This window comes from Pectobacterium parmentieri (genome assembly GCF_001742145.1).
GTDB lineage: Bacteria > Pseudomonadota > Gammaproteobacteria > Enterobacterales > Enterobacteriaceae > Pectobacterium > Pectobacterium parmentieri.
In genome coordinates this window covers 1,326,442-1,384,112 of record NZ_CP015749.1, presented here as the reverse complement: position 1 = coordinate 1,384,112, position 57,671 = coordinate 1,326,442, and the positions used below count along the sequence as shown (strand labels likewise).

The window sequence follows — 57,671 nt, the reverse complement described above, 5'->3', positions numbered from 1 at the left end:
TTTGGCAAAAATGACGTATGACGGTGATGGCGAAGAGATGAATCGCGGAAATAATGTAGATGATTGGTTAACTATCGTTCAATTACATATCATTATCGTCATTAACACTCAAGAGATATCCTCCTCAATCTGACAACAGCGCTCGCTATTACACTTATTCCATTCCCGTACAATAACCAGACCAAAAACATTACAAAAAATTTCAAAGAGTAACTAAATGTGTGATCCGTGCAAATGAAACAGTGTTTCTTTTTCACCATAATACCACACAACCTAATTATCAAGACTGATGATTAATTAGATTGACGAGTAAAAGGTAAAAATTATCGATATTCACTCATTGCAATAGATGAGATATCCATAATTCAAATCATATATAAGGAGTAATCAATGAACTGATAAAACCTGATTCCCCAGGGAACCCTCTGTCTGACATTATTAATGGCGTCATCATCATTCCTGGTGATTCTATTTTTACGTCCAAAAAATGACATCAACTGTCTGGTTTTAAAGATAGAGACTACACTCGCCAATAATATTATTTACCATACTCTAAATAATTCGAGTTTCAGGCAGGCGGCAAGTGATTCGGGTGACAAATCTGCCGGAAGCAGATTTGAACGCAGCCAACGCACATGCAACTTGAAGCATGACGAGTATATTAAAAAAGAGAAAGATAGAATGAAAATATACACACGTAACCTACTCATCGTTTGTGCCGGATTCGCGCCTTTTCTTACCCAGGCAGAAACCGACGGCAAAACCACCTTCCAATATGAACATAACTGGAAGACGGAAGCCCGCCGCCACGCAGACTCTATCAAGCTGATTCATAAGAAAACTAGCGGTTGGTCATACGAAGTCAAATTCAGTACATCAGCAGGCGGGACCAGCAACTACGACGTTGCCTATGACGATATGCAGGGCGGCTCTGGCGGCATGGTGATCGGCAAGGATTTCAAACTCAGCAAGGCCGCTACCTTAACGCCTAGCTTTGAATTTTCCATCGGCAATTCAACCATGATGTATCAGTCGGGGCTGAAATATGGCTATCGGATTAATAGTGATTGGTCCACCTATGGCCGCTACCGCTATGAATATAAAAAGCCTTCTCGTAGCTCGCGTTATTCGACCATTTCCGCATCTGACAAATATGGTCACGCAGGGGAATCTTATTTGTCAAAATCCGATACCGGACGCCACCGTTTAGATGCAGGAGTAACCTATTCCGGTTTGGATAAAATTAATCTGACTTACGTGTTTAACTACTATATCGGTGATAACACCACAAAATCGTATAAATACAGCAAGGGTGAATTTACGGAAAGAGAATATGCGATTTACGATAATGGGAAAACGGATTATGAACATCAGTTCAAAGTTCAATATAAGTTCAACAAACAGCTAACTCCTTACATTGAGTATGATGATATTAACCAATCCAGCACATCATCAAGCCGTCAGGGGAAAATCAAAGTTGGTTTCAACTACGTTTTCTAAAAAATACCGAATTTTATAAAGAAAACATACCGTATTTCGTGCTGCGTTGATGAAGAAACGAATTCATGAATGAGTTTTGTCTATCAGCGCACAGTTTTCATAATTAACGAACAATATTAATGGTGCTCATAATGAAAAAACGCTACCTTGTGGCTGGTATTCTCTTTGCCCAAATTTATGCTATTTCCGCGTCTGCTTCTGATACCAAACTCAGCTATGAACATAGCTGGGGAACAATGAATCGCTATCACGGTGATGAAATCGGTATGCGGCATTTTATGGATAATGGCCTGTACGTTGGTGTTGAGCTGAATTTTTATAATAAGAATAAAGATCTGGCCATCGATGATGTGGTCTCAAATTCTTATGCCTTTTATACCGGTTATGCCTACAGCTTAACGCCTGAATTAACCCTGACGCCGAATCTGGAAGCGCGCTTCTACTCCGGCGGCACCAGCGGCGAAGGCACTGTGGGTGATATAGGCGCTAGCCAGAGTTCCGGCGCACGCTACACGCCAGGACTGAAGCTGACCTGGGCAGTGACTGATAAGACGGATCTTCATGCGCAATATCGCTATGACCTCAGAAAAATCACCCGCAGCAAGCGCACCAGCACAGATGATGACGCCCACCGCCAACGCTATGAAGCTGGCGTCGCCTACAAAGGCTTCGATAATTTCACGTTGGCGTATACCGCTTACTACTATCACGCGGATTACGTGCTGCAAAACAACAAGAAGCATGATTATCAGCAGGATTTCGATGTGTCTTACACCATCAACGACAACTGGACAGCACACGTTGGCGTTGAAGATGTCGCCAGCGGGCGCGATGTGAAATCGCGTGAAGGGAAAGGAAAAGTCGGCTTCACCTATACGTTCTAACAACGACTTACTGCTACATACTGTTTCTCGGGGATCCTGCTAACCAAGCAGGATCCCTCTATTACAGCTATTACAGGTAAATAAAATGAAAAGATTTGCTCTGTCGCTCCTTGCTGGTCTGGTCGCTTTACAGGCCAGCGCCGCCACACCAGACCGTCTCACCACCGTCAATCAGTATGTTGACAACGTGCTAGCGAAAGCGGGTGACCATTATCACGGTCAATCGCCCACGCCACTGCTTGCTGACGGTGTCGATCCTCGCACTGGCAAACAGATGGAGTGGATCTTCCCTGATGGTCGTCAGGCCGTGCTGTCCAACTTCTCCGCTCAGCAGAACCTAATGCGCGTGCTGGTCGGGCTCAGTAATCTGAGCGGTAATCCCAGCTATAAGCAGCGTGCTGAAGCGATAGTGAAATATCACTTCCAACATTATCAGGATGAGAGCGGCCTGCTGATTTGGGGCGGCCACCGTTTCGTTGATTTAAAAACGCTGCAACCGGAAGGCCCCAGTGAAAAAGAGATGGTGCATGAGTTGAAAAATGCCTATCCCTACTACGATTTGATGTTCAGCGTCGATAAAGAGGCGACCGCGCGCTTTATTCGCGGCTTCTGGAATGCGCACGTTTATGACTGGAAGATCATGGAAACCAGCCGTCACGGTAAATACGGGCAAAAAATAGGCGCACTCTGGCAAAGCCCGTTTGAGCAACAGCCGCCCTTCTTCGCGACCAAGGGTCTTAGCTTCCTGAATGCCGGTAACGATCTGATCTATTCCGCTTCCTTACTGTATAAATACAATAAAGAAGATGGCGCACTGATCTGGGCAAAACGTCTGGCGCAGCAGTATGTGCTACCACGGGATAAAGCAACCGGACTTGGCGTATATCAGTTTACGCAGGCGCTGAAGCGCGATGAAACCACCGATGATGCCGATACGCATTCCAAATACGGCGATCGCGCCCAGCGTCAATTTGGCCCAGAGTTCGGCCCAACGGCGCTGGAAGGCAATATGATGCTGAAAGGACGCACCAGCACAATCTATTCCGAAAATGCGCTCATGCAACTCCAACTGGGTAAAGATTTAGGCGCGGAAGGCAAAGAATTACTGACGTGGACAACCGATGGCCTCAAGGCCTTTGCTAAATATGCCTACAACGAGTCCGATAACACCTTCCGTCCGATGCTCGCTAACGGCAAAGATCTCTCCAACTACGTCCTGCCGCGTGACGGTTACTACGGTAAAAAAGGCACCGTACTCAAACCTTATCCTGCGGATAACTCATTCTTGCTCTCGTATGCTCGCGCCTACACCGTTTCACCGGATACCGAGTTGTGGCGTGTTGCACGCGGCATCGCTCGCGCCCAAGGGTTGGGTGAATTAGGTTCAGCACCGGGCAAGGACGTCAAAGTAGATCTCGCAACAAAGAACAGTGATCCTTATGCCCTGTTTGCGCTACTGGATCTGTATCAGGCTAGCAAAGTGAAGGACTATTTGTCGCTGGCGGAAAAAGTGGGCGATAACATTATCAGTACGCGTTATAAAAACGGCTTCTTCATGGCCGAGCCCAACAGGCAATATGCTGATGTCGACACCATCGAGCCTTACGCGCTGTTAGCGTTGGAAGCCGCGATACGTAATCAACCGCAGTCCGTTGCTCCGTTCCTGAATGGTGCAGGCTTCACCGAAGGCGGTTACCGCATGGAAGATGGTTCAACCCGCGTGTCTACGCGCGATAACGAACTCTTCCTGCTAAATGTTGGTGAGACATTAAAGCCAAACAACAAGAAATAAGCGTTAATCCTCAATAGGCCAATGGTAGCTTATTGCCATTGGTCGTCTCCTGTAGCCCTTCCATGATTCATTAATAATGCTGCTCACTTAACGTGAGCAGCATTAATTAGCGCAATCATTCCAGCGATCGGTTAATTAAAAACACGATCGGTTAAGCAAGGTAACGATCAATTAACCAAAGGCACTGTCGGACGTGGGCCAAGCCAGCCTGGAGTAGGTTCCCCTTTTACCTCACCGATATACAGACTCAACTGTGCGCGAAAGCGCTCGACCGCACCGCGATCGTACATGAAATCAGCAAAGGCCTGCGGACGGGTGTTGCGGTATTCCCAGATAGGCTTATAGCCTGCTGGCGGTGCAACGTCAGTACGCACCGACCACATCCGCGAAACCTGAGTCTGCGTTTGCGGATCGAGTAACCAGCTTAGATACAGCTTGGCGCTCTCAGGGTGTTTAGCCTGCTTAAGAATAGCAGCACGCTGCGCCCAGGACACAAAAGGATCGGACTTCGGCAAAACAAAACGGGTCACAGAATCCGCTGCCGGAACGAGCGCACCAGAACTGGTAAACGTCGCGCTATATTTTCCCGTAGCAATCTCAGCGCCGGGCACGTTGGTGCCACGCACGTAGACGGGATCCTGTTCCTGCAATTTTTTAACAAAGTCCCAGCCGTATTTATCCACGACCAGCTTGTACCAGAACAGCACCGCATCATCGTCATTAGGATAGGCCAGAATCAAATTGCCTCTTAGACTAGGACGAAGATAGTCATTGGCTTCGCGCGGCCAGGACTTTTCATCCAGAAGTTGCGTGTTGACCAGATTGCTGAACGCGATGACATAGGCACCGATCCAAGCACCATCTGCATCACGAAATTCTGGGTAGATTTTGTCCCAGCCCCGTGGTTTGTAGTTCAGTAACACGCCTTCCTTTTTCCAGCGCGGAAAATTTTGTACGGTTTGCAATTGCACTACATCAGGAACCAACGCGTCGGTCGCCAATTGGTTATCGATACGGGCATCATGATATTTGCTGTAATCCACAATCACGTTCAACTTGATGCCAGGAAAACGTGTCTCAAACGCACGTTTGAAGCCCGCTTGCTGTGACTGCACATCACCACCGGCATAGACGGTAACCGTACCGCCCTCGCTCAATGCACTCTTATAAATTTGATCCAGCGAACGCGTCTCCAGCTCGACAGCAGCCTGACTTTGCCCGACGCTTAGCCCGGCCATCATGGCCAGCATCAGCACTGTTTTCTTCAGGTACTTCCCAGTATATTGCATTGTGATTTCCTTCACTTAATGAATAAAACCCGTACCGAAAAACGACCGCGATGAGTCGTTGAAGCGGCAACGGTGTGACCAGCGAATCGTGGGTACACGATGCGCAGGATTGCGTTCGGCGATAGTCGATCGCCGAAAATAAAATCTAAGGAGGATGACGACAGCACTGTCGTAATTATGAAAATATCGGTCTGACGACGCGGGAAAAAATGAGGAAAAGCGGCAGCACAGTCTAATGACTGGCATCACTATAATGTGAGTCACTCGGGTTTGCCGGTGATTGATAATAGAAAATCGATGAGCCTGCATAGTAATTTTCCCTGCCCCCTGTCTACTATCCATGTTTCTATCAGAGATTTAAGATCGAGTTTACAGGATTAAATAAAAACGCATGCAAATAAAAGATGAATAATATAGTTAAAAAAATTGAATGAAAAAATAAATATATTTTACGTGGTATGAGTTTTGCGAGGAAAAATGTAATCCGTGACGGCAAGATGATGATATCACTTAACTTACACTGTAGTTCATAAGAGCAATAATTCTATTTTATAATTATAGCAAGATGGAAAAATTAGGGATGAAATCATCTTCCTATTTCACCCATAAAATAAAATTCTTAAAATAATTATCATTCGGCTAATAATTTTCAAGATAATCTGGTAGTAGGTCATGCTCTTCTAAAAACCGCCGATGCTGCGCAATAACCGCAAAAGCTTGCTGCAACGGATCCTGTATTTTCTCTGCGCCTGCAACCCACTGCTGGTTATACAATAAGAATGCCTCTACCCTTTTCAGTTCCCCTAGCGACCATTGATCGATAGGGTCGTAAGCTTGCTCAAGTTCGGCGATATACGCCCGAAGCTCAGATAGATAAAGCTGAAAAAGATTAACATCAGCCACTGTGGCACAGGCCGCGCGATTAAAAAAATCATTAAATGCCTGTTGAACTAATCCCCTATTCATAGCGCTTTCATCCTTAACCAGTCTGGTTTTTCACAATATACTCTATATCAAACGATTACAGGTGTACTATCCGGCACCAAATACACCGCAAATATTCTGCAAGGTCCCGGTTCACAACCGTGAAAAACGTCACTTTCCAGATGTTTTTTCGCCTCATCAAAAGAGGCCAACAAGCAATGTTCATTAACATCTAACGCCTGCGCCATATGGTTACACGATAAATAAGAACACTCTGGTGATTGCTCAAGGTAAAAAGAAACAATATCAAAACCCTGCAATATTTTTAGCTGTGGTATATTCACATCAGTATCAAAAGACGCTTCCGGTTCGAACAAACCCCATTCTAATGTATCTTCATCATACTGATACTCGTATGCCTCGTAATAAAACATCGTTGTACCGTTCATATCAATCCCTTTTTCTGTTGCCAGGGAATAAATCACCTCCGGCGAATCAAACAGCCAGTAACCATTATGACGCCAGAACTGAATATACTCACAAAAGGAATCGGATATACAACAACTTACCGAATAAATGTCTTTGACTTGTTCTGTCTTTAGCCAATCTGGTTTTAGTTCTATTCTTTTAGATAAATATCCGACTGGGATCATATTCATTTACTCTTGGTATTAGTACATTGAATTAAAAAAAACCATATCTACTCTGCTGAGATCATAAAAATTTATTTTTAGTGAGATTGTAACTCATATTTATTTTTTGATTTTTTTTGTAAAACCCCAGACGTAACCATTTCATCTAATAACTTTTTTATTTCATAATCATTACACAATGGAAAATATTGAGGCAAGCGCCACATATCAATTAACTTAGGGTTTTTGATATCACTATTAACATCGACTACCCTTACCGAGTGGGTATCTTCTATTAAAAATTTAATGCCTTTCCCATGCTTAACAAAATTCCATTTATCATCATTAACCAAAACACTTCCTATCTTAGGGAAGTCCAACAACAACTCAAAATCTTTTATGTCTGGATACGCAATAAAGAAAGCCTTCATTAATTTATCTTGAAGAGTAATAAAATATAAAATTTCATTTTCAGTTATCATATCAATACTCTCCCCTCGTCTCCGCAACCTTGCATAAAAATCGGTTACTATGGTTCAACGCAATTCTAAATCAGAACGTCGCGCAATTGAAGTAAAAGAATCCTAACGACAAGAAAAAACACCGATCTGTTTTAAGAACCGAGATTCATACATTAATTCAGAAGATCCGTTGATACATTGCCAGTATCGAAGAATTCTTTAAAGACCCTGACAACAAGATCGAAGTCTTTTATAAGTTGACGTTCAGGCCAAATCTCACCGAGAACAGTAATTTTGTTATCTACCTTTGACATATCCCAGTATGAGCGAACATCAGAGTCATTCTCCGAATATTCCAGCAAAGTGATTAAGTAAAAACCATTTCCTGTTGAGACATCTATATTCACAGGGCCAACACTAGGCTCAGGTAAGACAACAAGCCTCATTGATCCCTGCTTACCCCTTAGCTTAAACAACAATTCATTAACATCAGACCATTCAGGCCTAGCTATTCTAGTAAAAGAATTTTTACCTGATAAATAAAACTCTGCTTCAAGTTCGGTTTTCATCAATTTGGCTTCCTAGTAAAATTTTTTATACCGGTCTCCATGTACAAAAAACAACCAGTTCTTTCTTCACATATCGTTAGTGATTTAAGCCCTGATTTAGCAGACATTTTACTACATCAGTGCTGCAATAAGAACAAGTTCACTCACTACTCACCGATGTATCCGGGCCATTAAGATTGAGCCGCAGTTCTGACCAACAGATAAAAAAATCCCAGTCTGTTTTTGGGGCTGGGATTTTTTAATTCAACATAGCCTTTCTTTCCCTGAACCTTTTACTGTTATAAATATAAAGTCAAGGATTTATCCTTTTTCTGGTCCGCTGATAAATACAACGTCAACTCTGCTGGCATCAGGATTTACACGATCTTTTGTGATCGCTCAGCGATTCAGAAGAATAGACTACCGATATCACGCGCACCATGCAGGACATGCTAGATCCTCCCTTCCACGTCCGTAGTGCCTCAACGCAAAGGCAATTTATTCTTCGGTATAATGGGGCTTTTTCATGGCTGATGTGTCTCTTTGTGAGATGAAAGAAAGACCCGATACTCCAGTTTAGCTTGGCTCTGTTTTCAGGGATACTTACATTAGGAGTTTGTCACTGAGATGCTGGATAACGTGATTGGTAAATCAGAGTAGTTAACAGACGCGGTGCCAAGGTGATTGCAACACCTCAGCCCCGCTAACCATAACCAACTAAGCAGGAGTTGCTCATGACTGAACGCGATTCTAAGTCAGAACCCGCCACACCCCAAGCATTACGACACCTCAAGGTCGGCTATGTCAGTCGCCGTCACGCTGACCGCAATGACATGACCCGCTATTACCGCCGCAGCCCCAGCCTGCACCTTACAGGCAACTGGCTGGAAGCGGCGGGATTTGCGGCCGATACCCCGGTCGTCATCACTGTTGAACAGGGCCAACTGGTGATACGGCCTGCGGCTGAGTGACGGATAAAAAAAATATCCTCCGGCATAGCCGGAGGTTTTTCATATGCGCCTATAAGGCTCTCTTACCTGCCGCGCCCTAACAGGCGCATCGCGACCTGACATTTGCATCTATGGATTACTTACGGCCCGTAAACGGGCTACCGGGATACGGGATCGAGAGTTGCTCTCCCATTTTATCTTCTTCCAACTGGTGCTTTATGTATTCTTGTATCCTGACCGTGTTTTTCCCTACCGTATCAACGTAATACCCTCGGCACCAAAATTCCCTGTTACGGTATTTGAACTTCAAATCGCCAAACTGCTCATAAAGCATCAGGCTGCTCTTTCCCTTTAGGCACCCCATAAATCCCGAGACACTCATCTTCGGCGGGATTTCCAGAAGCATATGGATGTGATCCACACAGCATTCCGCTTCCAGAATATTCACGTTTTTCCATTCGCACAGCTTTCTTAAAATACTGCCTATCGCTTTGCGTTTTTCCCCGTAGAACACCTGCCTTCGATACTTCGGCGCAAAAACTATGTGATATTTACAGTTCCATCGGGTGTGCGCTAAGCTCTTTTCGTCCCTCATTGGGACCCCCTTTTGATTTCTTGTTGAACGTTTGCAGTTGCCAGACCGCAAACTGTTTTAACAAATCAAAAGGGGTTTTTATAACTGGCTCAAAGCTGAAAGCTTTACTGAACCCCCAGCCTAGCTGGGGGTTTTCTGGGCACAAAAAAACCCGGCCTTTTTAGCGGCCGGGATTAACTTTATTTCGACAAATGCTCCAGATTAAGAAGGTGAACCTTCGCTTTTTCTATCACATCTAAAAAATCATCATACTTAAACTCAAGAACACTATTTTCATCAGGATAAATAATAATATTCACTGATTTTTTATCCTCAGATAACGATATTTCACCCCATTGAACTCGATTAAAAGATAACTCAGCATAGAGATCTTCACGTTCAAAAGAGCTACCTACACTATATTCCAACATATCATTCTCTCTTATTTGTTAGGTGGCTCACGGAATCCAATCAATCTAGTTCCATCTGCATTAAATCTCAAAGCACGCCCATCAGGAGCTGTTGCTTCAACCACAGTAATTTTTTCTGCTTATTTTCAAAAACAACTCTGGACTCAATCTTAGTATTTGTATTATTCAGGATTTCGTTAACTATTGTCTGAGCCTCTTGGTTTAAAACTGAGGCTTTTTGGCTGGAGTATGAGTATACAGACCCCTCTCTGCCACCATGCTTCTGTAATGCTCGACCAGCATCCGTCATGCCATTTCGATTAGAAACTGAAGCTGCTTGGTTAAGCTTATCTCTCGATGGAATATTTGAAGATACATCACCATTCCTCCGTGCATTCTCTTCGTCCTCTGGCCCCCAGCCGCCCGGCGTACCTGAGCCTGACCCGCAAAATTCCGATTTTTTGCACGCGCGACCAGCTCACCGCTGGGGGAACCTAGCGCCCCCGCATCTTGACCCGGCAACTGCTCAACCACTACCGCATGCGCCATCGCGTTTGCCGCGATATCCGACGTCGTGGCTTTGCTTTCATCCTTCGGTATCGTCACGTCTTTCACCAACTGTGCCAGATACGAGGATGCTCCGCTGGCAATCGCTACCCGTGCCGTATTTCTGCATTTCAGCCTTGTAGGTCGGCGATTCCGCCAGCGCCTTTTTATAATCCTCCCACTACGCGACCGAGTAACCGTCTTTCGGGCATTCGACTTTGGAATCTCCTTTCGCTTCCGCCGCTTTCTGCGCCTTCAGCTCGCCTTCGGTACGCACGATATCCATCACCTGCGCGCCGATTTCACCAATCAGTTGCGCCTGTTTCAGACGTTTCTGCTCTTTCTCTTTGTTAAAGATCGGGCTGAGCGCATTGTTCGCATGCTCAACATCATTATGTCAGCCGCCGTCACGCCGACCGCAATGACATAACGCGCTATTACAGTCGCAGCCCCAGCCTGCACCTCAAAGGCAACTGGCTGGAGGCGGCAGGATTTGCGACGGATACACCTGTGGTCATCACCGTTGAACAGGGCCAACTGGTGATACGTATTGTGGCTGAGTGACAAACAAAAAATCCCGGCCTGTTTCAAGGGCCGGGAGCTTTTTAACTCAGGTTATTTTTCTTTTCTTCATAACCCTGAAAATATTTTTCAATAGGATACGCAGTCCCTAAATCAGCATTAGATAATCATACTTTTCGTTTTTCAATTCGAGGCTGGCTATACCACTCTGATTTTTCATATGAATCAAGCCAGTTCATTTGTCCTGCCAACATCGAAGGGAAATGATGTTTAAGTGCATTTAGAAAATAATTAAGACTTTTTACATTTCTTATATACACTGTGGATTTTTCTTTAGGGATGATAATATCATCAATACACCTATCCTCATTTGTCATATATGTGACAATGAAATTTCCGACATCATAAATTAGCACTTCAGTATTTGACTTAACCACACAGAAACGAAGTTCTACAGTCTCCCTCCACATAGTAAATTCCAATTGATAGCCATTCCCAATTAAGAATATAGTATCATCACCCACTGATTTGACTTTAAAATCAAAATGACAGATGACAGCTTTAAAAATATCATTAAATGATGAAATATATTCACTCATATCACTTTCCTTTTATCATTTTCATTGATTTATTGTCAAAATTATAACCGTTCTCTAATAGAGAGTTATATTCCCGACCAAATCCAGTCATTTCCTTCCGCCCTGTTTCATGATTAATTCTGTATAAATTAACATCACTTGGCTTTGTGGCAAGTACAATTGGGTCGTTTCTTGAGATTGCACTATCAAGCCACGGTTTATTATATTCATTCCAGAACTGAGTCGGGTTCTTATACAATTCATCAGGTGTATTCAATAAATTAAATCCGCCTTTTTTAGCGCCAAAATCTGGTAATGTCTCCAATTAGTAGAACATGTGTTTTTCAATGAACGCTCCGATGGCTTTTTCATGCAATTCAATCGAGCGTGAGAAACAGATGGTTTTCCGGGCCAGACGTTTAATGCGAGTCCTCAGTGTCAGGTTGTTACGCTCTATACGCTGGGTAAAAATTTTTCCTGTCAGATGCTTATCCTTCGGCACTTCTCTGGCATAGCTGCCCCACTCATCACTGGTTACCATTCCGATGTTAAACGGCGCAAGGACTGCCAATAACTCACGGCAGGTTTCATCAGTTCGGGGGCCAAATGTATAAGCCAATACACCGCCGGTCTTGGTGTTGTACGCATACCAGAGCCAGTGCTGGCAGGCTTTACTGCCAACAAAACTCCATTGCTCATCGAGTTCGCAGATAAGTGCCACGTCAGCATGAGCGACCGGTGAGGACGTTATTCGCTTTGGCGCGAGTTTTTTAATGTTCGAATGACGGTGTTAATGCCGACTTTAAGCGTCCTTGCGGTATCGCGAACCCCCGCGCCGTTGAAAGCCATTTCGGTGATCTGCTCTTTGACACCGGGCTTGCGTGCTTCGTAGGTGTAAGTGAGCAGAAAAACGCGGTGGCAGTCACGGCAGCGGAATCTGTCACGACCTTTAGGATTTTGACCATGACGATAAACCTGAGCAGACTGACAACGGGGATAATGAACATTAACGCTGGCCATGCGAAAACCTTAAAAGCGAGCATTATATATCACAATCAACTAATTGGACGCATCACCCGATAATGAATGTCTTTAATGGAAAAGCATTGCCCGGCATCGCTTACGCCGCCTGGGTTTACCGTCGCTTGTGGCTGATTTAACTGCAATAAGGAATCACGCTGCTGTCGGGATTGGTCGATCACCTCGGCCTGTCGCTGTTGAATGTCATTTCTGTCCACCGGATTAAGCGGAGCGGAAAATACTGCATAAGAAAAAAATACAGGCGTGATAAATACCAGCCCGAAAAAACCACGCATGATTTCATCCCTGAGATAATCATTTTTTTTGAATAGTAGAACCGTTAATTACCAAGCTCAATATGTCAGCTAATATATAATTTTATGACAATCGGTTTGCGTTAAGACGCGATAAAATATCCCCCTAAGCCATAAATTTAGAGTGGTTACACCTCGTCATACAATACTGTGTATTTCATGACCCTTTTTTGATAATTCTCTGCCAGGGACACAGCGCCCCATAGCCTCGTTGATGCATCATATTGTATATTGTCGCATCGCCGCTCAACGTCTGTTACGGTTTCAGACGTTCGTGTTTCATCAAATTTGCACGGTATTTTCTCTGGGGGAACAGTGAATTATCCAATCGGACAGATCAATCACAGCTATCTGGGTTCCAGCGTTTATACCATGCTGCGCGAGGCGTTGATTACCGGTCAGTTCAAGCCGGACGATCGCCTGAGAATACGGGAACTTGCCGCACAGGTTGGCACCAGCGTAACTCCAGTAAGAGATGCAATCCTGCAATTGGCAAAAGAGCAGGCGCTGGTGCTCAAGACGCCGCGTGATATCCGCGTTCCTCAACTGACTGAGGATCAGTTTAAAGAGATCCGCACACTGCGATTGGCGTTAGAGGGCACGGGTGCCGAGCTAGCTGCTGCGTACATTACGCCGAAAATGCTCAAGCAGATTGACGAGAATATCCACCAGAATCGTCTGGCGATTGATGAGAAAAACCTACGTGAAGCATTACGGTTGAATAGCGAATTTCATCTGTTTCTAGCACAGGCAGCACGAATGCCGTTGTTGACGCAGTTTATTGGCAGTTTATGGATGCGTACCGGGCCGTTGATCGCCCAGGCCTATGCGCATTTTTCCGTACAGATGGCTATCGAACATCACGAGGACGTTCTTACTGCGCTACAGCAGCGCGATGCCAGCGCCGCCCGACAGGCCATCCAATCCGATATTCTGGACGGCAGCGAAACGATGCTGGCCTTTATTGCTGTAGATCAACACATTATCGCTCAATAGCGTTAAACGGCCATAGGCCGTGGCAATAAGTCCGCGAATTAGCAGTCGGGTTTCTTGTGCCTGGCTGATAAACCCGACAGTGGCGCGGTAAAGCTCGATTCGTCCAGAAACGGGGAAAGTTCGAGTTTGATGCCTTTTATAAAAAAGACGATAACCATTCTTGAAAATGTGTCTCTTGTTCTTCCGGTGTCACCAGATCATTTTCTTCATGGTCAAAGATGGAGACCAAATCGCCGCGAACCGCAGGTCTACCCATCTCAAATTCATAGCCCTTTATCCCATAAGCCATTTGTCTCGCCATTCTGGAAGGATATACGTTCCTCTTCGCCCCTTTGCATAAGAAAGTCATATTTCTGAAATTCCGCCTTAGAATACAAAGGCAAGAGAAAAAATCATCACTTTTAGCCGCATATATAAAATCGCCACCGATAAAAAATTTTATTGAACAAGGTGGGTTTTGACTAAGAGAAAATTCGGCATTCTCTCGTATTCCGTTTCTGACTATCGTTATTTTTATTGTCTTATCCATAGCTATTAACGCCTATATTTCCCTTCTTTGAGATCTATCTCACAGTATGCCCCATCCCTGTCAGGCCACGGGCCGTGGCAGCAGGACTTGCACCTAGATTGCCAGAGGGCGACGCTACAGTCCATTCCCAGTGAGATGGGGTGCTGCTTAAACCGCACGCCAGCGTCGCTTCCACTTCCTGCGATAAAGTATAGAAGTAGAGATCGGGCTGGGTGAGTTCCCGCAAAAAGGCAATTTTTTCAGAAAATCCTGTTCAAGAGGAAGAACTAGCCTGGTTTTATCAATCTTTCCTGCCGTTAGCGATAGAGAGTTTTCCTTTAGAATAATAAAGAGAGTGATTACGTCTTCCTAAAGGTCACTCGTTATTTCTGATTTGCAGGAGCGCTGCGCCATACTACTTATACCCAAAATAATGGCTGATAAGCGCTATATCGTTGGCAAGGACGCGGTATCTGAACCTATGCCGTACTCTTTCCGTCACGCTGCCGGATGATCGCTATGCTCACCTTAACTACCAACGCCGGATTATGGTTCAGACTTGCTTTAATTTCGTTTGGCAGCGCATTGCTGGCCCTATTTATTGGGCAAGGGGTTTTAGCCAGACTGGAGCAAACGCAGTTACTGCGCTACGGCCAGGACGTGCTTAATCAGGGAACCGCCGTCGCCCAAGAAGGTCGGGGAACCATTGAACGGGTACTGACGCTGAATAACCCCCCCTGCTCCAGCGCCGATCTGAAAGAACTGCGCCTGCTCTCCTTTTACTCCGTTTATCTGCGCGATATCGGGCGTATCAAAAATAACCACCTTATCTGCTCTGCGGGTTGGGGGATCCTCAATCCGCCGATTTATCTGCTGCCGCCAAACCTAACAACTGCCGACGGCGTACAGTTGTGGACCGCGATGAACGACGTAATTGATCCGCGGATCACCGCAGATATGGCAAGCCTCAACGATGTGGTCACCGTCACTGCTGCCGCCGCATTTCGTCGTTTTGCCCAACCACCAACCGGATACAATTCAGCGCTGACAACCCGTAACTTAGGCCATATTTATCAAATGTTTGGCAACGTAGATCTCTCTGCGTTCAGAGAGAAACAATACGAGGATAACTCGTGGTTGACCATGGGGAAACGCCAATCGTTTTCTTGCGATCCAATGCTGAACATCTGCGTTCTGACCCAACTCGATTCCGCCGGTATCCTGTATCGCCCCTGGTATGTTATCGCCTCCTTGCTGTTGTTGGGCTTGCTGATCGGCGCTGGCTCTACGTTCTCCTATCAACTCTACTACGATCGGCACCAGGCTTTGCCATCACAGTTAAAACGCGCAATCAAACATCAACGGTTCCAGGTTCATTATCAACCGCTCATCAGCCTGCCGCAGCGGGCGATTATTGGCGTAGAAGCACTGGCACGCTGGAAAAACGAACGCGGAGACAGCGTATCGCCGGAGTATTTTATCAATATTGCGGAAAAGATGGGTTATTCCGCGGAACTCACTCGAATCATTACGCGTCAGGCGTTGCATGATATGCAGCCTTATCTCACGCGAGAAACACCTTTTCTTCTCAGTATTAATCTGTCAGTAACCGATATTGTTTCACCTGACTATCACCGCTTCTTACAGCAGATGTGCGACGAAATGGGAATAGACAGGACGCGTATCATGTTAGAACTGACTGAACGTTCGAGCACATCCTATCAAACGCTGGCTAACGGTCTTCATGCATTACAGCACGCAGGCTATAAGATCGCGCTTGATGATTTCGGTACGGGTTATTCCAACCTCGATTATCTCAGCCACCTGCCGTTCGATATGATTAAGATCGATAAGATTTTCGTCGGTGCCATCGGTACAGACTCGGTTAATGCAGCAATGGCAGACCTGTTATTCACCCTAATCAAAAAACTGGATGTCTGCGTGATCATCGAAGGTGTCGAAACACGCGAACAGGCCGCCTATATTCTGGAACAGTGCCCTTCCGCTATTATGCAGGGATGGTATTTCGGTAAAGCGGTAGCATTACACGATCTGCCGGATAGCCGCCACTATCAGTGCCCGCCGATCGAAACGACCTAATCTGACAACGGGTCCCCCGTCATCGTCTGCGGCAGGTCGGTTTTTAAACTGATCTGCCAGAAGACGAGCAAAAGCGCGAGATTATCGAGATGGAGTGAAAGAAACATCAAACCTTATCCGTAGCCACCTGGCTCAGATAATACGCTTCCCCCTGCCGCAATTCCGCTATCATGAAATCAAGAAAGGCCTGCTGCTGCGGTGCATGGGCTTTGCCTGCCAGCGTTTGGACCTGAAGTGAACGCTGGTCGAGCTGCTTGATATTCAACGGTTTAAGGCACATCGGCTCCTGTAAGCACTTATACATCACGGAGTAGAAGCTACAGGCAGTGACCGCTCCTGGTGTGCTCATCGCATAGTAATAGAGCGTGGTGAAGTTGTTGCAGCACAGCGTTGGCTCAAGAAAGGTGCCGTTCATGCGGCATGAGAGGTCAAACAACTGTCGCAGCGTGGTAGACGATTCCGGCAGCGCCAGCGGGAAAAGATGCAGATCCGCCAGTTGAACAGCCTGCTGCGCCAGCGGGTGTTCGTCAGACATCAGCAGCATCAGCGGCGCAGGCAGCGCCAGTTCCACATTAACGCCCTGCTCGGGTGCCAGTGCAAACTGGAGCGCGATATCCACTTCACCGTTGCGGATCATCTGCGACACCTGCATCGCCGAGGCCACCTTCAGTGCAAAAGTGGTATCTGGGTCATGCTGGCAGAAACGCGCAAACAGGGTCGGCAGCAGATCAAACGCCATTCCCTCCGTGCAACCAATCCGCAACAGCGCCCGGCGGCTAGCCTTTAGCCCCTGTATCTCCGCCACAGCGGCATCCATGTCCATCATGCTCTTGCGCACATGATTTTCCAGAATTCGTCCGGCATCGTTTAACACCATTCCGCGCGCGTGACGCTCGAACAGCGGCACACCGATGCGTTCTTCCAGCCGCTGAATCTGGCGACTGATAGCCGAAACGGCAACAAACAGATGCTGGCTGGCGGCGCTGAGCGAACCGGTAGTGGCAACCACCAGAAAATAGCGGATCTCGGAGCTGTGCATGGCGGAGTTCCTTTCAGACAGTGCGGGATTGCCAGGTTTATATTAAAAGCAAAGCTTAATTGCAATTTTTATTATTGTTGCAAAGCTCGTTTTTTCTTTAAATATCGGTAACGTTGTCACATTACCCAACAAGGAAAGGCATGACCAGCGCAGACCTGATTCGTATCGCCTGTGAACGTTTCGATCGCGGAGAATTTAAACAGACGCTGGCTCGGCGTATTGCCCACGCCAGCGAGAGCCAGAAAGCGGACAATCAGCTTGCGCTGAACCGCTATCTGACGGATGAGATCCAGCCTGCGTTGCAGGCGATGGGGTTCAGCATAAAACCGATCGCCTTGTCTGATGCCCGTCATCCCCCTTTCCTGCTGGCTGAACGCATCGAAGATCCCAGCCTGCCGACGGTACTGTCTTACGGCCACGGCGATGTGGTTTTTGGCGACGAGGAAAACTGGCGCAATGGGCTCACGCCCTGGAAATTGGTCGAAGAAGGCGATCGCTGGTACGGACGCGGCAGTGCCGATAATAAAGGCCAGCACAGTATTAACCTGATGGCACTGGAACAGGTGTTTCAGGCACGCGGGCAGCGTCTGGGCTTCAACTGCAAACTGCTGTTCGAGATGGGCGAAGAAATTGGTTCACCAGAGCTTGCCAACCTGTGCCAACAGCACAAACAGGAACTGGCCGCCGACATGTTTATCGCTTCCGATGGGCCACGTCTTAATGCAGAACGTCCGACGCTGTTCCTTGGCTCTCGCGGCTGTGCCAATTTCCGTTTACGCATCAACGCGCGCGATCAGGCGTACCATTCCGGTAACTGGGGTGGGCTGCTGAGCAATCCGGGTACGCAGTTAGCGAATGCCGTGGCCAGTCTGGTCGATGGGCAAGGTCAAATGAATATCGACGCCCTGCTTCCTCCGCCGCTGACGCCAGCGCTACGCGACATTCTCAGCACGATTGATCCCGCAGGTGGCGAAGGCGATCCGGCGATTGATGAATACTGGGGGGCGGAGGGACTCACGCCCGCCGAACGGTTATTTGCCTGGAACACGCTGGAAGTGCTGTCGTTCATTACCGGTAACCCAAATAAACCGGTAAACGCGATTCCCGCTGATGCCACCGCTATTTGCCAACTGCGCTTTGTGGTCGGCACCGACTGGCAGCATCTGGCGCAGCATGTGCGTCAACACCTCGACCAGCATGGTTTTACCCACGTAGACGTTGAAGTCCTTAACACCTCTCCGGCGACGCGGTTTAACCCTGAAGATCCGCTGGTAAACTGGACGCTGGCACTGATGCAGCAAATCAGTGGTAAACAGCCTGCGCTGTTGCCGAATCTTGGCGGTTCGCTACCTAACGACGTCTTCGCCGACATCCTCGGCCTGCCGACGCTGTGGATCCCCCACTCCTATCCGGCCTGCGGCCAGCACGCCGTTAACGAACACCTGCTGAAATCCGTCGCTCGCGAAGGGCTGTCGATCATGACCGGTCTGTTCTGGGAGTTGGGTGAGCAAGGAAGTCAATTGCTGGCACGGCACAGGCAACAATAGCACGCCCTATCGTGCCCAAACGACATAGCGGTGTGACATTACCGGACACGTTAAATCATGGTTACACAGGAAGCCGTTAGCTCCAAATAACCAGCGGGGAAAAGAAAAAATAAAGCCATCTCGACAGGAGATGGCTTTATCGTGAGACAGCCTTATATACTATTAAAAGCCGTCTTTAGTTTAGATTGAGCAATAAACGCGCGCTTCTCTCGGAGTATAAATCCCGAACGTCACCAACCCAAGTAACCCATTAACAAAGGTTAACTGTGTTTCAGTGCGAACAACTTTATCAGCACCGCCACATACCGCCGCAGCATCAATGGTTTTCTTCTGACCAATCCCAGAGACGAAGAAGTGATGCGTTGTCACCTGTTTAGGTGTTGCAACAGCGTCATTCTTTAGTGTAAACGTTTGTTGGGCACATCCCGTCAGCACCAGTGCCAATACGGCCACAGAAAGTATTTTTTTCATTAAACCCTCGTTGTGTTGTGTTAATACCTCTTACAAAGAATGGCATTTATACAAAAAATCACAACACTTGAAATATTTTTATCTTTGCGTTAGCAAAATATGTTAGCTAAGAGAGTATTTACTGGTTGATACAGGTTTTAGTGAGGAAGCCAGTGGCCTACAAGTAATAGGTCACTGGCAGCTTGAAAGGAGAACTACTTCTTCATCCACTCAGGTTTCTGGAACGCGTGGAACATGGAGTTTTTATCTTCAAAGAATGCGGCGAATTCCGGGGATTGAACGGCGGCTTTCAGATCCTGAGCAAACGGTTTGTCGGCATCTTCCGCACGCACAACAATCATATTTTTCAAGTCCTCCGGCAGCACATCTAACTGAATTGCGTCAGACAGGTTCAGACCCGCAGCCATCGCGAAGTTCGCGTTAATCAATGAACCGGTTACGCCACCCAGTGCACGCGGCAACTGTGCCGCTTCCAGCGGTTTAAAGACCAGCCCTTTCGGGTTTTCTGTGATATCACGCACAGAAGCTTTAGTCGGCGTAATGTCTGGGTTGATCTTGATTAGGCCGTATTTTTGCAGGAAATCCAGTGAACGTGCCAGATTTGACGGATCGTTCGGCAACGTAATGATATCGCCGGCTTTCAGCTCATTCAGCGAGTGTACTTTGTTGGAGTAGAATCCCATGCTGGCGGTCGGCACGGTGATCACTTCCGCCAGTTTCAGCCCTTTATCCGCGCTGAAGCGGTCAAGATAGCGGCGGTTTTGGAACAGGTTAGCGTCGATACTGTTATTCGACAGCGCCAGGTTCGGCTGAATGTAGTCGCTAAATTCGCGCACTTTCACGTCATAGCCTTTTTTCACCATTTCCGGCTTGATCGCTTTCGTGACCATGTCGCCATACGGCCCCGGCGATACGCCGATGGTGATTTCTTTGCCTGAATCTGCTGCGTAAGCCTGAGAGATACCTAACGCCAGCATGAGTGGAATGAGTTTTTTCAATCGCATCGTTGCGTTCCTGTCTGTCCGATTTAGTCAGTGTTAGCCGTTTTGCTAACGGCATTCTCATTATGTAGAGCAGCAGCACAGGGTTAAGATCGAGATATCGGAAGCGACCACGGTGCGAGGCATCCCTGCGGGAATCTCATCACCGTGTTTCTCCCTAAATCCACACTCTTATGCACAGTGCGACATCACTCATTATTTTTCTCTATTTTTATAACGTTATTCCCTGGTGTTGGATAACGTTTTACTACTCATATGTTTTACTAAAAAAGGCTTACTAAAAAATCTTTAATCAACATCAATTAAAACAAAAAGGTTTCCTGTCCGTAGCAGTATTTGTCATACAGTTCAGGGTTAATATCGAAGCCGATTCCCGGTTTATTTGGCACCGCGACGCAACTGTCACTGTCTAATTCAACAAACGGCAGCATGAAGTCTTCATGCCAGTAGCGGGAAGACGGTGGAATATCGTGCGCATAGATAAAGTTCGGCAGCGTAGACACTGCAATGTTGTGCGCTTTGCCGACCGCCGTATCCAGCATGCCACCGCACCACACCGGAATGTTGTGCGCCTGACAGTAGTCATGGATTAGCTTGGTTTCAGTAATACCGCCCACGCGCGCCACTTTAATATTGATGATTTTGGCACTGCCCAGTTCGATCGCTTTACGGGCATCCTCTACCGAGGCAATGCTTTCATCCAGACAGATAGGCGTATTTACTGCCGCCTGAAGTTTACGGTGGTCGATAATATCGTCATGTGCCAGCGGTTGTTCGATCATCAACAGGTTGAATTTATCAATGCGCTTAAAGAAGTCGATATCGTCCAGCGTGTAGGCAGAATTGGCATCCACCATCAACGTGATATTCCCAAACGCCTGACGCAGTGCCGCAATATAGTCGTAATCTTTTCCCGGCTTGATTTTTATTTTGATGCGTTTGTAGCCTTCGTTCAGGAAATTATCGACTACGCTGACTAATTTATCGGGCGTTTCCTGAATACCAATACTGACACCCGCTTCGACTTTATCCCGCACGCCGCCCAGTAATTGATGCAGCGGTACGCCTTTTATCTTCGCGTAAGCATCCCAAATACCGCCTTCGATTGCCGCTTTGGCACAGTTATTACGCTTTACTGGCGCAAAAATATCGCGCACCAAAGAAGGATGCTCAATATATCCAGCCTGCTTAACCATCGGGATTAGGAAGTCACGCATAATATGCCAGGCGGTGACGTTGGTTTCTTCGTTATAAAATGGCAGGGAAATGGCTGAACAATCGCCGTAACCAATTTGCCCACCAGCATGAACTTCCGCGATGGAGAAGTGTTTTTCCGTCTGCGTCGCAAAACTAGTGGTAAATGGCGTTTTCAACGCCATTTTCATTTTTCGTAATACAATTTTGTCTATTTTCATGACATCTCTCTGCAGTCCTGATCTGTCGCGGTTTAGCGGCGTTCGCGCTTATTCGCCCGTCGTGAGAGCATATCGCCCAGCGTTTGTACGACCTGCACCAACACGACTAACGCAATCACCGTCACAACCATGACTTCGGTTTCATAACGGTAATAGCCAAAACGGATCGCCAGATCGCCGACACCGCCGCCGCCAACAATCCCGGCCATCGCCGAGTAGCCAATCAGACTGACCAATGTGATCGTCAGGCCGCGTAATAAGCCAGCCAAGGCTTCCGGCAACAGTACGGTAGCGATGATACGCGTCGGGCTGGCACCAAAGGCTTCAGCCGCTTCCACAATACCCGGATCGACTTCACGCAGTGCGGAATCCACCAGACGGGCATAAAACGCAATCGCCGCTACCGACATCGGGACTGACGCCGCTACAGGCCCTATCGTGTTACCCAACAGCAGTTGTGTTAATGGCAACAACAGCACTAGCAGGATCACAAAGGGGATCGAGCGAATAATATTCACCAGAATGGTCGATACCAGATAGATAAAACGGTTCTGCCAGAATAAATGACGATCGGTCACATAAATCGCGATACCTAACGGCAGACCGAATACCACCGCACAAAGCGTTGAAATGCACACCATCGTGAAGGTTTCACCGAAGGCGAAAATTAATTCACTGATTAACTCAGTCATTGATGACCTCCACCCCAAAGGTATTCTGTCGAATATACGCAATAGCCGCGGCGAGATTTTCCGCTGCGGGATCGTCACGGTATGAAATCTGGGCGATAATATGTCCTAACGCACGATCGTTAATGTATTCAATATTGCCATGAAGAATATTTACTGATACCTGAAATTGCTGCGCAACATCGGATAATATCGGTTGTTCTACCGAATCATCAGCAAAGAGTATTTTTAGCAAGACGCCTTTATTATTTTTCTTAAAGCGATCGGGTAATTCGACTGGCGTGGTATGGCTAACCAGTTGTTTGGTATAGGGGTGTTGAGGTGCAGAGAAGATCGTAAAGACCTCTCCCTCTTCCACAATATTCCCGCTCGTCATTACCGCCATGCGCTGACAAATGCTTTTAATCACGCTCATTTCGTGGGAAATCAGCACGATCGTAATACCTAATCGAACGTTAATACTTTTTAATAACGCCAGAATAGACGCCGACGTTTCCAAATCCAACGCCGAAGTGGGTTCATCACACAGCAGCACTTCGGGGTGGTTGGCAATGGCACGGGCAATACCCACACGTTGCTTCTGCCCACCGCTTAGCTGTGCTGGATACGCGGTCCCTTTATCCTGCAATCCAACCAAGGCCAGAATTTCCGGCACGCGCTCGGCAATGTCCGCTTTGCTTTTACCGGCGGCCCGCAGGCTAAACGCTACGTTGTCATAGACATTGCGGGTATGCATCAGATTAAAATGCTGGAAGATCATTCCGATACGTTGCCGATGCTGGCGCAGTTCGCGGCCAGAAGCATTACTGATCAGCGTATCGCCCAGAAACACCCGCCCTTCGGTTGGGCGCTGCAATAAATTGATCGTCCGCAGCAGCGTACTTTTTCCTGCGCCGCTGGTGCCGACAATCCCAAAAACTTCACCCTGTTGAATGGTCAGGTTGACGTTGTTTACCGCTCTGGACTGTGCAGTTTTACCGGCGGGGAAATCAACGCTCACGTTTTCTAACCGGATCATTACCTGACTCACTCCTGCTGTTGCTGACTATTTTAAGAGATGTAACGTCGGCACACGCAACCGTATGCCTGTCTGATGTAGGGAAACCTGTGTTCGTGGGTAAAATCATTTCGCATTAGCGGGCATTAAGCCTATCCCACGGAACGGTTTCACTTGTTATGTTGAACAGAGATAGGCTCTTCATCGCCTTTTTGCATTGAGGAATAGCCGGGCTATTTATGGCTGTCATTCTTGTTATAATCAGATTAATTTCTTATAAATCAATAAAATATTAAAAAATTATTGTCTATTTAAGTTAGAGAGAAATGAGCTTTGCGTCAATGATAAAAAAAGCAAATCACCCTTCTGTTTTTTAGAAACTCTTTTATGCCTTCTACTTCTATATAGTCACGCGCAGTTATGCAGGGTGTGATGACATTATCTTGTCGATCACCTGACATAACTCAGTTGGCTGAGCACACAGGATGTCAGCCTGATGGGTTGCTAGCTCATTGGCCGTTCCGTATCCCCATAGTACACCGACGGATAATAACTGGTTGTTTTGTGCTGCAATAATGTCATCCCCTCTATCTCCCACCATGATTGAACAACGTGGTTCCAACCCATTTTGAGTCAGTAAATAAGCTAATAGTTTCGTCTTATCATCCATTTTTCCATCCGACGGCGTCCCTATAATGTCTGAGAAGAAGGGGCTTATCTTCATATCATCGAGTATTTCCCCAGCGAATAGTTGTCTTTTAGATGTCGCAATAAAGAGTTTATCGCCACGCTGTTTTAAGGTTTTCAGCACTGACAGTATCCCTTCATAGATAACGCTATTGTAAAGTCCGAATTGACCATAATGCGCACGATAAATGTTTATTGTTTCTTCTACTCTGCTGTCACCATAAGGCTCCAACAGTGTTCTGACAATACTGTGCATGGGTGGCCCAATGAGCGATGCAATGTCAATGCCGTCATCAATCATATGCCCTTGCTTTCGAATGGCGTAAATAAGGCTCTCTTTAATTCCCGGAACAGAATCAATAATGGTTCCATCTAAATCAAAAATTATATTCATACCGACATTTCCCCTTTGTCTGATTTTCCGGCTTCATATTTCCTTTTAGGCTTATCCAAGAATACGTCATGGTGGGTTCTAAAACATAACAAAGCATGATAATTCGTTGATAAGTATCTCAAAATATATCCTGAAACATTACTATCACAATCTGCATCTAGCCTGATCCAGCACCAACCAACGTTTATCCTCCCCATTAAGGATACTATCATGCGTTATCACACGACTCTGTTTGCCACGATCGGAACGTTACCGTTTTTACTCCCGCTTTCCGGGTTTGCAGCCCCACCTCAGTCGGAGAGTTCGACTATCAGCACCATTGTCGATACCACCACACAGGCCAGTAACCGTCCTCGCGTCATAGAACTGGAGCAATCCATTCAGGCCGCACTACGCAAGGCGATACAGGGAGATGCCCCACAGCTCACCCGTGCGCAACTGGAACAGGCACAAGAAACATCACAACAGGCAGACATCGAGTGGCTCCACAACAGCAGCTATGACTTCGCAGTAAAAGCCAACCAGCAGGCAGGCATTGCGCTACTGGAATCCTTTTCACACCTTTCTACTGATGTGTTGCAGCAAAACACCGCTATCGTGACACGCATTAATCGTGAAGCCACGAAGGGTCAGCGCGAACAGGCACTGGTGGATGCAGAGGGCCAGGGGTATCTCTACTATCTGGCTGATGCATTGGGCCCACGGTTGGGCAAGGTCTTTATCACCGCCTACGATCGCGGTGAAATTCGTAAGGCCGCCGTGTTGCTCAAGCTATCCGCCGTCAGCACGTCCGCTGCCAAGCAACATTTTAACTATCCTCGCCCTTTCCTACAGCCGAACAATACGATTCATCTGGTGCCAGATACCGCCGTAATTGGCGATAACAAACCGTATACCGCTACCGGCGGCGCATTTCCGAGCGGGCATACCAACACGGGTTACACCGATGCCCTACTGCTAGCGGAAATGATCCCTGAGCGTTTTGTTCCGCTGATCGATCGCGGTGCGCGCTATGGCTACTCGCGTGTCGTGCTGGGCGTCCATTATCCATTGGACGTGATGGGTTCACGAATGATTGCCGAACGCAATGTGGCACATTATCTCAACGATCCACAGTATCGTCGGCTGTTTGAACAGGCCAAAGCCGAGTTACGCAGCGCGTTAGAGAAAGCCTGTGGCACCACGTTGAGCGACTGCGCTAAAAATTCGCCACAGGACGACCCTTACACCGCACCGGAAATGAAAACATTTTATCGCTACACCATGACGTATGGGCTGCCAGCTCAGCCTGACGCGACGTCTGCGGTTAGCGTTCCCGAGGGTGCCGAAGTCCTGCTCGACGCCGTACTGCCAAAGCTCTCCGCCGCCCAACGCAGAAACCTGATGGTGAAAACCGCGCTGGCTGATGGTTACCCGCTCTCCGGTGAGTCAGGTGATAAAGGTGCACAGAATTTCTGGCAGCGCCTTAATCTCCATGATGCTGTGACGTTGGCTCAACATCGTTGATGGTTACCCTCTTCTTCCGCGTTTTCGCACACGGGGAAGAGGGCTGTCATTAAGGATAACGATTATTTTCATCATTTGGCTGTAACGGTAACTTTCCGGCTAGGATAATATTTTAATTATTACCAAGCAGTCAGCATAGAATAGCGAACAGTTTGTAAACCAATGTAAATTACTGCTATCACAAGCCCTCTCATGCCATTTTTAAATTTTAGTTAATCTCAATATAAACCTTCTCTTTTTCCCGTCGATATAAGAATACCGCTCCTTATCTGGGAGTAATTTAGAGGTACTTATGAGCATCAAACTTAAATTAATTTCGGTTATGTTGTTAATGGCATTATTGCTTTTGGCTGTCTCTGCTACCGGCTTGTTTGGTATGAATAATACCAATCAATCTATGAAAACGCTGTATCAGGATCGACTGATCGCGCTGGGTTATTTGGATAATATCACCAGGCAGGTGAACAACGTGATGTTTGAAATTGTCAGCGTTGATCTCTCGCAGCCAAACAACGTCAGAGCAGGACTGGCGCACATCGCAGAAGCACAAAAAATTTATGATGCGCAATGGGACTTATACAGCAAAACCTATTTAACCGGCGAAGAAAAAACCTTAGAAGAACAGTTTGCCGTTTTATATAAAAAATACAATGAAAAAGCCGTTATTCCTGCAATTAATGCAATACAGAAAAATGACACTGACGCATTAGAATATATTATCAATCACACATTAAAAAGCGAATATGAACCCCTGCAAAAAATTGCCGACCAACTGATTAAATTACAATCTGATGTTGGCCAAGAACTCTATTCCGAATCACAAAGCAGTTTCAATAATATATTATCTTCCGTAGTGATTATCCTTCTGGCGGGAATCGTTATCGTTGCGTTATCAGGTTGGCGCTTGATTATGTCGATTGCCGTGCCGATAAAAAATGCCGTGGAGTTAGCAAGAAAAGTAGCCAGCGGCGATCTGACACACCGCATCGCCATTACCTCGCGCGATGAAATGGGGCAGTTACAAACTGCACTGCGAGAAATGGTGCTAAATCTGACCGATATCGTAGAGCGTGTACACAATAACGCCGATATCATTGCGACCGCATCCAGCCAGATTAGCAGCGGCAATATCGATCTCTCCTCCCGAACCGAGCAGCAGGCCAGCTCACTGGAAGAAACCGCAGCATCAATGGAACAGATGACATCCTCCGTCAAACAGAATGCCACCCACGCAGCCCACGCCAGCCAACTGGCGACGACGGCTTCACAGCTCGCTGTCGACGGGGGCAAGATGATGGGCGATGTTACATCGGCGATGCAAAACATGGTCTCATCCGCAGAGAAAATCACCAATATTATCAGCGTGATCGACGGCATTGCGTTTCAGACCAATATCCTCGCGTTAAACGCCGCCGTGGAAGCGGCTCGCGCGGGGGAACAGGGACGAGGCTTTGCGGTCGTCGCAGGTGAAGTCCGCACGCTGGCGCAACGCAGTGCAAACGCGGCCAAAGAGATTAAAAACCTGATCGGGACGTCCGTCGAACAGGCGAGCCTTGGCCACACTATCGTCATCGACGCGGGCAGTACGATTCAGAGCGTGGTGGAAGACATAAAACGCGTGGCATCACTCGTGACTGAAATTTCCACGGCCAGCAATGAACAAAGTCTGGGCATTGGGCAGATTAATACCGCCATTTCACAGATGGAAACGGTCACGCAGCAAAACGCCGCGCTGGTTAACGAAGCCGCCGCTGCCGCAGGTTCACTGTCAGAGCGGGCGGGTGAACTGAGCCATGCCGTTGCCGCGTTCCGTATCTAACCCCCCCCCTTTTTCGCCGCCCCCGCGCAATTATTTACTCTCGTGTGGGGGCGGCGATGACCGCTAATACATCACTCAGCGAAGTTAAGAACACATCAGCATGTTCTTCCAAAAACACCAACGGCGGGCGAATTTTTAGCACATTCGCCGCAGGCCCTGTCGCACTGATCAGCACACCGCGCTGACGCATCGCGTTCACCACCTGCAACGTAGATTCAGTTGCCGGAAATTTGCTTTCACGATCGTTGACCAACTCCACACCGATAAACAGGCCGTAAGCTCGAATGTCGCCAATCAGCGGAAAATCCTGCGCCAACTGCTGCAACCCTTGGCGCAAATAATCGCCGACCCGCTGGGCATTCTGCTGTAACTGCTCCTCTCGAATCACCCGCAGCACCGCGTGCGCTGCCTGACAGGAAACCGGGTTACCGCCGAAAGTATTGAAATAACGCACATCTCGCCCGAAGGCATCGAACAGCGAGGAACGTCCTACCAATCCGGCGATCGGGTGTCCATTGCCCATCGGTTTCCCCAGACTCACCAAATCCGGAACGACGCCATGACGCGCAAAGCCCCACAGCGATTCTCCAGTGCGACCAAAGCCCGGCTGCACTTCATCTGCGATAAACACCCCGCCCGCCTGACGAATCAACGTCGCCGCCTGCGCCAGTTCGCCTTTCGGCGCACAGAACACGCCATCGCTGGAAAAAATCGTATCCACCAGCAGCGCGGCAGGACGAATCCCTTCCTGTTGCATCTGTGCCAAGGCATCACGAATGCTGGTAAGAAATGCGCCGGGCTGGCGATAGGTATCCGGCGCATCGATCAGCTTCACATGACGGCCTAGCGCCACGCCATCCCCCAGCGACGGCGACAGTTCCGCCAGCGCGCTGGTCACGCCGTGATACGCCCAGCGCGTCACCAGGACACCCGTTCCCCCCGTAACATGTCGGGCGATGCGCAGCGCCAGATCGTTAGCTTCACTGCCGGTACAGGTCAGCATCACATTGTTCAGTTCGGCGGGAAATTCGCTCAGCAAATCTTCTGCAAAATCGACAATCGCATGGTGCAGATAACGTGTGTGAGTATTGATCTGTGTGCTCTGGCGCGCCATTGCTTCAACCACCGCCGGATGACAATGCCCGACCGAGGCCACATTGTTATAAACATCCAGATAACGTTTTCCCTGATGATCGAACAGCCACACCCCTTCGCCGCGCACGACGTGCAGCGGCTCTTCATAAAACAGGCGATAACCGCTGCCCAGCACCCGCTGACGACGCGCCAGTAACGCTTCGGTTGTTGTCATTTCAGTCGTGGATTTTCTCTGATTCATCATGCTTTCTCCGCACAAACTTGCTGTAGGCGAGTCACAAACTGCGTATGGGAATAGGTCACCATGCGCTGTAAGCAGTGCCAACTGCGCGGTACATTACGCAGCAGATACTCTCGATTATCGGGGTAGCGTGATGCGCGCCACTGCGCAATGGTCAGGGTCAGCGCCATGCGGGTCGCAATCAGATCCGGCAGTAGCGCGATCTCATCCCGCGTTAATGGCATACGACGGTGGTATGCCGCAACAAACGGCACAACATGCTCTAACAAATCTGTCCCATCGCCAATCTGATACGCCAGCGCCGTCGCCACTTCGCAGATTAACGGGGCAAATACAGCATCGCCAAAATCGATAATGCCGGTAACCCGCGTCGGCGACGTGCCATCCACTAGCACGTTATGCGGATTCAGATCGTTGTGAATGACCTGATGACGCAGCGTCGCCAACTCAGGGGCAACATGATGGTCATAACGGTCAAAAATACGCAGGAGATGCTGATACTGCTGCCGCTCAGCAACAAAATCGAGATAAGGGCGCACCTGCGCTGCCCGACTGATATCCCACAGCAGCGAACGATTTGCCGCCGGATGCGTAAAGCCATGAAGCGCATGATCCAACTGCGCCAGTGTGCCGCCCAGTTGCTGCATCAAAGTTAGCGAGGGCAAAGCCAAATATTGCGGTGTCCCTGGCAGATAACTCACCAACCGCACCCGCAGCGGTACGCCATCAATGTCAATACATGCCTCTGACAGACCTTCTTGTGTCGGCCTGATACGCGGTACGGGCAGCGCCGGCGCCTGACTAGCCAGATGCAACAATAATGAAGTTTGGAAATCGCTGACGTCGGCGGGTTCTGCCGCATTGATGACTTTCAACATATAGCGTTCGTCTGGCGTGACCGTCAGACAAAAATTCAGATCCCGTTCACCTTGAAGCAGCGTCATCTGCCCAAACAGACCATATTCTTGCTGCGCTATCGCCAACGCCTGCTGGCAGGAAACCTGCGGTACAGGCTGCGTCATTAACTCGTCATCGTGTGGTAAAGCCTCGGCAAATACCGGCTGGTTGGACGCAGGAAAGGGGAACTCGGGGGAAAAGGTCGTAAGCCGTCCGTCAGACATGCTGTCCTCCATTCACATGGATTTCTGCACCGTTGACGTAAGAAGCACTGGAGGTACAGAGAAAATAGATCAAACTTGCCACCTCTTCGGGCTTACCTAAGCGCTGCATCGGCACCTGTCGCGCAATAATGTCATCCGTACCGGGTGACAGAATCGAGGTTTCGATTTCTCCCGGCGCAATCGCATTGACGCGAACGCCGTGCGGACCAAAATCAAACGCCATTTCCCGCGTCAACGCCGATAGCGCCGCTTTTGAGGTGGCATAGGCTACGCCAGCAAAGGGATGTACACGCGACCCTGCAATCGAGGTTATATTAATCACGCATCCCTGTGATGCCTTGAGTTCATCGAATAAACCGTTTGCCAGCAGCGCGCTGGAGAAAAGGTTGACGTTGAAAACACGCAGCCAGGTAGCATAGTCCGTGTCGCGTATGCCAAGACGTTGCCCGCCTTCCCCTTTTGGCGAAATCCCCGCGTTATCGACTAACGCATCCAACCGCCCACCCAGTTTTTCCTTAATCAGCGGCAGCATCTGTTGCAGGCTATCAATATCCTCCAGATCGAGATGAATATGATTGAGTAGCTTTTCCGCCCACGGGCACTCTTCTGCCCAGCTCTGACGTGAAGCGGTAAAGATCCGCCACCCTGCCGCGTGGAAATGCTTAACGGTAGCATGCCCAATCCCCCGGCTGGCACCGGTCAGCAGTAACGTTTTTTGCGCTGTCATACCGAATCTCCTGAGCCGTTGTACAATAATCTTTTTACACAATATGCTTTTTACACAGCACACATCAAAATGTGTGTTTGATGCATCATAAATTGGCTTTTAAAAAAAGCTGAAGAAAATTTCAGCAAAATTTAGTCTTTTCACGACTACATACATCCTAGTGTGAAAGTTTCGTGCGTATTAGTAGCGTTATTTCTCTGTGACTTCATCACACGCCCGACAAGGCGCGCTCAATCGCCGCAGCGCCTTGACCACTGGCTTTTTCGGCGCTAATTATGTCGCTGCGCGATGCCTTCGTCGGTATCAGACTTAACGGACCGCTTGCGACACGTTCCCTACGTGGCGCAAGCTTTCGCCGCATCCATGCGGCTCATCCTAAGCCTGATATCTCCTCAGCATAATTTCTTACGCCGGATAACAACCAACTCCTATTGCGCTCTACATTAATTACGTGCAAAAAACAGTACGCGAAGGGAAAATAAAGGATCAAATACGCACGAAAATAATCCATACACCAAGAGCATCTGATTACCCCCCACTCCGTAGCCGCTCCGAACGGCGGCGCAGGATCTCCATTACGATCAGTAGCACAAGCGCGGCACCGACCATCATGGTCGCGGCGGCGGCAATCGTTGGGTCGAGGTTCTCGCGAATGCCGGCAAACATCTGCAGCGGCAACGTGCGCTGGCGTGGGCTGGCAAGAAATAGCGTGACGATCACCTCGTCAAACGAGGTCGCGAAGGCAAAAAGCGCGCCGGAGAATACCCCCGGCGCAATCAGCGGAAACGTCACCTTGCGGAAGGCCAGCAGCGGCGACGCGCCCAGACTCGCAGCCGCACGCGTCAGGTTATGATCGTAATTCTTCAAGACCGCTGTGACCGTAATCACTACGAACGGCACACCCAGCATCGCATGTGCCAATACCAGCCCTAAATAGCTGTTCAACAGCGACAGTTTGGCAAAGAAGAAAAACATCCCGACCGCGACAATCACCACCGGTGCAATCATCGGCGAAATCAGTACCGCCATCACCAGCGATTTACCGCGAAATTCACCGCGTACCAGCCCGACCGAGGCCAACACGCCAAGCACCGTTGCCAGTAATGTCGCCAGCGGCGCAATCAGCAGGCTGTTGCCCAGCGCCCCCAGCCACTCGCTAGAGTTGAAAAATTCGCGATACCAGCGCAGGGAAAATCCCGTCAGCGGATAGCTCAGAAACGAGCCCGCATTAAAAGAGAGCGGAACAATTACCAGCACGGGAACGATTAAAAACAACAGCATCGCCGCCCCATAGAAATTAAAGAACGTGTTCCACAGACGGATACCCACTTCACCCTGCTGTCTCATTTGTTATCTCCCCAGTATAAGGTTATGGATATCGTGCTTAATGCGCCGCCGCTTCCGCATTGGTGCGGGTCACGCGGATATAGACCACGTACAGCAGCGTCACGATGATCAGCAGTTGCGTACCCAGTGCCGCCGCCATTCCCCAGTTCATGGTGGTATTGGTGAAGAACGCAACAAAGTAGCTCAGCATTTGGTCGCTTGGCCCCCCCAACAGCGCTGGCGTGATGTAGTAACCAATCGCCATCATGAAGACCAGCAGCGCTCCCGCCGTCACACCTGCATACGTTTGTGGTACGTAAACCCGCCAGAACGCGATAAATGGATGCGCACCCAGCGAGATCGCCGCACGCACATAGTTCGGGGAAATGCCTTTCATCACCGCGTATAACGGCAGAATGAAGAACGGCAGTAGGATGTGAGTCATCGAGATATAGACACCGATGCGGTTGAATACCAGCACCAGCGGTTCGTCGATAATGCCAATGCTAATCAGCGAGCGGTTGATCAGCCCGCCAGACTGCAATAGCACAATCCAGCTTGCCGTCCGCACAATCAACGATGTCCAGAACGGCAGCAAAACCAGAATGAGTAGCAGATTAGCGCGGTTAGACGGCTGTTTTGCCAGCCAGTACGCCAGCGGATACCCTAGCCCCACGCACAGCAGCGTCACCACGCCCGCCATCAGCAACGTGCGCAGCAGCACATCGACATACAGTGACTGATCGGCAGGCTGTGGGACGATTTGCTGGGTAGTGGCATCGACTTTATGGTCAAACACCGCCAGCAGGTAATAGCTGGTGAAAGGCCGTGCGGCGCGATCGAACGTTTGCCACGTCGCCAGTTCCCCCCACATCGGCTGTTCGCGTATCAGTTGGTCACGCATGTCGCTGCTGCCCTCAACGGGCAGCTTGCGTAATGTCCGGGTAATCAGCGTGCGATATTCCGACCCTTCATACCCTAACCGTTTGGTGATTGTGCTTAGTTTGCCGCTGCTGCGAGCATCACGCAGATCGCCGACCAACGCCTGAAAGACCGCCTCATCCGGTACAGCATTGCCCGACCAAAGCCGCATCGCGGCAATGGTCTGCGGTATGTTGTCGCGCAATTCAGGATTGGAGACGCTTTTCCCCAAAATCGAGGTGATCGGGAACAAAAAACTCACCACGATAAACAGAAACAGCGGTGCAATCAGCAGCAGCGAGCGCTTCTTATAGGCTTTCTGCGCGATCCACAATTGCTGTTTCAGTGTCGCATTTTCCTCGCTCCCGCCAGACGGTGCAGAGGCGACGATTTCGCTCTGGGACATAGGCACTTTCTCCATCATCACGTGCGGTAAATCACTGTGGCCTTATTGGGCGGCCCAGGCGTTAAAGCGTTGTTCCAGCTCTTCACCGTGGTCGATCCAAAACTCTGTATCTACCTGCAAAGCCTGTGCCAGATTATCTGGTGCGGTCGGCAGATTGGCAGCAATAGCCGGAGCCAGCAGGCTGGTCGTCTTAACGTGTGTCGGGCCATAAGGAATATTCTCGGCGAACACCTTCTGGTTTTCCGGCTGGTTGGCAAAGGCAATAAACTGCTCCGCCAGCGCCTTGTGTTTGGAGCCTTTGACGATCGCCCAGCTATCCAGATCGTAAATACTGTCGGCCCAGACAATCTTGAAGTCATGCCCTTCTTTCTGCGCCGCTGCAACGCGACCATTATAGGCAGAGGTCATTACCACATCGCCGGATACCAGCCATTGCAACGGCTGTGCGCCAGATTCCCACCATTGAATATTCGATTTGAGCTGACTCAGTTTCTTGAAGGCGCGATCGACCCCCTCTGGCGTCGCCAGCACGGTGTAGAGATCGTCACGCTTCACACCATCGGCCAGCAGCGCAATTTCCAAGGTGAATTTGGCGCTCTTACGCAGAGCACGCTTACCGGGGTACTCTTTCACATTCCAGAAATCAGCCCAGCTTTTTGGTGCCTGTTTCAATTTCGCGGCGTTGTAGGTCAAGACGGTTGACCACAGGAAGATCCCCGCACCGCATTCAGTGACGGCACCTTTGACAAACTGGGATTGGTCACCCAACTTTGACCAATCCAGCGGCTCAAACAGGCCTTCGCTACAGCCACGCATCAACTCAGGGCCTTCAACTTCCACGACGTCCCATCCCACCTGTCCGGTTTCTACCATCGCCCGGATACGCGCCATTTCACCGTTATACTCACCGGCTTCTACCGTGCCTTTGCCCGCAGCAGCGAACGGTTTGTAAAACGCTTTATCCTGTGCATCTTTGTTCAAACCGCCAAATGAGATCACCGTGACGGATTCCGCCTGGGCCTGACAGGCCATCGTCACCAGAAAAACCGTGGCCGCTATTTTCTTCAGCGCATGACGCTTGAACAGTCCTGTTGCTTTGGAAGAAGTATTGAGTTTCGACATTGCTTTGCTCCTGGAGTGGTAGTCAACGTAACGGTCAAATACATATCACTATTTTGCGTACTCTATTTTCGTGCACTGTATTTTTGATGCATCATGCATCAGCATAATTATGCAAAAAGAGATGAGCATAAACTGTGCCAATGCAGAAATTTTATTGATGTTTTACTAAAACGGCGGCGGGAACGGTACTGAGAAACAACAAGGTTGTGCAGTCAACATTTTGCCCTGGTTGTATTTCGCCATTTTTGCCATGTCGTGGTGCAATCCAGCCTATTTCTGCACCACCCAGACGCATTGCGCGTTTGCTGTGTGCGTGCCAGCGTGGGCTGCCTACACGCACTTTCATCCACTATCGGAACAACAATTTACCGAGAAAGATCGACGCAGAGATATTTCATTTCCAGATAGTCTTCAATACCGAAACGTGAGCCTTCACGGCCCAGTCCAGACTGCTTCACCCCGCCAAACGGTGCGACTTCATTCGAAATCAGTCCAGTATTGATGCCAACCATGCCGTAGTCCAGCGCTTCCGGCACTGTCCACTGGCGTATGGCGTCGCGCGTGTAGACATAGGCTGCCAGACCAAATTCGGTATCGTTCGCCATCGCAATCACCTCGGCTTCATCACTGAAGCGGAACAGCGGTGCAACTGGCCCGAACGTCTCTTCACGTGCAAAACGCATCTCGCGGGTCACGTCGCCGACAATCGTTGGTGTGAAAAACGTGCCGCCTCGTTCGTGGCGTTGGCCGCCCAGCAATAGCGTTGCCCCGTGCGATAACGCATCGGCAATGTGCTGCTCGACTTTGCTGACCGCATCGTTATCAATCAGCGGCCCCTGCGTCACGCCGGGCTGCGTACCGTCGCCCACGTTTAACTTACGCACTTCCTCGATCAGCCGTTCTACCAACGTCGGATAAATCCCGTTCTGCACATAGATCCGGTTAGCACAGACGCAGGTCTGTCCGCTGTTACGGAATTTGGAGGCCAGAATGCCTTTCACTGCCTGATCCACATCAGCATCATCGAACACGATAAACGGCGCGTTACCCCCCAACTCCAACGAGAGTTTTTTCACCGTCGGCGCGCTCTGCGCCATCAGGATCCGGCCCACTTCCGTGGAACCCGTGAAGCTCAGCTTGCGTACCACCGGACTATCACACAGCACCTTACCAACTGACTGCGCATCGCCAACAATGACCTGCAACACGCCGCGCGGAATACCCGCCTGCTGCGCCAGTTCCGCCAGCGCCAGCGCGGTAAACGGCGTCTGCTCGGCAGGCTTAACGATCATCGTACAGCCCGCCGCCAGTGCGGGGCCGACTTTACGGGTAATCATCGCAGCCGGGAAATTCCACGGCGTTATCGCGGCACACACGCCGATGGGCTGCTTAATCACCATCAAGCGCTGTTGCCCCTGCGGCGATTGCAATACGTTGCCTTCAATGCGTTTGGCTTCTTCCGCAAACCAGTCGATAAAACTGGTGGCATAGGCAATTTCGCCGCGCGCTTCCGCCAATGGTTTTCCCTGTTCCGCCGTCAGCAACGCAGCCAGATCGTCCTGATTGTCCATAATCAGACGCGCCCATGCCTGCAACAGCGCGGCACGTTCTTTTCCCGTCTTCTTACGCCACTCAACCAACGCCCGTTCCGCAGCAGCAATCGCCTGCTCAGTTTGTGACACCGTCACGAGCGGCACACAACCCAACACCTCACCCGTCGCAGGATTAGTAACATCCAGACGTTCATCGTTTTGGCTGTCTTGCCACTCGCCGTCAATCAGGCAGTGTTGACGGAATAATGTTTGTTGTTTCAGTGAAATAGACTGTTTCAGTTGCATAGCATCTCTTCTATTGTGTTAATACGCGCGTCAGGATGTTCATCGCCTTGCTGAACTGCTCATCAGGAACCGTCAGCGGATACAGGAAACGAATCACGTTGCCATGTACACCGCAGGTCAGCAGCAACAAGCCCGCTTCTAACGCGCTTTTCTGAAATTGGCGGGTAATCTCTGCCGAGGGTTTACCCGTGTTCGGATCGTTAAATTCCGCCGCAACCATCGAGCCTTGCGCACGAATCGCTACCAGTGCCGGACACTGCGCTTTCACTTTTTCCAACGTTTCGACCAGCGCGGCACCCAGCCGCAGCGCCCGTTGGCACAATTTTTCTTCTTCAATCACATCCAATACCGCCAGCGCTGAAGCGACCGACAGCGGGTTGCCCGCATACGTGCCGCCCAGCCCGCCCGGCGATGGCGCATCCATCACCTCAGCACGACCGACCACGCCAGAGATCGGGAAACCGCCGCCCAGGCTTTTCGCCATAGTGATCAGATCCGCTTTCTCTGCATAATACTCCATCGCAAACAGCTTACCGGTACGGGCAAAGCCGGTCTGCACCTCATCGGCAATCAGCAGAATGCCATGCTCATCACATAGCTTACGCAACCCGCTAATGAAGGCAGGTGGCGCGACGTGGAACCCACCTTCACCCTGTACCGGCTCCAGCAGAATCGCCGCAACCTGATCGGCGGCGATATCGGTATGCATCAGACGTTCGACGCTTTCCAGTGCCTGTTCGACGGTAATGCCGCTCTTTTCATTCGGGTAAAGTGCGTGAAAAATGGAACCGGGGAACGGGCCAAACCCCGTAGAGTACGGTGCCACTTTGCCCGTCAGCGTCATAGTCAGCAGCGTGCGGCCGTGAAACGCGGCATTGAAGGCGATCACGCCGGGGCGTCTGGTGTAAGCGCGAGCAATTTTCACCGCGTTTTCCACCGCTTCGGCTCCGGTGGTAAAGAATGTGGTTTTTGCCGCGCCTTGAATCGGTGCCAGCGCGTTAATACGCTCAGCCAACGTGACATAGCTGCCATAAGGCACAATCTGATAGGCCGTATGGGTAAAACGATCCAACTGTTCGCGCACCGCGGCGACAATTTTCGGGTGACGATGCCCGGTGTTCAATACCGCAATCCCGGCGGCGAAATCGATAAACTCTCGTCCTTCAACATCCCACAGGGTGCTGTTTTCCGCACGCTCAGCATAGAAATCACACATGACCCCCACACCACGCGGCGTGGCGGCCAGACGGCGTTGATTCAGTTCGCTATTCTTCATGATCGGCTCCGGTATCCTAAACACATCTGTTAGTCGTTGGATGATGACTGTTAGTCTAGTTGTAAGATGATGATGTTATTTAGACGCGAGATGGTTCTATAATCCAGTGCCAGTTTTGAATATTTTAAGGATCCACTTTTGCGCTCACTGCTAACCGACTTATTGCTTCAGCGTTTAGCCAACCAGCAGGATGGTGCGTTGAACAAGCGTTTGTACGACAGCATCCGACAGGCAATTCTCGATGGGGCCATTACCGCTGGCGAGCGACTCCCGTCGTCACGCGATCTGGCACAGCAGTTGGCACTGTCACGCAATACGGTGCTGACGGCCTACGAACAACTCCTGGCGGAAGGCTATATTGAAGCACGCAAAGGAAGTGGAACCTTCGTCACGGAACAGTTACCTGATGGCAATATGCTGCCAGTGAACAGCAGTAATGCGGGGGAAATACGAGAGCCTAAACATGAGCTTTCGCGTCGCGGTATGCATCTGCTGGGTTATGCCGGGGCGTCCATTCGCCAATGGGGGGCATTTATGCCCGGCATCCCCGATATCGCCAGCTTCCCGCATGATTTATGGCGGCGTATTCAGACGCGCCTGACACGACGCGTTCGTCCTGAACAACTGTCCTATTCGCCAATTGGCGGCTGTCCCGAACTCCAGTTGGCGCTGGTGGATTACCTGCGCGTCGCCCGTTCCGTCGAGTGTACGCCGGAACAGGTTTTGATTACCGAAGGCACCCATCAGGCAATGGACCTGCTGGCTAAAATGCTATGTAACCCCGGCGATTTGGCGTGGATTGAAGATCCCTGCTACTGGGGGATTCGTAATGTCCTGACGATTAACGGCCTGCGCGTTGCTCCTATTGATGTCGATGAACAGGGTCTGGCACCACCGGAAACGCTTGCGCCCGACGCTGCGCCGCGCCTGATTTGCGTGACACCGTCACATCAATACCCACTGGGTGCGGTGATGAGTTTGGCACGCCGCCAACGGTTGCTGGCACTGGCGCAAGAGCATGGTTGCTGGGTGGTGGAAGACGATTATGACAGTGAATTCCGCTTTTCCGGCAGCCCGATCCCCGCGCTACAAGGACTCCAGTCGCAATCCCCGGTGATCTACATCGGCACATTCAGCAAAACGCTCTATCCCGGCCTGCGCGTCAGTTACATGGTACTGCCGCCGCTGCTGGCGCAGTCGCTGAAGACGGCGCATTCCGAGCTCTATCGCGGCGGACACTGGCTAACACAGGCTACGCTCGCGCAGTTTATCCGCGAAGGCCACTACGCCGCGCATATCCGCCGCATGCGTTTGCTGTATGCCAAACGGCGTGCGTTATTAACATCACTGATCGAACAGCATCTGGGCGCGGATTACGTAGGGGATAGCAGTAATGCCGGGCTACATATGCTGCTCAGCCTACCTCCCCACGTTGATGATGTCGTGCTGAGCGCGGCGATCCTGCGCCGTGGTGTGATGGTCAAACCGCTTTCCAGCTACTACTTACAACCGACGCAGCAGCGCGGTTTATTGCTAGGCTACGCCAGCGTCGAAGAACCCCAAATGGAGCAGGCTTTTTCCGTGATTGTGGCATGTATTCAGGCGCTGGGTACCCATCATTCGGGCGTCTGACAGCCCCCCGTTTTCATGCAGACCAATTCGCACCGTTACGGTGCCATTTTCCCCGACACGCCCCATAACAGCGCATCCGTTCTGATTAACGAGCGAGCGTTAGCGCATTATCGCACGGTATTTTCTGCTCGTTCAGTATCCGGCATGGTTTATGCATTCTTATGAATAACAGTGACTACCGGAGAGTGAAAAATGAGAAATTATGTCAGCTTCAGGAATGTTCAGAAAACCTACGACGGCGACCGTCTGATCGTTAAAAACCTGAATCTGGATATCCGCGAAGGTGAATTTCTGACCCTACTTGGGCCATCCGGTTCAGGAAAAACCACCAGTTTGATGATGCTCGCCGGGTTTGAAACCCCCACGCAGGGGGAAATCCTGCTGCGCGATGCACCGTTGCACCATCTCCCGCCGCACCAGCGCGACATCGGTATGGTATTTCAGAACTACGCCCTATTTCCGCACATGACTGTAGCGGAGAATCTGGCATTTCCGCTGTCTATTCGTCGCCTGAACCGTGCCGATATCAAAGAGAAAGTCGATCGGGTGTTAGATCGTGTAAAACTCACCAGTCTGGCCGATCGCTACCCCGCCCAGATGTCCGGCGGCCAACAGCAGCGTGTGGCGCTGGCTCGCGCGCTGGTCTTCGAACCGAAACTGGTGCTGATGGATGAACCATTGGGCGCGTTGGATAAGCAACTGCGTGAGCATATGCAACTGGAAATCAAAGAACTCCATCAGTCGCTGGAATTGACCGTGGTATACGTCACCCATGACCAGAGCGAAGCGATGACAATGTCCAACCGCGTTGCCGTGTTTAACGACGGCGTGATTCAGCAGATGGACAGCCCCAGCGATATCTACGAAAAGCCGGAGAACGCGTTTGTGGCGCAGTTTATCGGCGAGAATAATACGCTGCTCGCCACGCGTGCCGAGGCCGAAGGTGCGTTTTATCGGGCAACGCTGGACGATGGCACGTCGCTGCGTACACTGAAAGTTCGACCCAGCTCGCCTGGCCGAAAAATCACACTCTGCATTCGCCCGGAACGCATTCACGTCAATGCGCCTCATACTGACAACGGCATGCAACATGTCAAAGCCCGCATTCAGCAGTTCATCTATCTGGGCGATCACGTCAGGATGATGACGGAAGTCGCAGGTCAGCCGCAGTTTATGGTGAAACTCCCCGCCAGCGAGATTCAACCGCACTGGAAAGCTGGCACTGAGGTCAATCTATCATGGCAGCCGGAACACCTGCGCGCGCTGGATAGCATCATCACGCATTAACCCCTTCCGTATTAGCGACCTTCCTGCCTCATTCACCGGGCGCGATATGCGCCCGTCTCACTGATTTCCATCCCACACTCCTGTATAGTCTCGCTAACAGACACAGGGCTGAACTCTCGACCTTATGGATATACTGGGCTTTATCATTGCGTTAACCCCGATAACGTTATCTCCCGGAGCAAGCTTTACGCTGGCAATGAACAATGTCGCCAGTGGGGGAATGTACGCTGTATCACGTATTATTATCGGTACTGCGCTGGGCATTTATACGCATAGTTTACTGGCAAGCATTGGTCTCACAGGGTTGCTATCCCTTTACCCCACGCTCATGCATACCATTACCGTTATTGGTACAGGCTATCTGCTCTACTTAGCATTTCGTTTGATAGAAAGTGGATTACGAGAGAAAAGTACAACCTCATGCAACAGCGGCAGAGTGGGTATCAAAGAGGCCTATTTGGCAAATGTTCTGAATATTAAAGCGATTCTGCTCTATGTCACTATCGTACCACTGTTTGTGAATGCCAATGGTACCTCATCGGTATCGCTTGTGTCCTACCTCACACTCGCTACCCTACACATTGTGATGATGTCGGCCTGGCTGCTATTTTCAGCACAGTTACTTATCCGTTCATCAGGCAGAATCAACCCTATTGCGTTGAAAAAAACTATCAATATTGGTGGCGGGATCGTGCTGATTGTTCTGACACTCTCTCCCTATATCTCAACTTATTTTCACTAGAAATAACATTCCCGCCTAAGTTAAGGCCATCGACCGAATCGATGTCTACTCGCGTCGCCGTAATTCAACAGATAGGCAGCTCCAGCGAGCTCTACGCGCTAACCGTAATCGATTTTCTCACTACCATGCACAAACAGCCTGAAGTATGACGGCATACACTGACCTTATTTTGAAGCAATAAAATATATACTAAAAAAGCATCTTGTGGATAAAAACAAAAGTAGCTTATACGTCATAGTATTTTCGACAATGTCATGTATTTTTCTAATAGACGGGAGGGTAACACTCGTTAAGTAAACATTTTATTTACCACAGCAGTAGCCCTACATCAACGTAGGATGAATACGACAAAAAATAAAATAGTAAAATGATGAAATGATAAAAAGGATTTTTTCATTATGCTTTCAAAATATAATAACCCGCCCATTATAAAAACATTTTACCGCCCCATCGAAGTTGCCATTCGTTGGAGCCATTTAATGACATCAGAGTCTGAAATACTCAAGGAATTCGATAAAAATCCTTTATTTTTTTTACATTATGCCGCTAAAACGTGGCCAAAACTGTCGTTAAATCAGGAAAGAGTGATTGATGGACTCATCAATGGGGAATTACGTCACTGCAAACGAGGGATTACCCGTTCGACACCGGTAGACTTGAGCGATCCAGATTTGTCTATTCGCCATATCGATCTAAAAAACTGGATGATGTCATATTATCCTAACGAGAAACCCGATTTTTTATTTTCTCCAGAGGAGCAATTAACACCGATATCAATAAACATAAATTCAGTGCAAATACTTTTAACTGAATTAGAGGTGATGCGTATAAAAAACACCAACCTTGAAGAACAGCGTAATAATATACAACATGATTACCTTTCACTAAAAGCTATTTACACCTCATCGATGAAGCATCCGACACAGCCCACACTCGGGGAACGTAGCGAAAGTACGTATTTGACGATTATTGGCGCGTTAATCAGCCTATATAATCAACATTCGCCGTCAGGCCAGGCTTATACTCTCTTTACCTCTCAGGATGCGGTAATTTCTGCCTTAATTGCGCATTATGGTGATAAAAGGGGAGTTTCAAAAAGCACGCTTGAAAGTAAGTTCGCTCAGGCGAAACGCCAGCTCAATGGCGCGTAGTCCTCACCTTTGCCAGGGTCTGGCTCACCCCAGTTAAGGTGAAAGCCGCATACTCTTTTTGCATAGTAGGTTATCCGCACTATTTTATTACGCCAGAGGGATAACCTACTATCATGCATAAACAGGATCGTTTTGCATTAGCGTATCACGCATCATTTCCCCCCCAGCGGGTCTCATCAACCAGTAGAAAATCACGAGTATTATCCTTTGTATTTCACATGTCCTGCTTTCTCATTATGCTGTGGACACTCACATTCAGCCCCCCAGGTGTCGCTTTAACGATCGCAGAAACACGGCATCTGATAGATCGTACCGGATTCGGCACAACCCCGCAGGATATTGAACGTTTCAAAGATATGACGCGGGAGCAAGCCGTGGATTATCTGCTGGGTACGCTCAATACGCCTTTTTATACTCGTCCCCCTACTTTCGTACAAAAACCTTATCCCGATTACTGGCAGAAAGGCTGGCGAGAGCAGGAAATGATTTTTTTCCGTATCAACGAAATTAACCAGCTACAAGCGTGGTGGGTTCAGGAAATGATCCTTACGCCCACCCCATTTGCCGATCGTCTCACGTTGTTCTGGCATAACCATTTCGTTTCCCGGTTTGACAATACCTTAATCACCGCGCCTTTTTTCGATCAACTCACCCTGTTTCGTCAGGCGGGTAGCCAGAGTTTTCGCCTTCTGACGCGGAAAATACTGCAAGATCCCATGATGCTTAGCGGGTTGGATAACACGTCCAATACACGTCAGAATCCTAATGAAAATCTTGCAAGGGAATTGATGGAGCTCTTTACCCTCGGCGAGGGTAACTACAGTGAAAATGACGTCAAACAGGTTGCCCGAATTCTGGCAGGGCACGGCGTAAACCCCACCCAACAATGGCGTTATCAATTTGACGCCAGCGCGGCGGTATCCGGCGAAAAAACGCTGTTAGGCCAGAAAATTCAAGGAACGCCGGATGAAGAGCTCGATCAGCTTGTCGATGTTTTATTGTCGCAACCCCAAACGGCAACACGTCTGGCGGGAAAATTTTACCGAGCGTTTATTTCGTTAGAAGACGACCCTGAAACAGTATCGGCATTAGCGCAAGTGCTACGCAATCATGACTATGCGATGAAACCGTTCATGCGTGCATTGCTGCTCAGCCCGGCGTTTTGGCACGAACGCCATCGTGGGGCGTTGGTCAAATCCCCATTGGATCTAATCGTCGGTTTTTCTCGCACGCTGTCGCTGATGTTACCCGATCAACACATCTTACTGGATTACCTTCAGGCACTGGGGCAAAGCCCGTTTATGGCCCCTTCTGTAGCGGGATGGGAAGAGGGTACAGCATGGCTTGATGGTAAAACACTGGTCGATCGCACCAGAGTGTTAACCCGACTGTGGACCGCAGTGGAAAACCCGCCTCCCCCTGATAACAATGGGCTAATCGTACGTTTCTCATCGGAAAGTCGTGGGATCCCGGCACGCTTTATCGTTACCGCCAATGGGCAACATCTTGCCAGCATTACTGCAAAACTTGGGGCGGACACCCGGCAAGAGCAAGCGTCCAACGAGCCAGGAAATCTGAAACCGATGTGGGAAACCGTCGACATTCCACTCCCCAATGCGTCTGCGGTATTGGAAAATCTCACTATTACGATGGATGCTGATGAGCCCGATACCCATTTATTTATCAATTGGATTTCCTTCAAGGGCTATCGCTTTTCTCCCCATCAGGCCAGTTGGATCATCCCGAAAGGTTCTTCCTGCCTTGCCGACTCACCGTTAGGATCTTTTTACTGTAACTTAAGTTTATCTTTTGACCTCACCGCCCCAATTAGGAGCGAAACAGCCAGCCTGATAGATCGGCACGCCCCGCTCAACGCCAATATCGAATACGGTACAGGCCGCCTACGGCCACAATTGAGTCAACCGGGAGGCGTGTTACCCGCCGGCATGACGCCTTATTCCCAAATACCTGCTCGTTCACTATTGGCTATCACGCCTTTCAGGCATTCCATCGATCGGGATAACCATGCCGCAACCTTAAAGGCACTGACTCTTGATCCCGCATTTAATCTGAAATAGATAAGGATATCTGCTTATGTCTGCACCGTTTACATTGTCACGGCGCTTGCTCCTCGGCGGGCTTGGCGCGGGCCTATTAACCGCCATGCTTCCCCTGCCCGGCGTTGCCAAGAACACCATTCCCGCAAACAAGCATTTGATCGTCATCGAATTATTTGGGGGGAATGATGCGTTAAACACGCTGGTTCCCTATCGGGATCCACTCTATCGACATTATCGCCCGACACTGGCGTTAAACGCCCACGAATATGCACCGTTAAGTGATGATCTGGCCTTTAATATCGCCTGGAAAAAGCTCGCTCATGTCTTTCAAAAGGGAGAATTAGCGGTAATACAAGATGTTGGCTATCCCTCTCCCAATCTGTCTCATTTCAGTTCCGCCGCAATCTGGGCCAATGGTGCTGACACCCCGACGCTGAAGTCAGGCTGGGCTGGCCGCGTTCTGAGCGCCTCTTCACGTGAGGACCGATATCATGATACTGACGGCATTATTCTTTCTGGCGATCAGTCTTTACTCATCCATCCGGCGATCCAGGCACTGACGTTTCAGGATAGTCGCGCTCTACTTAATGCCGATTTCACCCTACCCTCAGCCCAAACGAGGGGGAGAAGCACAACGGCAGCACAGCATATCCACCGGCTAATGGAGAGTACCAACACGATAAGTCGACGGATTCAAAATAAGCTGCACAATCAGAACCATTTCACCCGTCGATTTACACAGGACGGCTACATTGAACCGCAAAACGCGCAAGCGGCAACGATACTCTGGCTGATAGAGAACAATGTCCGTTCCCCTTTGTACAAAATCAGTTTGTCTGGCTTCGATTTGCACAGTCATTTGCGCGGTGAACATGAGCGCCAACTCAGTAAAGTAGAGACGCTACTGCTTGGGCTACGGCAAGGACTCATCGATATTGGAGCCTGGCAGGACAGCCTCATTATGGTGCATTCAGAGTTCGGCCGTCGGCCAAAAGAGAATGCATCGGGTGGAGCCGATCACGGCACGTGCGGGCCGATGCTGCTAGTAGGTGGTCAGGTTGAAGGAGGTATCTGGGGAGATCGCAGTCCACTCGACAAGCTGGATAATGATGGTAATCCACTATTTTCTACCGATTTTCGTTCGGTATACGCCACCGTCGCTGAACGTTTTTGGCGACTTCCTGCCGCTCACATTGACGGAACATCGCTCTCTCCTCTGAATATTCATCTTTAATCCACCACCTTATTTCTACAGGACACGCTTTTTATGCAAAAAACAATGACACTAAGCCATCCTACGACGACAGACAGCAAAAACGGACAGATGTTGGAAGAAATCCGTCAATCTTGTCGTGATAATATGCATATACGTGGAGATCTCCCCACCGGGCAAGCCGATATTCTGGTTTGCCTCACGCTGTATAACGAACCAGCCCCCATGCTTGCCGATACGCTGGCAGGACTAGTTCGTAACCAGCAAGAGTTAACCGCAACGTTTGCCAACCGTCCGCCCAATATCATCATTTGCATCCTACTTGATGGCACCGACAGCGCTCATCCATCAACCGTTTCACTTTTAGCCTCGCTGGGGTTGCAACCTATGCAAACGCCCAGACCGGATAACCAGAACAATTCACTGACGCTTCAGGTCAGCGAACAGTCCGCATCTCATATTTTGCGCTGCTGCGATCAATCAGGTGCCGTTGAAAACGTGGATCAAAGCATGACGCTACTTCTTGCCAACAAACACCATAATGCCGGAAAGTTGGATAGCCACGCCTGGTTTTTTTGGGGCGTTGGGCGTGTTGTTAAAGCCGAATTTGCTATGCAGATCGATACCGGTTCGGTGACAGAATCAGCATGTTTGGTACAGTTGCTACAACACATGTGGCGAGATCCTCATTGTGGGGCCGTCACAACGCGCGTTATGCTCCCGGTTCCCACGAATGCAAACCTGTCTCAGAATTGGCAATACGCCGATTTTATCTGGGAAAAAGTCAGTGATTGGGCCATCGGCAGCGCACTGCATTATTTGGAAGTGGTTCCAGGGCAATGCAGTATGATTCGATGGAGCCAATTTTGTGAAAACCGCGGACATGCGCACGCACCGCTCGACGCCTACCTGCGTGGACTAATTCCTCAGAGTTTGCTGGAGCGCAACCTGTTTCTCGCGGAGGATCGGGTTCTGGGGTTTGAACTGACCAAACACCATAAAGGAAGCGGAGTACGTTATGAGCAAGGAGCCATCGTTCGTTCGGATCCTGCCCCCACCTTCATAGAACTTCTGCGCCAACGACGGCGCTGGGTCAACAGTACCCTCGCCGCTCGCTTACACTCGCTGTCCCGATTGCCAGCGGTGATGACACAATCTTCTCTTTCGCCACTGCGGCGCTGCGGTATTACGCTTTCTTTGCTTTGGGGAATGTTGCAGTTTATTGCTCAATTTACCATGCCGGCATTTATCGCCATCTTGCTTGCAACCGGCGTACACCCGTTTGTCAGCCATATCCTGCCAGACGCCGCACCGTCTCTTATTACTGCCGCAGCCATAGGTATGGCGCTGCTTTTCCTTGTCGTATGGATAAGCATCCTCTTTATGAGCCGCAGTACCACCTTGACTAACGAGGGTGGCACACGCTACCACGTCTCAGCGATGTTGCTATTAGGTGCATTAATGGGGGGCGCATTCGCCTTCACGCTGCTGGTGGCACCCATACCAAGCATTGGCCTCATGGGCGTAGCACTTTTCTTACTTTGCCTTGCAACTAGCCTGCATTCATTGCGCTATCTGCGGCAGTTCATACGCTGGATGCCTCTTTACCTCATGCTATTACCCGTCTTCAGCCTCTATCTGACAACCTACTCTATCGCCAACATTAACGATGTCAGTTGGGGAACCAAAGGCTTGACCACTAATCAGGTTGGGGAGAATAAACAAAAATCGTGGGCGGCCACACGCGACAAAGTGCTCTTTATCTGGAGTGCCGGTTCGCTGACCGCAGCGCTGCTGTTCTTGTTGACATTCCCTAACACACAATGGATGTTCATTATCCAATGTGCCTCCACGTTTTTCTGTGCCCGCATAATACTGTCATCCTCCGTCAGCATCGGTGCCAGTATCACCAAACGATTGCGGACTCTGCGTAAACACACACCCATGCCGTTTGTCGATCGCGTTGAATCCCCCGTCTCCCCTTCGCTCCCTATCGTCAGGCCGGTTTTTCCCCCTTTCGAGTCATTCGCTTCGATCATCGAAGAAAGTCTTACCCGCGGTCATGTCACTAACAATGGACCCTATGTTCGCCAGTTAGAAAGCCGGCTGACTGATTATCAATCGGTCCCCACTCGCGTATTCTGTAACGGTGAGCAGGCGTTAATTGCCCTGTTACTGGCCGCCGACATTCGGGGCAAAGACGTCATTGTTCCCTCATTTACCTTTGCTGGCACGCCCCATGCAGTCGTTATAGCAGGGGGAAACCCCGTGTTTGCTGATATCAAAAGCCGGGATTGCCCGCTGCTGGATGCCAACGATGTCCTCCGTCGCATCACTGCAAATACCACCGCGATTGTCGCCGTGGACGCCTATGGCTACGCCAGTGACTATACCGTATTGCAACACATTGCGCGGGACCACGGACTGCGCTTGTTTATCGACAGCGCGCCTGCTTTTGGCACCACAGTCAATGGACAACGAACCGGTGGTTTCGGCGACGCACAGATTTTCAGTTTTCACGCCACGAAATCATATAACACTATTGAAGGTGGCTGCCTGTGCAGTCATGACGCGGAGCTCATCAAACGTGCCGAAGCGATACGTAATTTCGGACAGGATGCATCTGGCATCTGTGTACTTCCGGGATTGAATGGCAAGATGAGTGAACTCAACGCGATTATTGGGCTGGCGCAACTCCCTTATCTGGAATCCCAATTAACGTGCCGCCGACAAGCGGCATCACGTCTGATTGCGGGTATGACTTCTATCCCCGGCCTGACTCCCTGTTTACCTCCCGAGGGGCAATCCCCTGTCTGGCAATATCTCCCCATTCACGTAGACGCAAAGCGCTACGGTATGAATCGTAACGACCTACAACACGCGCTGCATGCCCAAGGGATCATGGTACGCTGCTATTACGCCCCAGCCTGTCATCTCATGCCAGCCTACGCCGGGAAGCATCAGGCCACGCTCCCACAAACCGAACACCTGTCTGCATGCGTTCTGGCATTGCCAATTTACAACGACATGACGAAGGAAGAATGTGAACTCATCATTACTTCACTCCGTGCATTAGCCCTTTCTCCCATCGCCCGCCACGCAGTTGAAGGAGCACACGCATGAAAAACACGATTCTGGTCGCTGGCGCAGGTGGTTACATAGGCATACCGCTATGCCATTTATTAATTAATCATGGATACCGTGTGGTGGCCTTCGATCGCTTTTTCTTCGGCCTTCCTGTATCAGAAATGCCACAATCACCTAGGTTCCATACGCTACGTGGCGATATACGCTATATCACCCCCGATATATTGCACAATGTTGAAGCCGTTATCGATCTCGCGGGATTAAGTAACGATCCTGCCGCACAGATATCATCAGCGCTCACCCATGCCATCAATTACGAAGGCGCGTGTCATCTCGCCAATACGGCGAAAAAGGCGGGTATTCAGCGCTATATCTATATGAGTTCGGCCTCGGTTTATGGTCGTTCTGGTTCAACATCCGCAGATGAAGAAACCGAGTGCCATCCACAGAGTCTCTACGCGGAACTGAAATTAAATGTGGAACGTGAGCTTCTTCGACTACGCGATACCACCTTTCATCCGGTCATTTTACGCAATGCCACCGTGTTCGGTCTCGCGCCTCGCATGCGTTATGATCTCTCAGTCAATATTATGACGCGTATGGCCGTGCGGGATAAATTCATTGCCATTGATGGTGATGGTCTCCAGCAGCGCCCGTTCATTCACGTTCAGGATGTCGCCCGTGCCGTACTACTCGCCTTACGGCTTAATCGCCAACTTTCGGTGCCACCCGTATTTAATATTGGTGGCGACGCGTTAAATCACAACATCAATAGCATTGCGGCCGTCGTCGCGGAGGAAGTGCCCAACGTGAAAATCGTTCATCGTACGCAATCTCTGGATACTCGCGATTATCGACTCTGTTTTTCCCATGCGAAAAATACGTTAGGTTTTTCACCGACACGCAGCATTCGGGATGGTGTAAGAGAAATTGCGCATATTCTAATGACCGATCAACAAGCGGGAACACAGCCGACCTGCTTTACCGCACAGTGGTACACCGATTTGATTGAGTGGGAGAAACGCTTACAGCTTTTGCAACTAGATGGACACCTCTTTTAGGTGTTAACCACAGGAAGTCTGTTGCCCCTGAACAGGGGCAACGGATACCGAATTAATCCCGAATCTTGCGGTACACCCACAGCACGACGATCGCGCCGACAATCGCTACCACAAAGCTGCCGAAGTTAAAGCCATCCACCCGGCCGAACCCAAAGAAAACGCTGATATAGCCGCCCACGACCGCACCGACAATCCCGAGCAGCACCGTCAGGATAAAACCACCGCCGTCTTTACCGGGCATAATCCACTTAGCCAGAATCCCCGCAATCAAGCCGAAAATAATCCAGGACAGAATACCCATACTGACTCCTCGCGTTTTCGTTTCATCACACCCGCTCTTTTGCCACTCATCGGCAGATCGGGCAGTTAAGCAAGTATAGGTGAGGATTGAAGAAGTGGTTGGTAGGGGGCTTAATGATGCAACACCGTGCATAACGTACTGCAGAATACAACATTCGCTCGCCGATAATTAAACATCACCCTACTTCGCATACAAATACACCGACGCCCGCGATACACCCAGATGCTGTGCAATGGTTTCCATCGATTTTTTGACTTCCAGTAGGCCGTTGTCTTTCAATTCCTGAAGCAGGGCTTTTCTGTCCTGCGCTTTTAGCGCCCGTGGCGTGGTGGCAAACCGTGCAGCGAAGTGATCGATGTGTTGTCTGATCGCCGCGGCACCGTTTGGTTCTAAATGCTCCGTTACGGAGTCGGAAGCGATCTGGGTGAACTGCGCAAGCGCATTCTGCATGCCGCGAAATAGCGTCATATCGACATTCAGACACAGCGCGGCGACATAGTCGCCTTCCGCATTTTTGATACCAACCGAGGTGCTTTTTACCGGACGCCCATCAGCAAACTGATTAGCATAGTTCGCTAAAATATTAGGAAATTCAGGTGAGGCGATGCGGGCAAGACCCAACTCCGTCGCGGGTGCACCCACCTCCCTGCCGGAGAGGTTATTGTGAATGGAAAGTATCGCGTGTTCCGGGTTCTTCAGATCGTGCACGACCACTTCACAGAATGGCGAGAACGTCTCACTCAACCCTTTCGCGATAGCATCTAACTGCGTCAGCAGCAGACCTTCTCCAGATGCAGACATATCACTCTCCAAATACTCATACCGACACAAGTGCGTTTTCTGGCGCTGAGTGTACTGTAAGTACATCTGCTTTAGTACCACACGCGATTCTCGCCTTGCCCTGTGAAGCGCATGCCAGCAACACACGACACATCTCACCTAAGTTGAGAATTTAAAGATAAATCAAATTAGACAATTAATCTAATATTATATATTTTGTTTATCAGGCATTCAACAGCATCGGGGACAACAGCCTCGGTATTCACAATTACTAACAGCGGGTTTTTAGATATGAGCGACTTACGTCTCCCAACCTTCGACGATGTGGTAGCCGCAGCGGAACGTATTGCTGGCTATGCCAATAAAACTCCAGTGATGACATCGCGCACCGTCAATGACGCCTTTGACGCTGAGCTTTTCTTCAAGTGTGAAAACTTTCAGCGTATGGGCGCATTTAAGTTTCGCGGTGCCATGAACGCGCTGTTGCAGTTCTCAGATGAGCAGAAAGCCGCAGGCGTTGTCACCTTTTCTTCCGGTAACCATGCGCAGGCCATCGCGCTTTCTGCCAAATTACTCGGCATTCCGGCAACGATTGTTATGCCGCATGATGCACCGGAGGCAAAGGTCGCAGCAACGCGCGGCTATGGTGGGAACGTGGTGGAATACAATCGATATACCGAAGATCGTGAGCAGATCGGCAGGGATCTGGCCGAAAGGCAGGGTCTGACGCTCATTCCCCCTTACGACCACCCTCACGTCATTGCTGGACAAGGCACGGCCACGAAAGAACTGCTGGAAGAAACCGGTGAGCTGGACGCCCTGTTCGTCTGTTTGGGTGGCGGCGGATTGTTGGCGGGCTCCGCTCTTTCTGCTCGTCAGTTGTCTCCTCGCTGTAGAATTTATGGCGTCGAGCCTCTCGCGGGCAACGATGGGCAGCAATCTTTCCGCAGCGGCAACATTGTGCATATCGATACGCCCAAAACCATCGCCGATGGCGCACAGACCCAGCACCTAGGTAACTACACCTTCCCTCTGATTCACCAAAATGTCGACGATATTCTAACCGTAACGGATGACGACCTGATTGATACCATGCAGTTTTACGCCGAACGCATGAAGATTGTCGTTGAGCCGACGGGGTGCCTTAGCTTCGCGGCAGCGCGCAATCTCAGTGAATCGCTACGCGGTAAACGCATCGGTATTATTATCAGCGGTGGAAATGTCGATATCAGCCGCTATGGTGCATTTCTGACCGGCAATGCTTGAGGAAAAAACGATGATCTTTATTTCTGAAGCGGAATCGGCGGCACTCATCAATCATGAGCTAGCTTATGATGCCGTTCGTGAAGCGCTGCTCGCCGCCAGCAAACCGGAAGCGCGCAGTTTTCCGGTGGTACACGGACAAGGTTCCGATACGGGCAATACATTCAGCGTCAAAGCCTCTGCAACCCGCGAGCTTGCAGGGCTAAAAGTGGGATCATTCTGGCCGGGGAACCCCGCTAACGGTCTGCCCCGCCACAATTCCCTTATTCTGCTGTTCGATCAGCAAATCGGGAAAATAGCGGCGGCCATAGAAGCCGGAAAAGTTAACGCCTTTCGTACCGCTGCCGCCGATGCCGTCGCCGCCGATCTGCTGGCAAGACCGGATTCCTCTGTTCTGGCGGTATTCGGAACCGGTCATCAGGCCCGTTATGAATGCGCTGCGCTGGCAAGAATACGCCCCATTCGTACCGTGTTGATTGTCGGTCGTGACAGCCGCAAATCCGCAGAGATGGCGCAAGAGCTAAAGGCTGCTGGGCTGGATGCACACGTCAGCGATGCCGAAAGCGCGTGCCGCGCAGCGGATATCATCGTGACCGCCACGCCATCACGCACGCCGTTGTTTAACGCCGAGTGGGTCAAGGCAGGAACGCACGTCGTCAGCATGGGATCGGACGCCACTGGAAAACAGGAACTGCCGCCAGAGTTGTTCACCGCAGGCCGCCTGTTTTGCGATCTACCTTCTCAGTCCAGAGCCATCGGTGAATTCCAACACGCACCAACCCAGGTGGCGCTGACCGCCATCGGCGACGTCATTAGCGAGCGCGCAGCGGGGCGTCACACGCCAGATGACATCACCATTTTTGATAGTTCCGGCTTGTCCATTCAGGACTTATATATCGGCCAACGCATTCTTGCTGCCTGGCAGACAGCGAAACAAAATGGAGGCATACAATGAGTAACGTCGAGTGGCTTAACACGCTGGAAACGCCCTTTTTGCTGATTGATGAGTTCCGTTTCCAACGCAATATAGACAGGCTTTATCAACGTACCGAAAATCTGGGCAGCCAGGTTCGCCCACATCTCAAAACGCTACGCTCGATTGAGGCTGGCCGCTATTTGCTCAAAGATTCCTCCTCACCAGCGACGGTTTCGACGCTGGCAGAAGCGGAAGCCTTTGCCGCAGCAGGTTATACCAACCTGCTCTACGCCGTCGGGATCGCCCCGCACAAACTGCCGCGTATTGCTAACCTGATCCACAAGGGTGTGGACCTCCATATTCTGCTAGATAGCACCGTACAGGCGCGGGCGGTAACCGATTTTGCACGCGCCAATAACGTGACGTTTTCGGTATTTATCGAGATCGATTGTGACGGACATCGCGGCGGTATTCCGCCGGAAAGCGATACGCTGCTTGAGCTAGCGAAACAGATCGACGGCAACGGTGCGACGCTCACTGGCCTGCTGGCTCATGCAGGAGAATCCTACGCCTGCCGCACGGACGAGGCGATCAGAGCGGCCGCACGTGCCGAGTGCGCAGCTATCAACATCGCCGGACGGCGTGTACGAGCGATGGGGATTGCTTGCCCTGTTCTCAGCGTCGGTGCCACGCCGACGGCGCATTTTTCCGAAGACTTAACCGGGATTACCGAAGTCAGAGCGGGCGTGTTCACCACATTCGATCTGGTGATGAAAAATGTCGGGGTTTGTTCGCTGGATGATATCGCCCTATCGGTCGTTAGCACCGTGATTGGGCATAACCGCGAAAAAGGCTGGGTGTTTATTGATGCAGGCTGGATGGCGCTCTCCCGCGATCGCGGTACGGCTTCTCAGGCGAAAGATTACGGTTACGGACTTATTTGCGACCTGCATGGCACCCCTTACAGCGGCCTCTGCGTGACCACCACCAATCAGGAACACGGTATTATTGCGCTACCCGCCGATCGCGGATTTTCGGTCGATAATTTCCCCGTCGGCACGCGACTGCGGATATTACCTAACCACGCTTGCGCCACTGCCGCCATGCACCAACACTATCAAGTGCTGAAATCGCACAGGCATGAGCAGGAAACCTGGCAGCGCATTACCGGATGGTAAATATCATTGTCATACCGCCCGATTTGAAGGCATCGGGCGGTAATTTTCGCAACGAATTAGTTTGTCTCCTTAGGTACAGCAGGCCCAGTGTGACTTTCCAACGTTCGCAATAGCGTGGCGAGATTGGCATCCAGTGCAGCCAGCACATCCGTAGATAGCGCAAATAGCACCTGCCGCTCGTTCTCAATATGCGCTTCGACGGCGCGATTAATCAGCTCAAGCCCCGTACTGGTCAGTTGTACCAGCGTACTACGGGCATCCTGTTCGTTCTGCACGCGTTCGATAAATCCTCGGATTTCAAGACGCTTGAGCCGGTGGGTCATCGTTCCTGACGTCACCATTAATGTGGAGAACAAATCGGTTGGACTCAGACAGTACGGCGCACCCGCACGCCGCAGCGTAGCCAGCATATCAAACTCCCAACTGCTCAGATCGAATTTGGAAAAGCAGGATTCCAGACGCTGATCCATGAGCACAGCACATCGTCTGAGGCGTCCAATCGGCCCCATCGGGCTGGCATCCAAATCAGGTCGCTCGCGCCGCCACTGTTCAAGAATGACATCTACCGCATCGTACTCGCTGGTTTGACTTTTCATTTATCTTGACTTCAAGGTAATTAATCCACACTATCATAGTATCTTGAATTAAAGGTAAAGTCATGGACACCACATCTTCACCACACTACTGGCGTGACGTCATACTCACAGCGTTGGCCCCCGCGATTTGGGGCTCCACTTATATTATTACAACGGAATTCCTGCCACCAGACCGGCCCTTCACCGCGGCACTTATCCGCGTGCTACCTGCGGGTCTGCTGCTGCTTTTATTCACCCGACGCTTTCCCGCCCGACAAGACTGGTGGCGCGTAGTCGTGCTTAGCGCCCTGAATATCGGCGTTTTTCAAGCGCTGCTGTTTGTTGCCGCTTATCGTTTACCAGGCGGATTAGCGGCGGTACTTAGCGCGATCCAGCCGCTGTTGATCATGGTGTTAGTCTGGGTCGTGGATCATCGAACGCCCAAGCAGGCTACGCTGTGGTCGGCGGTCATCGGCGTGATTGGCATGGCCACGTTGCTGCTGTCACCGCAGACGACATTTGAACCGGTGGGAATCGCCGCCGCGCTGCTGGGTGCGATGTGCATGGCGATGGGCGTCTGGTTGACGCGTCGCTGGCAGCTTGATCTGCCCGTGCTGCCGCTTACCGGCTGGCAACTTTTCATCGGCGGATTAATGCTGGCACCCGTTGCGTGGCTAGCCGATGCCCCACTGCCTGCGTTGACCCTGTCACAGTGGGCCGCTTACGCCTATCTCTGCCTTGCGGGTGCCGTGCTCGCATATGGACTCTGGTTTCGTGGCGTGACGCGTCTGCCGACGGTTGCCGTTGCATCATTGGGGTTGTTGAGTCCGCTTACCGCCGTGGTGCTAGGTTGGGCGTTGCTTTCCCAGTCGATCACTGGCACAGCGTTCTTAGGTTTGGCGATCGTGCTCGCCAGCGTCTTCGCCGTGCAATGGACGACGTCGCGAAGCAAATAATCAACTGAACTGCCGATGGTGAGTGTTGTTGGCGGGGAAAGAGGAAAAGGAAAAAGTTAAAACGGCGGTGTCATCACAACACCGCCGTTTTCTATCATGCATGCCTAGCGACGGTTACGCACAAGCTGGTAGCGGCGGGTCAGGTACTCGACCGGTGCGCTCCAGATGTGAACCAAACGGCAGAATGGGAACAGAACGAACAGCGTCAGACCCAACACGATGTGCAGTTTGAAGATCAGCGCAACACCCACCAGATGTGCAGACGCACCACCCTGGAAGTACGCCACGCTCTGTGCCCAACCGACCAACTTCAGCATTTCACTGCCATCCATATGCTGTGCAGAGAACGGGATGGTCAGTACACCCAAACCAGCCTGAATCACCAGCAAGGACAGAATGAGAATGTCGCCAACGCTGGAGGTCGCGCGAATACGCGGGTTGGTCAGACGACGCTTTAACAACAGTACGCCACCGACAAACGTCAGCAGACCTGCCGCACCACCGCCGAACATCGCCATTTTCTGTTTTACTTCCATTGGCAGGAACGCTTCGTACATCCAGTGCGGCGTCAGCATCCCAAGGAAATGCCCGGCAAATACGCCCAGGATCCCCAGGTGGAACAGATTAGACGCCAGACGCATCCCTTTCTTATCCAGCATTTGGCTCGAACCCGCACGCCAACTGTATTGGCCGTAGTCATAGCGCAGCCAACTACCGATCAGGAAAATAGCCATCGCCAGATAAGGATAGATGTCAAAAAAGAACACATTGAAATAATTCGTGAAAGCACTCATTAACGTTGCCCCCCCGCAGATGTAGCGTCAAGATTCAGATATTGCGGCACCACCGCGCCAGCAAAGCGGCGTTGGTGTTGCGTTTGTTGGGCCGATGCGCAGCCTTCTTCGCCGAGGAATTTAATCTGCTCCTCTTCCCACACGGCATCCAGCGCCTGCGGTGTGTCGTCACGCGCTTCGTCAGCCACCGATTGTGTGACGTCGTCACTTTGCAGGTCGCTGCCTGAAAGTTGAAGCAACAGATCGAACAGTACGGCATAGCTGCTGTCACGCTGCTGCAAACGCGCACCAATCAACGCCAGAATCGGCGCGATGTCGAGTAAACCCGCACGACTCTGCGCGGGTTCCAAACGAGAAAGGTACTCAAGATACAGAGGCAGATAGTCCGGCAGCTCGCGGCAATCCAGCGCCAGTCCGGCATCGTGATATTGCTGCATGAGATCGACCATCGCCTGACCACGGTCACGAGACTCACCGTGAACGTGCTCG

Annotated in this window: 55 protein-coding genes (1 of these 55 running past the window's edge); 22 read left to right on the top strand and 33 right to left on the bottom strand. The window is 50.1% G+C overall.

What is annotated here, in order from left to right; all coding sequences use genetic code 11:
- Positions 1-441 precede the first annotated feature (441 nt).
- From A8F97_RS06115 to A8F97_RS06105, 3 genes are all read left to right on the top strand, one after another.
- Complete coding sequence (locus tag A8F97_RS06115) at positions 442-1,500, top strand: porin (RefSeq protein WP_015730583.1); 1,059 nt, start codon at positions 442-444, stop codon at positions 1,498-1,500.
- 131 nt (positions 1,501-1,631) lie between these two features.
- Complete coding sequence (locus A8F97_RS06110; protein WP_033071576.1) at positions 1,632-2,384, top strand: oligogalacturonate-specific porin KdgM family protein; 753 nt, start codon at positions 1,632-1,634, stop codon at positions 2,382-2,384.
- A gap of 85 nt (positions 2,385-2,469) precedes the next feature.
- The gene (locus tag A8F97_RS06105; RefSeq protein WP_014700145.1) at positions 2,470-4,176 is read left to right on the top strand and encodes a pectate lyase; all 1,707 of its coding nucleotides are present in this window, start codon (positions 2,470-2,472) and stop codon (positions 4,174-4,176) included.
- A gap of 167 nt (positions 4,177-4,343) precedes the next feature.
- Here A8F97_RS06105 and A8F97_RS06100 read toward each other — a convergent pair whose 3' ends face one another.
- The 5 genes from A8F97_RS06100 to A8F97_RS06080 all read right to left on the bottom strand — a co-directional run bounded on the left by A8F97_RS06100 (position 4,344) and on the right by A8F97_RS06080 (position 8,051).
- Positions 4,344-5,465 (bottom strand): ABC transporter substrate-binding protein, encoded by a 1,122-nt coding sequence (locus A8F97_RS06100; RefSeq protein WP_015730584.1) that lies wholly within the window; start codon positions 5,463-5,465, stop codon positions 4,344-4,346.
- Between the two features lie 639 nt (positions 5,466-6,104).
- Entirely contained in the window at positions 6,105-6,431 is a 327-nt protein-coding gene (locus A8F97_RS06095; protein ID WP_033071577.1) for a hypothetical protein, read from the bottom strand.
- 47 nt (positions 6,432-6,478) lie between these two features.
- Positions 6,479-7,048: a hypothetical protein gene (locus tag A8F97_RS06090; RefSeq protein WP_227001590.1), complete on the bottom strand. Its 570-nt coding sequence runs from the start codon at positions 7,046-7,048 to the stop codon at positions 6,479-6,481.
- A gap of 71 nt (positions 7,049-7,119) precedes the next feature.
- On the bottom strand, positions 7,120-7,503 hold the full coding sequence (locus A8F97_RS06085) for a DUF6896 domain-containing protein (RefSeq protein WP_015730586.1): 384 nt from the start codon (positions 7,501-7,503) through the stop codon (positions 7,120-7,122).
- 152 nt (positions 7,504-7,655) lie between these two features.
- Entirely contained in the window at positions 7,656-8,051 is a 396-nt protein-coding gene (locus tag A8F97_RS06080; RefSeq protein ID WP_033071579.1) for a DUF6911 family protein, read from the bottom strand.
- Positions 8,052-8,764: 713 nt separating this feature from the next.
- On the opposite strand from A8F97_RS06080, the gene A8F97_RS06075 reads away from it, so the two are divergent.
- On the top strand, positions 8,765-9,001 hold the full coding sequence (locus A8F97_RS06075) for a SymE family type I addiction module toxin (protein ID WP_014700152.1): 237 nt from the start codon (positions 8,765-8,767) through the stop codon (positions 8,999-9,001).
- Between the two features lie 115 nt (positions 9,002-9,116).
- Here the strand turns inward: A8F97_RS06075 and tnpA are convergent, their stop codons facing one another.
- From tnpA to A8F97_RS06055, 3 genes are all read right to left on the bottom strand, one after another.
- The gene (gene tnpA, locus A8F97_RS06070) at positions 9,117-9,575 is read right to left on the bottom strand and encodes an IS200/IS605 family transposase (protein WP_033071580.1); all 459 of its coding nucleotides are present in this window, start codon (positions 9,573-9,575) and stop codon (positions 9,117-9,119) included.
- Between the two features lie 179 nt (positions 9,576-9,754).
- A complete protein-coding gene (locus tag A8F97_RS06065) occupies positions 9,755-9,985 on the bottom strand; it encodes a hypothetical protein (RefSeq protein ID WP_014700153.1) in 231 nt (76 codons plus the stop codon).
- 285 nt (positions 9,986-10,270) lie between these two features.
- Positions 10,271-10,570, bottom strand: coding sequence for a hypothetical protein (locus A8F97_RS06055; RefSeq protein WP_127087975.1), 300 nt, complete (start codon positions 10,568-10,570; stop codon positions 10,271-10,273).
- 366 nt (positions 10,571-10,936) lie between these two features.
- On the opposite strand from A8F97_RS06055, the gene A8F97_RS23015 reads away from it, so the two are divergent.
- Positions 10,937-11,074, top strand: a complete 138-nt coding sequence (locus A8F97_RS23015; RefSeq protein ID WP_081483343.1) for a SymE family type I addiction module toxin — start codon at positions 10,937-10,939, stop codon at positions 11,072-11,074.
- Positions 11,075-11,199: 125 nt separating this feature from the next.
- Here the strand turns inward: A8F97_RS23015 and A8F97_RS06050 are convergent, their stop codons facing one another.
- From A8F97_RS06050 to A8F97_RS06030, 4 genes are all read right to left on the bottom strand, one after another.
- A complete protein-coding gene (locus A8F97_RS06050; protein WP_014700155.1) occupies positions 11,200-11,631 on the bottom strand; it encodes a hypothetical protein in 432 nt (143 codons plus the stop codon).
- Between the two features lies 1 nt (position 11,632).
- The gene (locus A8F97_RS06045) at positions 11,633-11,935 is read right to left on the bottom strand and encodes a hypothetical protein (protein WP_033071582.1); all 303 of its coding nucleotides are present in this window, start codon (positions 11,933-11,935) and stop codon (positions 11,633-11,635) included.
- Positions 11,936-12,630, bottom strand: a protein-coding gene (locus A8F97_RS23010; protein WP_099092833.1) for an IS1 family transposase whose coding sequence is annotated in 2 segments (ribosomal slippage) — positions 11,936-12,384 and positions 12,384-12,630 — 696 coding nt in all. Because the reading frame shifts where the segments join, the coding sequence is not laid out codon by codon here.
- A gap of 35 nt (positions 12,631-12,665) precedes the next feature.
- Positions 12,666-12,926, bottom strand: coding sequence for a hypothetical protein (locus A8F97_RS06030; RefSeq protein WP_014700158.1), 261 nt, complete (start codon positions 12,924-12,926; stop codon positions 12,666-12,668).
- Positions 12,927-13,259: 333 nt separating this feature from the next.
- Here A8F97_RS06030 and A8F97_RS06025 point away from each other — a divergent pair, with 333 nt between their 5' ends.
- A complete protein-coding gene (locus A8F97_RS06025; protein WP_014700159.1) occupies positions 13,260-13,940 on the top strand; it encodes a GntR family transcriptional regulator in 681 nt (226 codons plus the stop codon).
- A gap of 136 nt (positions 13,941-14,076) precedes the next feature.
- On the opposite strand, the gene A8F97_RS24560 is transcribed toward A8F97_RS06025, so the two are convergent.
- Positions 14,077-14,469, bottom strand: a complete 393-nt coding sequence (locus A8F97_RS24560) for a hypothetical protein (protein ID WP_227001589.1) — start codon at positions 14,467-14,469, stop codon at positions 14,077-14,079.
- A 498-nt stretch (positions 14,470-14,967) separates the two neighbouring features.
- On the opposite strand from A8F97_RS24560, the gene A8F97_RS06015 reads away from it, so the two are divergent.
- Entirely contained in the window at positions 14,968-16,548 is a 1,581-nt protein-coding gene (locus A8F97_RS06015; RefSeq protein ID WP_014700161.1) for an EAL domain-containing protein, read from the top strand.
- 106 nt (positions 16,549-16,654) lie between these two features.
- On the opposite strand, the gene A8F97_RS06010 is transcribed toward A8F97_RS06015, so the two are convergent.
- Positions 16,655-17,587 (bottom strand): LysR family transcriptional regulator, encoded by a 933-nt coding sequence (locus A8F97_RS06010; protein WP_014700163.1) that lies wholly within the window; start codon positions 17,585-17,587, stop codon positions 16,655-16,657.
- Between the two features lie 140 nt (positions 17,588-17,727).
- Here A8F97_RS06010 and A8F97_RS06005 point away from each other — a divergent pair, with 140 nt between their 5' ends.
- On the top strand, positions 17,728-19,134 hold the full coding sequence (locus tag A8F97_RS06005; protein ID WP_033071584.1) for a M20 family metallopeptidase: 1,407 nt from the start codon (positions 17,728-17,730) through the stop codon (positions 19,132-19,134).
- 180 nt (positions 19,135-19,314) lie between these two features.
- Here the strand turns inward: A8F97_RS06005 and A8F97_RS06000 are convergent, their stop codons facing one another.
- From A8F97_RS06000 to A8F97_RS05975, 6 genes are all read right to left on the bottom strand, one after another.
- Positions 19,315-19,605 carry a Bor family protein gene (locus A8F97_RS06000; protein ID WP_005972198.1) on the bottom strand — a complete coding sequence of 97 codons (291 nt, stop codon included), beginning with the start codon at positions 19,603-19,605 and terminating at the stop codon, positions 19,315-19,317.
- 194 nt (positions 19,606-19,799) lie between these two features.
- Positions 19,800-20,609: a MetQ/NlpA family ABC transporter substrate-binding protein gene (locus A8F97_RS05995; RefSeq protein WP_033071585.1), complete on the bottom strand. Its 810-nt coding sequence runs from the start codon at positions 20,607-20,609 to the stop codon at positions 19,800-19,802.
- A gap of 299 nt (positions 20,610-20,908) precedes the next feature.
- Complete coding sequence (gene menC / locus A8F97_RS05990) at positions 20,909-22,021, bottom strand: o-succinylbenzoate synthase (RefSeq protein WP_014700167.1); 1,113 nt, start codon at positions 22,019-22,021, stop codon at positions 20,909-20,911.
- Between the two features lie 32 nt (positions 22,022-22,053).
- Positions 22,054-22,713, bottom strand: a complete 660-nt coding sequence (locus A8F97_RS05985; protein WP_014700168.1) for a methionine ABC transporter permease — start codon at positions 22,711-22,713, stop codon at positions 22,054-22,056.
- Positions 22,706-23,728 (bottom strand): methionine ABC transporter ATP-binding protein, encoded by a 1,023-nt coding sequence (locus A8F97_RS05980; protein WP_033071586.1) that lies wholly within the window; start codon positions 23,726-23,728, stop codon positions 22,706-22,708. The genes A8F97_RS05985 and A8F97_RS05980 overlap by 8 nt, the downstream gene beginning before the upstream one ends.
- A gap of 397 nt (positions 23,729-24,125) precedes the next feature.
- Positions 24,126-24,788 carry an HAD hydrolase-like protein gene (locus tag A8F97_RS05975; RefSeq protein WP_014700170.1) on the bottom strand — a complete coding sequence of 221 codons (663 nt, stop codon included), beginning with the start codon at positions 24,786-24,788 and terminating at the stop codon, positions 24,126-24,128.
- Between the two features lie 210 nt (positions 24,789-24,998).
- Here A8F97_RS05975 and A8F97_RS05970 point away from each other — a divergent pair, with 210 nt between their 5' ends.
- Together A8F97_RS05970 and A8F97_RS24900 are read left to right on the top strand one after the other, a co-directional pair.
- Positions 24,999-26,294 carry an acid phosphatase gene (locus A8F97_RS05970; RefSeq protein WP_033071587.1) on the top strand — a complete coding sequence of 432 codons (1,296 nt, stop codon included), beginning with the start codon at positions 24,999-25,001 and terminating at the stop codon, positions 26,292-26,294.
- 292 nt (positions 26,295-26,586) lie between these two features.
- Positions 26,587-28,113 carry a methyl-accepting chemotaxis protein gene (locus A8F97_RS24900; protein WP_033071588.1) on the top strand — a complete coding sequence of 509 codons (1,527 nt, stop codon included), beginning with the start codon at positions 26,587-26,589 and terminating at the stop codon, positions 28,111-28,113.
- Positions 28,114-28,147: 34 nt separating this feature from the next.
- On the opposite strand, the gene A8F97_RS05960 is transcribed toward A8F97_RS24900, so the two are convergent.
- The 8 genes from A8F97_RS05960 to A8F97_RS05925 all read right to left on the bottom strand — a co-directional run bounded on the left by A8F97_RS05960 (position 28,148) and on the right by A8F97_RS05925 (position 38,186).
- Entirely contained in the window at positions 28,148-29,449 is a 1,302-nt protein-coding gene (locus tag A8F97_RS05960) for an aspartate aminotransferase family protein (protein WP_033072046.1), read from the bottom strand.
- Positions 29,449-30,570 (bottom strand): phosphotransferase, encoded by a 1,122-nt coding sequence (locus A8F97_RS05955; RefSeq protein ID WP_033071589.1) that lies wholly within the window; start codon positions 30,568-30,570, stop codon positions 29,449-29,451. The genes A8F97_RS05960 and A8F97_RS05955 overlap by 1 nt, the downstream gene beginning before the upstream one ends.
- Complete coding sequence (locus A8F97_RS05950; RefSeq protein WP_014700175.1) at positions 30,563-31,297, bottom strand: SDR family NAD(P)-dependent oxidoreductase; 735 nt, start codon at positions 31,295-31,297, stop codon at positions 30,563-30,565. Before A8F97_RS05950 ends, A8F97_RS05955 begins: the two co-directional genes overlap by 8 nt.
- A 528-nt stretch (positions 31,298-31,825) precedes the next feature.
- Positions 31,826-32,644, bottom strand: coding sequence for an ABC transporter permease (locus A8F97_RS05945; protein WP_025920099.1), 819 nt, complete (start codon positions 32,642-32,644; stop codon positions 31,826-31,828).
- Positions 32,645-32,681: 37 nt separating this feature from the next.
- Positions 32,682-33,950 (bottom strand): ABC transporter permease, encoded by a 1,269-nt coding sequence (locus tag A8F97_RS05940; RefSeq protein ID WP_014700177.1) that lies wholly within the window; start codon positions 33,948-33,950, stop codon positions 32,682-32,684.
- Between the two features lie 42 nt (positions 33,951-33,992).
- Positions 33,993-35,072, bottom strand: coding sequence for an ABC transporter substrate-binding protein (locus A8F97_RS05935; RefSeq protein WP_014700178.1), 1,080 nt, complete (start codon positions 35,070-35,072; stop codon positions 33,993-33,995).
- Between the two features lie 365 nt (positions 35,073-35,437).
- Positions 35,438-36,910, bottom strand: coding sequence for an NAD-dependent succinate-semialdehyde dehydrogenase (locus A8F97_RS05930; protein WP_033071590.1), 1,473 nt, complete (start codon positions 36,908-36,910; stop codon positions 35,438-35,440).
- 10 nt (positions 36,911-36,920) lie between these two features.
- The gene (locus A8F97_RS05925; RefSeq protein WP_014700180.1) at positions 36,921-38,186 is read right to left on the bottom strand and encodes a 4-aminobutyrate--2-oxoglutarate transaminase; all 1,266 of its coding nucleotides are present in this window, start codon (positions 38,184-38,186) and stop codon (positions 36,921-36,923) included.
- Between the two features lie 138 nt (positions 38,187-38,324).
- Here A8F97_RS05925 and pdxR point away from each other — a divergent pair, with 138 nt between their 5' ends.
- From pdxR to A8F97_RS05885, 8 genes are all read left to right on the top strand, one after another.
- The gene (pdxR, locus tag A8F97_RS05920) at positions 38,325-39,818 is read left to right on the top strand and encodes a MocR-like pyridoxine biosynthesis transcription factor PdxR (RefSeq protein WP_014700181.1); all 1,494 of its coding nucleotides are present in this window, start codon (positions 38,325-38,327) and stop codon (positions 39,816-39,818) included.
- A gap of 192 nt (positions 39,819-40,010) precedes the next feature.
- Positions 40,011-41,105: an ABC transporter ATP-binding protein gene (locus A8F97_RS05915; RefSeq protein ID WP_015730606.1), complete on the top strand. Its 1,095-nt coding sequence runs from the start codon at positions 40,011-40,013 to the stop codon at positions 41,103-41,105.
- A gap of 124 nt (positions 41,106-41,229) precedes the next feature.
- On the top strand, positions 41,230-41,847 hold the full coding sequence (locus A8F97_RS05910; protein WP_014700183.1) for a LysE family translocator: 618 nt from the start codon (positions 41,230-41,232) through the stop codon (positions 41,845-41,847).
- Positions 41,848-42,245: 398 nt separating this feature from the next.
- On the top strand, positions 42,246-42,998 hold the full coding sequence (locus A8F97_RS05905) for a hypothetical protein (RefSeq protein WP_015730607.1): 753 nt from the start codon (positions 42,246-42,248) through the stop codon (positions 42,996-42,998).
- A 236-nt stretch (positions 42,999-43,234) separates the two neighbouring features.
- Entirely contained in the window at positions 43,235-45,076 is a 1,842-nt protein-coding gene (locus tag A8F97_RS05900) for a DUF1800 domain-containing protein (RefSeq protein ID WP_227001588.1), read from the top strand.
- A gap of 16 nt (positions 45,077-45,092) precedes the next feature.
- Positions 45,093-46,292 (top strand): DUF1501 domain-containing protein, encoded by a 1,200-nt coding sequence (locus A8F97_RS05895; RefSeq protein WP_033071592.1) that lies wholly within the window; start codon positions 45,093-45,095, stop codon positions 46,290-46,292.
- Positions 46,293-46,325: 33 nt separating this feature from the next.
- Positions 46,326-49,394 (top strand): DegT/DnrJ/EryC1/StrS family aminotransferase, encoded by a 3,069-nt coding sequence (locus tag A8F97_RS05890; protein WP_033071593.1) that lies wholly within the window; start codon positions 46,326-46,328, stop codon positions 49,392-49,394.
- Positions 49,391-50,419: an NAD-dependent epimerase/dehydratase family protein gene (locus tag A8F97_RS05885; RefSeq protein ID WP_014700189.1), complete on the top strand. Its 1,029-nt coding sequence runs from the start codon at positions 49,391-49,393 to the stop codon at positions 50,417-50,419. The genes A8F97_RS05890 and A8F97_RS05885 overlap by 4 nt, the downstream gene beginning before the upstream one ends.
- 52 nt (positions 50,420-50,471) lie before the next feature.
- Here A8F97_RS05885 and A8F97_RS05880 read toward each other — a convergent pair whose 3' ends face one another.
- Complete coding sequence (locus A8F97_RS05880) at positions 50,472-50,720, bottom strand: GlsB/YeaQ/YmgE family stress response membrane protein (protein ID WP_005972245.1); 249 nt, start codon at positions 50,718-50,720, stop codon at positions 50,472-50,474.
- Positions 50,721-50,900: 180 nt separating this feature from the next.
- Positions 50,901-51,521: a helix-turn-helix transcriptional regulator gene (locus tag A8F97_RS05875; RefSeq protein ID WP_015730611.1), complete on the bottom strand. Its 621-nt coding sequence runs from the start codon at positions 51,519-51,521 to the stop codon at positions 50,901-50,903.
- Positions 51,522-51,791: 270 nt separating this feature from the next.
- Here A8F97_RS05875 and A8F97_RS05870 point away from each other — a divergent pair, with 270 nt between their 5' ends.
- From A8F97_RS05870 to A8F97_RS05860, 3 genes are read left to right on the top strand one after another with little or no spacing between them, the layout of a single operon-like run.
- Positions 51,792-52,766 (top strand): threo-3-hydroxy-L-aspartate ammonia-lyase, encoded by a 975-nt coding sequence (locus tag A8F97_RS05870; protein ID WP_033071594.1) that lies wholly within the window; start codon positions 51,792-51,794, stop codon positions 52,764-52,766.
- A gap of 10 nt (positions 52,767-52,776) precedes the next feature.
- Positions 52,777-53,718 (top strand): ornithine cyclodeaminase family protein, encoded by a 942-nt coding sequence (locus A8F97_RS05865; protein WP_033071595.1) that lies wholly within the window; start codon positions 52,777-52,779, stop codon positions 53,716-53,718.
- Entirely contained in the window at positions 53,715-54,857 is a 1,143-nt protein-coding gene (locus A8F97_RS05860; RefSeq protein WP_033071596.1) for a DSD1 family PLP-dependent enzyme, read from the top strand. Before A8F97_RS05865 ends, A8F97_RS05860 begins: the two co-directional genes overlap by 4 nt.
- Positions 54,858-54,913: 56 nt before the next feature.
- On the opposite strand, the gene A8F97_RS05855 is transcribed toward A8F97_RS05860, so the two are convergent.
- Positions 54,914-55,453: a MarR family winged helix-turn-helix transcriptional regulator gene (locus A8F97_RS05855; protein ID WP_033071597.1), complete on the bottom strand. Its 540-nt coding sequence runs from the start codon at positions 55,451-55,453 to the stop codon at positions 54,914-54,916.
- A 62-nt stretch (positions 55,454-55,515) separates the two neighbouring features.
- Between A8F97_RS05855 and A8F97_RS05850 the strand changes: the two genes are divergently transcribed.
- Positions 55,516-56,388: an EamA family transporter gene (locus tag A8F97_RS05850; protein ID WP_033071598.1), complete on the top strand. Its 873-nt coding sequence runs from the start codon at positions 55,516-55,518 to the stop codon at positions 56,386-56,388.
- 104 nt (positions 56,389-56,492) lie between these two features.
- Here A8F97_RS05850 and narI read toward each other — a convergent pair whose 3' ends face one another.
- The gene (gene narI, locus A8F97_RS05845) at positions 56,493-57,182 is read right to left on the bottom strand and encodes a respiratory nitrate reductase subunit gamma (protein WP_014700196.1); all 690 of its coding nucleotides are present in this window, start codon (positions 57,180-57,182) and stop codon (positions 56,493-56,495) included.
- Positions 57,182-57,671, bottom strand: partial view of a nitrate reductase molybdenum cofactor assembly chaperone gene (narJ, locus tag A8F97_RS05840; protein ID WP_014700197.1) — the 3' portion only. 230 nt of this gene lie beyond the right edge of the window; 490 of the gene's 720 nt are visible here — the last part of the coding sequence; its start codon lies beyond the right edge, outside the window; the stop codon is at positions 57,182-57,184. The genes narI and narJ overlap by 1 nt, the downstream gene beginning before the upstream one ends.

Excerpts from the sequence above, each read along its gene's own strand:
- A8F97_RS06115 (WP_015730583.1), top strand. The coding sequence starts at position 442 with ATGGCGTCATCATCATTCCTGGTGATTCTATTTTTACGTCCAAAAAAT.
- A8F97_RS06110 (WP_033071576.1), top strand. The coding sequence starts at position 1,632 with ATGAAAAAACGCTACCTTGTGGCTGGTATTCTCTTTGCCCAAATTTAT.
- A8F97_RS06105 (WP_014700145.1), top strand. The coding sequence starts at position 2,470 with ATGAAAAGATTTGCTCTGTCGCTCCTTGCTGGTCTGGTCGCTTTACAG.
- A8F97_RS06100 (WP_015730584.1), bottom strand. The coding sequence starts at position 5,465 with ATGCAATATACTGGGAAGTACCTGAAGAAAACAGTGCTGATGCTGGCC.
- A8F97_RS06095 (WP_033071577.1), bottom strand. The coding sequence starts at position 6,431 with ATGAATAGGGGATTAGTTCAACAGGCATTTAATGATTTTTTTAATCGC.
- A8F97_RS06090 (WP_227001590.1), bottom strand. The coding sequence starts at position 7,048 with ATGAATATGATCCCAGTCGGATATTTATCTAAAAGAATAGAACTAAAA.
- A8F97_RS06085 (WP_015730586.1), bottom strand. The coding sequence starts at position 7,503 with ATGATAACTGAAAATGAAATTTTATATTTTATTACTCTTCAAGATAAA.
- A8F97_RS06080 (WP_033071579.1), bottom strand. The coding sequence starts at position 8,051 with ATGAAAACCGAACTTGAAGCAGAGTTTTATTTATCAGGTAAAAATTCT.
- A8F97_RS06075 (WP_014700152.1), top strand. The coding sequence starts at position 8,765 with ATGACTGAACGCGATTCTAAGTCAGAACCCGCCACACCCCAAGCATTA.
- tnpA (WP_033071580.1), bottom strand. The coding sequence starts at position 9,575 with ATGAGGGACGAAAAGAGCTTAGCGCACACCCGATGGAACTGTAAATAT.
- A8F97_RS06065 (WP_014700153.1), bottom strand. The coding sequence starts at position 9,985 with ATGTTGGAATATAGTGTAGGTAGCTCTTTTGAACGTGAAGATCTCTAT.
- A8F97_RS06050 (WP_014700155.1), bottom strand. The coding sequence starts at position 11,631 with ATGAGTGAATATATTTCATCATTTAATGATATTTTTAAAGCTGTCATC.
- A8F97_RS06030 (WP_014700158.1), bottom strand. The coding sequence starts at position 12,926 with ATGCGTGGTTTTTTCGGGCTGGTATTTATCACGCCTGTATTTTTTTCT.
- A8F97_RS24560 (WP_227001589.1), bottom strand. The coding sequence starts at position 14,469 with ATGGATAAGACAATAAAAATAACGATAGTCAGAAACGGAATACGAGAG.
- A8F97_RS06015 (WP_014700161.1), top strand. The coding sequence starts at position 14,968 with ATGCTCACCTTAACTACCAACGCCGGATTATGGTTCAGACTTGCTTTA.
- A8F97_RS06010 (WP_014700163.1), bottom strand. The coding sequence starts at position 17,587 with ATGCACAGCTCCGAGATCCGCTATTTTCTGGTGGTTGCCACTACCGGT.
- A8F97_RS06005 (WP_033071584.1), top strand. The coding sequence starts at position 17,728 with ATGACCAGCGCAGACCTGATTCGTATCGCCTGTGAACGTTTCGATCGC.
- A8F97_RS06000 (WP_005972198.1), bottom strand. The coding sequence starts at position 19,605 with ATGAAAAAAATACTTTCTGTGGCCGTATTGGCACTGGTGCTGACGGGA.
- A8F97_RS05995 (WP_033071585.1), bottom strand. The coding sequence starts at position 20,609 with ATGCGATTGAAAAAACTCATTCCACTCATGCTGGCGTTAGGTATCTCT.
- menC (WP_014700167.1), bottom strand. The coding sequence starts at position 22,021 with ATGAAAATAGACAAAATTGTATTACGAAAAATGAAAATGGCGTTGAAA.
- A8F97_RS05985 (WP_014700168.1), bottom strand. The coding sequence starts at position 22,713 with ATGACTGAGTTAATCAGTGAATTAATTTTCGCCTTCGGTGAAACCTTC.
- A8F97_RS05980 (WP_033071586.1), bottom strand. The coding sequence starts at position 23,728 with ATGATCCGGTTAGAAAACGTGAGCGTTGATTTCCCCGCCGGTAAAACT.
- A8F97_RS05975 (WP_014700170.1), bottom strand. The coding sequence starts at position 24,788 with ATGAATATAATTTTTGATTTAGATGGAACCATTATTGATTCTGTTCCG.
- A8F97_RS05970 (WP_033071587.1), top strand. The coding sequence starts at position 24,999 with ATGCGTTATCACACGACTCTGTTTGCCACGATCGGAACGTTACCGTTT.
- A8F97_RS24900 (WP_033071588.1), top strand. The coding sequence starts at position 26,587 with ATGAGCATCAAACTTAAATTAATTTCGGTTATGTTGTTAATGGCATTA.
- A8F97_RS05960 (WP_033072046.1), bottom strand. The coding sequence starts at position 29,449 with ATGAATCAGAGAAAATCCACGACTGAAATGACAACAACCGAAGCGTTA.
- A8F97_RS05955 (WP_033071589.1), bottom strand. The coding sequence starts at position 30,570 with ATGTCTGACGGACGGCTTACGACCTTTTCCCCCGAGTTCCCCTTTCCT.
- A8F97_RS05950 (WP_014700175.1), bottom strand. The coding sequence starts at position 31,297 with ATGACAGCGCAAAAAACGTTACTGCTGACCGGTGCCAGCCGGGGGATT.
- A8F97_RS05945 (WP_025920099.1), bottom strand. The coding sequence starts at position 32,644 with ATGAGACAGCAGGGTGAAGTGGGTATCCGTCTGTGGAACACGTTCTTT.
- A8F97_RS05940 (WP_014700177.1), bottom strand. The coding sequence starts at position 33,950 with ATGTCCCAGAGCGAAATCGTCGCCTCTGCACCGTCTGGCGGGAGCGAG.
- A8F97_RS05935 (WP_014700178.1), bottom strand. The coding sequence starts at position 35,072 with ATGTCGAAACTCAATACTTCTTCCAAAGCAACAGGACTGTTCAAGCGT.
- A8F97_RS05930 (WP_033071590.1), bottom strand. The coding sequence starts at position 36,910 with ATGCAACTGAAACAGTCTATTTCACTGAAACAACAAACATTATTCCGT.
- A8F97_RS05925 (WP_014700180.1), bottom strand. The coding sequence starts at position 38,186 with ATGAAGAATAGCGAACTGAATCAACGCCGTCTGGCCGCCACGCCGCGT.
- A8F97_RS05915 (WP_015730606.1), top strand. The coding sequence starts at position 40,011 with ATGAGAAATTATGTCAGCTTCAGGAATGTTCAGAAAACCTACGACGGC.
- A8F97_RS05910 (WP_014700183.1), top strand. The coding sequence starts at position 41,230 with ATGGATATACTGGGCTTTATCATTGCGTTAACCCCGATAACGTTATCT.
- A8F97_RS05905 (WP_015730607.1), top strand. The coding sequence starts at position 42,246 with ATGCTTTCAAAATATAATAACCCGCCCATTATAAAAACATTTTACCGC.
- A8F97_RS05900 (WP_227001588.1), top strand. The coding sequence starts at position 43,235 with ATGCTGTGGACACTCACATTCAGCCCCCCAGGTGTCGCTTTAACGATC.
- A8F97_RS05895 (WP_033071592.1), top strand. The coding sequence starts at position 45,093 with ATGTCTGCACCGTTTACATTGTCACGGCGCTTGCTCCTCGGCGGGCTT.
- A8F97_RS05890 (WP_033071593.1), top strand. The coding sequence starts at position 46,326 with ATGCAAAAAACAATGACACTAAGCCATCCTACGACGACAGACAGCAAA.
- A8F97_RS05885 (WP_014700189.1), top strand. The coding sequence starts at position 49,391 with ATGAAAAACACGATTCTGGTCGCTGGCGCAGGTGGTTACATAGGCATA.
- A8F97_RS05880 (WP_005972245.1), bottom strand. The coding sequence starts at position 50,720 with ATGGGTATTCTGTCCTGGATTATTTTCGGCTTGATTGCGGGGATTCTG.
- A8F97_RS05875 (WP_015730611.1), bottom strand. The coding sequence starts at position 51,521 with ATGTCTGCATCTGGAGAAGGTCTGCTGCTGACGCAGTTAGATGCTATC.
- A8F97_RS05870 (WP_033071594.1), top strand. The coding sequence starts at position 51,792 with ATGAGCGACTTACGTCTCCCAACCTTCGACGATGTGGTAGCCGCAGCG.
- A8F97_RS05865 (WP_033071595.1), top strand. The coding sequence starts at position 52,777 with ATGATCTTTATTTCTGAAGCGGAATCGGCGGCACTCATCAATCATGAG.
- A8F97_RS05860 (WP_033071596.1), top strand. The coding sequence starts at position 53,715 with ATGAGTAACGTCGAGTGGCTTAACACGCTGGAAACGCCCTTTTTGCTG.
- A8F97_RS05855 (WP_033071597.1), bottom strand. The coding sequence starts at position 55,453 with ATGAAAAGTCAAACCAGCGAGTACGATGCGGTAGATGTCATTCTTGAA.
- A8F97_RS05850 (WP_033071598.1), top strand. The coding sequence starts at position 55,516 with ATGGACACCACATCTTCACCACACTACTGGCGTGACGTCATACTCACA.
- narI (WP_014700196.1), bottom strand. The coding sequence starts at position 57,182 with ATGAGTGCTTTCACGAATTATTTCAATGTGTTCTTTTTTGACATCTAT.